Origin of the sequence: Pseudomonas thivervalensis, assembly GCF_001269655.1 — a bacterium.
Taxonomy (GTDB): Bacteria; Pseudomonadota; Gammaproteobacteria; order Pseudomonadales; family Pseudomonadaceae; genus Aquipseudomonas; species Aquipseudomonas thivervalensis.
The window spans coordinates 56,260-113,930 of record NZ_LHVE01000010.1; the positions used below are offsets into that span (position 1 = coordinate 56,260).

Annotated in this window: 46 protein-coding genes (2 of these 46 only partly in view); 29 read left to right on the plus strand and 17 right to left on the minus strand. The window is 61.0% G+C overall.

What is annotated here, in order from left to right:
- From eboE to AD659_RS15185, 8 genes are all read left to right on the plus strand, one after another.
- Positions 1–299: the end of a metabolite traffic protein EboE gene (gene eboE / locus AD659_RS15150; protein ID WP_053122654.1), read on the plus strand. The gene continues 931 nt to the left of window position 1, outside the view; the window shows 299 of its 1,230 coding nt (coding positions 932–1,230); its start codon lies beyond the left edge, outside the window; it ends in the stop codon at positions 297–299.
- Complete coding sequence (locus AD659_RS15155; RefSeq protein ID WP_053122657.1) at positions 289–1,743, plus strand: alkaline phosphatase family protein; 1,455 nt, start codon at positions 289–291, stop codon at positions 1,741–1,743. Before eboE ends, AD659_RS15155 begins: the two co-directional genes overlap by 11 nt.
- A complete protein-coding gene (locus AD659_RS15160; RefSeq protein WP_053122659.1) occupies positions 1,713–2,852 on the plus strand; it encodes a hypothetical protein in 1,140 nt (379 codons plus the stop codon). Before AD659_RS15155 ends, AD659_RS15160 begins: the two co-directional genes overlap by 31 nt.
- Before the next feature lie 10 nt (positions 2,853–2,862).
- On the plus strand, positions 2,863–5,247 hold the full coding sequence (locus tag AD659_RS15165) for a hypothetical protein (protein WP_053122661.1): 2,385 nt from the start codon (positions 2,863–2,865) through the stop codon (positions 5,245–5,247).
- 169 nt (positions 5,248–5,416) lie between these two features.
- Positions 5,417–6,337 (plus strand): hypothetical protein, encoded by a 921-nt coding sequence (locus AD659_RS15170; protein ID WP_053122663.1) that lies wholly within the window; start codon positions 5,417–5,419, stop codon positions 6,335–6,337.
- A 19-nt stretch (positions 6,338–6,356) separates the two neighbouring features.
- Complete coding sequence (locus tag AD659_RS15175; RefSeq protein WP_053122666.1) at positions 6,357–7,661, plus strand: hypothetical protein; 1,305 nt, start codon at positions 6,357–6,359, stop codon at positions 7,659–7,661.
- 3 nt (positions 7,662–7,664) lie between these two features.
- The gene (locus AD659_RS15180; RefSeq protein ID WP_053122669.1) at positions 7,665–9,473 is read left to right on the plus strand and encodes a hypothetical protein; all 1,809 of its coding nucleotides are present in this window, start codon (positions 7,665–7,667) and stop codon (positions 9,471–9,473) included.
- A gap of 32 nt (positions 9,474–9,505) precedes the next feature.
- On the plus strand, positions 9,506–10,561 hold the full coding sequence (locus tag AD659_RS15185) for a hypothetical protein (protein ID WP_053122672.1): 1,056 nt from the start codon (positions 9,506–9,508) through the stop codon (positions 10,559–10,561).
- A gap of 68 nt (positions 10,562–10,629) precedes the next feature.
- Here AD659_RS15185 and AD659_RS15190 read toward each other — a convergent pair whose 3' ends face one another.
- The gene (locus AD659_RS15190) at positions 10,630–11,394 is read right to left on the minus strand and encodes an SDR family NAD(P)-dependent oxidoreductase (protein WP_053122675.1); all 765 of its coding nucleotides are present in this window, start codon (positions 11,392–11,394) and stop codon (positions 10,630–10,632) included.
- 303 nt (positions 11,395–11,697) lie between these two features.
- On the opposite strand from AD659_RS15190, the gene AD659_RS15200 reads away from it, so the two are divergent.
- On the plus strand, positions 11,698–15,873 hold the full coding sequence (locus AD659_RS15200; RefSeq protein ID WP_053122681.1) for a DUF5801 repeats-in-toxin domain-containing protein: 4,176 nt from the start codon (positions 11,698–11,700) through the stop codon (positions 15,871–15,873).
- Positions 15,874–16,294: 421 nt separating this feature from the next.
- Here the strand turns inward: AD659_RS15200 and AD659_RS15205 are convergent, their stop codons facing one another.
- The 8 genes from AD659_RS15205 to AD659_RS15240 form a co-directional block, all read right to left on the minus strand.
- Entirely contained in the window at positions 16,295–16,981 is a 687-nt protein-coding gene (locus AD659_RS15205) for a LuxR C-terminal-related transcriptional regulator (RefSeq protein ID WP_408003305.1), read from the minus strand.
- A gap of 474 nt (positions 16,982–17,455) precedes the next feature.
- On the minus strand, positions 17,456–18,829 hold the full coding sequence (locus AD659_RS15210; protein ID WP_053122687.1) for a TolC family outer membrane protein: 1,374 nt from the start codon (positions 18,827–18,829) through the stop codon (positions 17,456–17,458).
- A gap of 2 nt (positions 18,830–18,831) precedes the next feature.
- Entirely contained in the window at positions 18,832–20,157 is a 1,326-nt protein-coding gene (locus tag AD659_RS15215) for an HlyD family type I secretion periplasmic adaptor subunit (protein WP_172681733.1), read from the minus strand.
- Complete coding sequence (locus AD659_RS15220) at positions 20,126–21,910, minus strand: type I secretion system permease/ATPase (protein ID WP_053122690.1); 1,785 nt, start codon at positions 21,908–21,910, stop codon at positions 20,126–20,128. Before AD659_RS15220 ends, AD659_RS15215 begins: the two co-directional genes overlap by 32 nt.
- Before the next feature lie 102 nt (positions 21,911–22,012).
- Positions 22,013–24,382, minus strand: a complete 2,370-nt coding sequence (locus AD659_RS15225) for a CehA/McbA family metallohydrolase domain-containing protein (protein ID WP_053122692.1) — start codon at positions 24,380–24,382, stop codon at positions 22,013–22,015.
- 63 nt (positions 24,383–24,445) lie between these two features.
- Positions 24,446–25,195: an ABC transporter permease gene (locus AD659_RS15230; RefSeq protein ID WP_053122695.1), complete on the minus strand. Its 750-nt coding sequence runs from the start codon at positions 25,193–25,195 to the stop codon at positions 24,446–24,448.
- Between the two features lie 7 nt (positions 25,196–25,202).
- The gene (locus AD659_RS15235) at positions 25,203–26,204 is read right to left on the minus strand and encodes an ABC transporter substrate-binding protein (protein WP_053122698.1); all 1,002 of its coding nucleotides are present in this window, start codon (positions 26,202–26,204) and stop codon (positions 25,203–25,205) included.
- Positions 26,201–27,040 (minus strand): ABC transporter ATP-binding protein, encoded by an 840-nt coding sequence (locus AD659_RS15240; protein ID WP_053122701.1) that lies wholly within the window; start codon positions 27,038–27,040, stop codon positions 26,201–26,203. Before AD659_RS15240 ends, AD659_RS15235 begins: the two co-directional genes overlap by 4 nt.
- Before the next feature lie 134 nt (positions 27,041–27,174).
- On the opposite strand from AD659_RS15240, the gene AD659_RS15245 reads away from it, so the two are divergent.
- Positions 27,175–27,918 (plus strand): GntR family transcriptional regulator, encoded by a 744-nt coding sequence (locus AD659_RS15245; RefSeq protein WP_053122704.1) that lies wholly within the window; start codon positions 27,175–27,177, stop codon positions 27,916–27,918.
- Positions 27,919–28,013: 95 nt separating this feature from the next.
- Here the strand turns inward: AD659_RS15245 and AD659_RS15250 are convergent, their stop codons facing one another.
- Positions 28,014–28,805: a GntR family transcriptional regulator gene (locus tag AD659_RS15250; protein ID WP_053122707.1), complete on the minus strand. Its 792-nt coding sequence runs from the start codon at positions 28,803–28,805 to the stop codon at positions 28,014–28,016.
- A gap of 247 nt (positions 28,806–29,052) precedes the next feature.
- On the opposite strand from AD659_RS15250, the gene AD659_RS15255 reads away from it, so the two are divergent.
- From AD659_RS15255 to hisM, 5 genes are read left to right on the plus strand one after another with little or no spacing between them, the layout of a single operon-like run.
- Positions 29,053–30,066 carry an SIS domain-containing protein gene (locus AD659_RS15255; RefSeq protein WP_053122709.1) on the plus strand — a complete coding sequence of 338 codons (1,014 nt, stop codon included), beginning with the start codon at positions 29,053–29,055 and terminating at the stop codon, positions 30,064–30,066.
- A 2-nt stretch (positions 30,067–30,068) separates the two neighbouring features.
- Positions 30,069–30,923 (plus strand): PfkB family carbohydrate kinase, encoded by an 855-nt coding sequence (locus tag AD659_RS15260; protein WP_053122710.1) that lies wholly within the window; start codon positions 30,069–30,071, stop codon positions 30,921–30,923.
- Positions 30,924–30,983: 60 nt separating this feature from the next.
- Positions 30,984–31,754 (plus strand): ABC transporter substrate-binding protein, encoded by a 771-nt coding sequence (locus tag AD659_RS15265; RefSeq protein WP_053122711.1) that lies wholly within the window; start codon positions 30,984–30,986, stop codon positions 31,752–31,754.
- Between the two features lie 23 nt (positions 31,755–31,777).
- On the plus strand, positions 31,778–32,467 hold the full coding sequence (locus AD659_RS15270) for an ABC transporter permease (RefSeq protein WP_053122712.1): 690 nt from the start codon (positions 31,778–31,780) through the stop codon (positions 32,465–32,467).
- Entirely contained in the window at positions 32,464–33,165 is a 702-nt protein-coding gene (hisM, locus tag AD659_RS15275; RefSeq protein WP_053122714.1) for a histidine ABC transporter permease HisM, read from the plus strand. Before AD659_RS15270 ends, hisM begins: the two co-directional genes overlap by 4 nt.
- A gap of 10 nt (positions 33,166–33,175) precedes the next feature.
- On the opposite strand, the gene AD659_RS15280 is transcribed toward hisM, so the two are convergent.
- Positions 33,176–33,772, minus strand: coding sequence for a TetR/AcrR family transcriptional regulator (locus tag AD659_RS15280; RefSeq protein ID WP_053122716.1), 597 nt, complete (start codon positions 33,770–33,772; stop codon positions 33,176–33,178).
- A 514-nt stretch (positions 33,773–34,286) separates the two neighbouring features.
- Between AD659_RS15280 and AD659_RS15285 the strand changes: the two genes are divergently transcribed.
- The 8 genes from AD659_RS15285 to AD659_RS15320 all read left to right on the plus strand — a co-directional run bounded on the left by AD659_RS15285 (position 34,287) and on the right by AD659_RS15320 (position 45,251).
- The gene (locus tag AD659_RS15285) at positions 34,287–35,300 is read left to right on the plus strand and encodes an SDR family oxidoreductase (protein ID WP_053122718.1); all 1,014 of its coding nucleotides are present in this window, start codon (positions 34,287–34,289) and stop codon (positions 35,298–35,300) included.
- Between the two features lie 80 nt (positions 35,301–35,380).
- The gene (locus AD659_RS15290) at positions 35,381–36,901 is read left to right on the plus strand and encodes a class I adenylate-forming enzyme family protein (protein WP_053122720.1); all 1,521 of its coding nucleotides are present in this window, start codon (positions 35,381–35,383) and stop codon (positions 36,899–36,901) included.
- On the plus strand, positions 36,891–37,502 hold the full coding sequence (locus tag AD659_RS15295; protein WP_053122723.1) for an HAD-IB family hydrolase: 612 nt from the start codon (positions 36,891–36,893) through the stop codon (positions 37,500–37,502). Before AD659_RS15290 ends, AD659_RS15295 begins: the two co-directional genes overlap by 11 nt.
- Positions 37,503–37,505: 3 nt before the next feature.
- The gene (locus tag AD659_RS15300; protein WP_053122725.1) at positions 37,506–39,269 is read left to right on the plus strand and encodes an FAD-dependent monooxygenase; all 1,764 of its coding nucleotides are present in this window, start codon (positions 37,506–37,508) and stop codon (positions 39,267–39,269) included.
- Positions 39,270–39,387: 118 nt separating this feature from the next.
- The gene (locus AD659_RS15305) at positions 39,388–40,479 is read left to right on the plus strand and encodes a phosphopantetheine-binding protein (RefSeq protein WP_053122727.1); all 1,092 of its coding nucleotides are present in this window, start codon (positions 39,388–39,390) and stop codon (positions 40,477–40,479) included.
- Between the two features lie 78 nt (positions 40,480–40,557).
- On the plus strand, positions 40,558–43,968 hold the full coding sequence (locus tag AD659_RS15310) for a polyketide synthase family protein (protein ID WP_053122729.1): 3,411 nt from the start codon (positions 40,558–40,560) through the stop codon (positions 43,966–43,968).
- 57 nt (positions 43,969–44,025) lie between these two features.
- Positions 44,026–44,496 (plus strand): SRPBCC family protein, encoded by a 471-nt coding sequence (locus AD659_RS15315; protein WP_053122731.1) that lies wholly within the window; start codon positions 44,026–44,028, stop codon positions 44,494–44,496.
- 56 nt (positions 44,497–44,552) lie between these two features.
- Positions 44,553–45,251 (plus strand): outer membrane protein, encoded by a 699-nt coding sequence (locus AD659_RS15320; protein WP_053122733.1) that lies wholly within the window; start codon positions 44,553–44,555, stop codon positions 45,249–45,251.
- 104 nt (positions 45,252–45,355) lie between these two features.
- Here the strand turns inward: AD659_RS15320 and AD659_RS15325 are convergent, their stop codons facing one another.
- The 4 genes from AD659_RS15325 to AD659_RS15340 form a co-directional block, all read right to left on the minus strand.
- On the minus strand, positions 45,356–45,856 hold the full coding sequence (locus AD659_RS15325; protein WP_053122850.1) for a GNAT family N-acetyltransferase: 501 nt from the start codon (positions 45,854–45,856) through the stop codon (positions 45,356–45,358).
- Between the two features lie 548 nt (positions 45,857–46,404).
- Positions 46,405–47,649, minus strand: a complete 1,245-nt coding sequence (locus AD659_RS15330; protein ID WP_053122735.1) for a saccharopine dehydrogenase family protein — start codon at positions 47,647–47,649, stop codon at positions 46,405–46,407.
- A 25-nt stretch (positions 47,650–47,674) separates the two neighbouring features.
- Positions 47,675–48,772: a carboxynorspermidine decarboxylase gene (locus tag AD659_RS15335; protein WP_053122737.1), complete on the minus strand. Its 1,098-nt coding sequence runs from the start codon at positions 48,770–48,772 to the stop codon at positions 47,675–47,677.
- A gap of 252 nt (positions 48,773–49,024) precedes the next feature.
- Positions 49,025–49,960, minus strand: coding sequence for a Ppx/GppA phosphatase family protein (locus tag AD659_RS15340; protein ID WP_053122739.1), 936 nt, complete (start codon positions 49,958–49,960; stop codon positions 49,025–49,027).
- Between the two features lie 262 nt (positions 49,961–50,222).
- Between AD659_RS15340 and ppk2 the strand changes: the two genes are divergently transcribed.
- The 5 genes from ppk2 to phnE all read left to right on the plus strand — a co-directional run bounded on the left by ppk2 (position 50,223) and on the right by phnE (position 54,676).
- Positions 50,223–51,140: a polyphosphate kinase 2 gene (gene ppk2, locus AD659_RS15345; RefSeq protein WP_053122852.1), complete on the plus strand. Its 918-nt coding sequence runs from the start codon at positions 50,223–50,225 to the stop codon at positions 51,138–51,140.
- A 305-nt stretch (positions 51,141–51,445) separates the two neighbouring features.
- Positions 51,446–52,297, plus strand: a complete 852-nt coding sequence (locus tag AD659_RS15350) for a putative selenate ABC transporter substrate-binding protein (RefSeq protein WP_053122741.1) — start codon at positions 51,446–51,448, stop codon at positions 52,295–52,297.
- Positions 52,294–53,091 (plus strand): phosphonate ABC transporter ATP-binding protein, encoded by a 798-nt coding sequence (locus AD659_RS15355; RefSeq protein ID WP_053122742.1) that lies wholly within the window; start codon positions 52,294–52,296, stop codon positions 53,089–53,091. Before AD659_RS15350 ends, AD659_RS15355 begins: the two co-directional genes overlap by 4 nt.
- The gene (locus tag AD659_RS15360) at positions 53,085–53,912 is read left to right on the plus strand and encodes a PhnE/PtxC family ABC transporter permease (RefSeq protein WP_053122745.1); all 828 of its coding nucleotides are present in this window, start codon (positions 53,085–53,087) and stop codon (positions 53,910–53,912) included. Before AD659_RS15355 ends, AD659_RS15360 begins: the two co-directional genes overlap by 7 nt.
- Entirely contained in the window at positions 53,909–54,676 is a 768-nt protein-coding gene (phnE, locus tag AD659_RS15365) for a phosphonate ABC transporter, permease protein PhnE (RefSeq protein WP_053122747.1), read from the plus strand. Before AD659_RS15360 ends, phnE begins: the two co-directional genes overlap by 4 nt.
- 17 nt (positions 54,677–54,693) lie before the next feature.
- Here the strand turns inward: phnE and AD659_RS15370 are convergent, their stop codons facing one another.
- Positions 54,694–55,893: a hypothetical protein gene (locus tag AD659_RS15370; protein ID WP_053122749.1), complete on the minus strand. Its 1,200-nt coding sequence runs from the start codon at positions 55,891–55,893 to the stop codon at positions 54,694–54,696.
- Positions 55,894–55,988: 95 nt separating this feature from the next.
- A complete protein-coding gene (locus tag AD659_RS15375) occupies positions 55,989–56,912 on the minus strand; it encodes a LysR family transcriptional regulator (RefSeq protein ID WP_053122751.1) in 924 nt (307 codons plus the stop codon).
- A gap of 113 nt (positions 56,913–57,025) precedes the next feature.
- On the opposite strand from AD659_RS15375, the gene AD659_RS15380 reads away from it, so the two are divergent.
- A protein-coding gene (locus tag AD659_RS15380) for an aldo/keto reductase (RefSeq protein WP_053122753.1) crosses the window boundary here: on the plus strand, positions 57,026–57,671 show its 5' portion. The gene runs 350 nt beyond the window's last position; the window shows 646 of its 996 coding nt (coding positions 1–646); the start codon lies at positions 57,026–57,028; the stop codon falls past the right edge of the window.

Sequence of the window (57,671 nt, forward strand, 5' to 3'; positions counted from 1 at the left end):
AGCTGAGGATTCACTTCCACATTCCATTGTTCAGCGAGCACCTGCTGCTGCCCGAACTCAACGGCAGCCAGGTTGCCTTGTCGCAGACCTTCGATTTCCTGGCCGACCATGGGGATTTCCGCCCTGTGCTGGAAGTGGAAACCTACAGCTGGGGCGTCCTGCCCAGCCAGTTGCGGCCCACGACCGAGCACGCCCAGCTTCAGGGCATCGCGGCCGAGTTGCGGTGGGTCGAGGACCAGTTGCAACAGCGCCAATTACTGCAACCCCAAGCGCTGGAGGCCTGCGCCGATGCCCTCTGATTCTGCGCGCCAGCCGCTGCTGCTGATCAACGTGGTCGGCCTGACTCCCGCGCTGCTGGGTGCCGCGACGCCCTGCATCAATGCTTTATTGAAAACGGCGAAGATGGCCACGCTGCAACCGGTATTCCCGGCGGTCACCTCGACGGTGCAGGCCTCGATCCTCACGGGACAGCCACCGTCGGAACACGGGATCGTCGGCAATGGTTGGTATTTTCGCGACCAGGCCGAAGTGCGTTTCTGGCTGCAACCCAACGCACTGATCCAGGGGGAGAAGGTCTGGCAGACACTCAAGCGTCAATACCCCGGGTTTCGCTGCAGCCAATTGTTCTGGTGGTACAACATGTACGCCGACGTGGACGCGGCCATCACCCCACGGCCGCATTACCCGGCCGATGGCCGCAAGATGTTCGGCCTGTATTCGACACCGGCCTCGTTGCACGAGCAGATTGAACAGCAGATCGGCGAGTTCCCTTTTCCAGGCTTCTGGGGGCCGGCGGCCGGCATCGCCTCGAGCCGCTGGATCGTCGATTGCGCCATCGCCGAATTCCAGCTCAATCGACCCGACCTGCAGTTGATCTACCTGCCCCACCTCGACTACAGCCTGCAACGCCTGGGGCCCGATCACCCGTCGATTGCCGACGAGGTACGCGCCATCGACAGCGAAGTCGGGCGTCTGCTGGCCTTCGCCCAAGCGCAAGGCGCGGCGGTGATGCTTTTGTCCGAATACGGGATCGAAGCCGTCTCCCAATCCGTCTCCATCAACCGGTTATTGCGCGCCGAAGGCTTGTTGCAGGTACGCCAATCGCTGACCTGGGAATTGCTCGACCCCGGTGCCAGTGCGGCGTTTGCCGTGGCCGACCATCAGGTCGCGCACATCTACGTGAAACAGGCGCGTGACATTCCTCGCGTCAAGGCGCTGTTGCAACGCCAGGCGGGTATCGAGCAGGTGCTGGATAAAGCCGAACAACGGGCCTGGCAACTGGATCATTCCCGCAGCGGTGAACTGGTGGCCGTGGCCGCCGCCGGTCACTGGTTCGATTACTACTACTGGTTCGACGATCGCAAGGCCCCCGACTTTGCCCGCACCGTGGACATCCATCGCAAGCCAGGCTACGACCCGCTTGAGCTGTTCATCGACCCTGCTATTCGCTTCCCGAAATTGAAAGTGGCGCGCCGCCTGCTGCAGAAAAAGCTCGGCTTTCGCTACTACATGGACCTGATTCCGCTGGACACCCGCTTGGTCCGCGGCAGCCACGGCCGGCTGCCCACGAGCGAAAAAACCGGCCCGCTGCTCATCACCAATTGTGATCTGTCGTTGCCGCAGCACCTTGCGGTCACGGCGGTGAAGCAACTGCTCCTCGAACACTTCCAGGGGCACCCTCATGCCGATACGGCGAATGCCAAGGAGCTTCCATGCGGCGAGCCATTTCCATCACTGTTCTAAGTGCCCTGGCCGGTTTGGCCCAGGCACAGAACGCCAACCACTTCGACTGCAGCAACTTCCTGCAGTTTGGAGCCGACATCAACAAGACCCGGACCGCGTTTGCCCAGAGTCCCGAGACCATGGCCTGGAACTGGTTCGCCTGCCTGAACCAGCCCAGCACGGCACAGAGCAGCAACCTCGTGTGGGAGACGATGAAGCCCTCGGATCAGGTCTACCTGCCCAACGGCGCACCACCGGGCACCTATGACAGCTCCGCGCCGCTCCCGGCCGCGGTGGTGACACAAGCCAAGGCGCAAGGCATGAACCTGTCCCGTGCCTTCCATAACCTCAACGCCACCCAACAGGTCGACGGCTTGATCCTGCAAATGGGCGGTGCCGTGCCCGACGCCCAACAGGGCAACCCCGTACGTTTTCAACTGCTGATGGGCAAGGACACCTTCGACTACATCGTGAAGAACCAGGTCTACAACATGAATGGCCAGGCCGCCCTGGCCAATGACCTGCACTTCCCCCCCACCGCCTGGGAATTGAAAGCCGCGTGGCTGTGGATCGGCACGGACACGACCTACCAACAAACCCTGGTGAACGATGGCTACTACATTGCCCAAGCCTATTACCAACAGGATGGAAAATACCAGGTCGGCTATGCGGCACTGAGTGGCCTGCATGTCGTCAACAAGCTGGATAGCAGCTGGGTCTGGACCACCTTCGAAAATATCAACAACAGCAAGTACACCGTCACCAATGCCGCACCGGCCACGCCGATGACCAACACCACCGGGCCGACACCGGCCGCCAAGCCGGTCAATGCCAGCTTCCAGGCCAGTAACCCAACGCTGTCGAAGTACGAACTGATCGGGGTCGAGTTCCAGCCCATCACCCAGGTACTGGCCAACTCGCAGCTGGAATCGGCGTTCCAGAACACCTCGTCCTGCCTGGCCTGCCACAGCACTGCCGCCTACTCGAACGACGACGGCTACTTCAATTTCGCCCTGAACAAGGGGGGCGGCATTGTGTACCCGACAGCCCCGCTGCCAGCCTCAGACTTCGACGGCTACAAAAAACTGGACTTTGTCTGGTCGCTGAAACGCGCCCAGTGGCAACGCTAAGGAGCATGACATGAGCGTATTGAATTTCCCCCGTATCTACCTCAACGGCCATATGTTCTGGAACCCACCGACGGCCAACAACAACGACGTGTTTCCGCTGTATGACGCGGTCAACGCAGACATCAATTGGCCGTTCATGAGCCACTTCGACATCAACGCCACGAACGCCCCCACCCAGCTGATGCCCTGGGCCATCAAGCCCCTGGCGATGAGCGACCTGCCGACCTATGTGTTGCAGGTGCCGACCAATGCCAACCCGAAAACCTACCCGTACATGCCCGCCGAATGGGACCTGTTTGGCGACAACGCCTGCGGCACGGTGAGCTACAAAGGTACTCGCTCAACGATCATTGGCGGCGAGCTGCAGGCCAACACCTACATCACCGAGGATGCGCTGGTCGGCAGGGACTACCAACTGCTCGGCAATCCCTTTGGCAGCAACGCCCCGACTGCCGCGCGCTTCGTGGACGTCAGCCCGTGGCAGAATACCTTCACCGCGTTGTATTTCGACAAACTGATGCTGGGGGATGCCACCTGTGGACTGACCCTCAATCGCCAGTATCGGATGATGGACCGGTTCCTGAACTTCAATTGGGGCGCCCTCGGTGGCCTGGTGTATGTCACCACCACCTGGCAGTCGTGCTTTCCCCAAGAGAACCTGGAATGGGTCATCGGCGATTCGGCGCTGCTGAGCAACCTCCAGCAGCAGATGAAGCTGCAAGGTGCAAAGGGCTTGATGTTCAGGTTCTCCACCTACCTGACCTGCTACGACAGGAACGGTGTGTTCAACGACTTCCCGTACGTCAACACCCGCTCCAACGCCCCCACGGATACGGCTCGCCTGCAAGCGATGTATCAGAAGGGCCTGGACAACGTTTCCGGTATTTTCTTCAACCCCGCCTACAGCCGCACTGCCGCGACCCTGGGCCTCTGGTTCGCCGACGAATACCCCACCGCCCCCGCCGGCCTGCGCCTGGTGCCCGTCGCCGCCGTGCCGATCATTCAAACTAGTCCACCTCGTGATGTCGCACCGACCAAACTGGGTGTAGTGTCGGCCCAAGTCACCGGGAACACCCTGTCCCTGGATCTGACCAATACCTTCCCGTTCTATCCGGTGGACGCCACCGCGCCGATCCTGACCGCAGAAAAATTCCAGGCTGGCGACTACCAATTGGGGGTACGCGAGGGTGATCAATTCACGTCGGTGGTCGACTTCGGTTACGAGCAGTATCGCCAGTGCGCCTTCGATAAACGCTCGGGCCTGCTGGACTTCGCGCTCAACGACGACAACGTGAAGGCCTTGCAGTCAGGTACCTTGGAACTGCAACGCAAGAGCCCGGCTCCGGCCAAACCGGTGACCGCCGCCGCCCAACAGACCTGGACCGCCGAGGTCATAGAAAGCGGCAGTTTCATCGACGTGGGCGACCACAAGACGCTGAACATCATGGTGCAGAAAAATGGTGTGCCGGCCGCCAATACCACGCTGTGGGTGGCGGAATATGGCAATCCCTACATGGTGACCAGCAGCGACTACTACCTGGCGTTCAGCAACGCGGCCAACTTCACGTTGTTCTACGACGATCCGACAGACCGTAACTTTAACCAGGCCAACCTGCCGCAATTCAATGACGCGCCCCCCGTATCGAACTACCTGGCCACCGGCAGCGGCCGCCGACTTACCGCCCTGCAGAATGTGCATAGGCCAACGAGCACACCGGTCGGCTACCTGGATTTCCTGAATGGCCCGGGCAAACCGATTGCGGTCAATCTGCAACCTTGCCTGGCATTCGACGCCGGCGTCTACGTCACAGGGACACTGAACGATAACCAGGCCACTCAGGTGGATTACTCCTATGTAACGACCACCACCGACGCCAATGGCATCGCCCAGGTGAGCTTCAGGGCTGTGACCCCGGGCTTCCCGACCTTGCGTTTTTTCGTCAAGGACGGTGACAGCGATCCGGCCATCCCCTTCAGCTTCCCGCTCCCCCAAGCCTACATCGACTTCCTCACCCCGCTACGCGTCCTGCCGTTGGACATGCAACTGCAACAGGACTTCATCAACTACTGGAACACCGTCTACAAGAACAAGGACGCCGCCACAGAACTCTGGGAGGGTTTCCTCTACCCACGCATCCTGCAGACCTTCTATTACCTGTACCCCATCATGAACAAGTACATGCCGCTCAACTCCCAGGCCCGCGTCGAAGGCGCCATCGACCAGCTGATTGTGCTGATCAGCAAGCCCTACCAGGAAGAAAGCACGCTCTCGATGCCCATCACCCGTGACATGTCCCAGAGCCGCCGCGCGGTATTGGAGCTGTGGGCCAAGAAGCTGGTGAAGCGCAACTATCCGCCACAACAACTCAAGATGAGCGACTACGACAACCTCTGACAGAATCTCAACGCTGCTCAAAGGAAATGACCGTGGCGAGGGAGCTTGCTCCCGCTTGAGTGCGAAGCGCTCACAAAAGGGCTGCTGCGCAACCCAGCGGGAGCAAGCTCCCTCGCCACAATGGACCGGGTGAGGAGCCAATCACCCGGCACTTCACAGGAGTGTCGATATGAAAACCAGTCTCTTGAACCGGCTGTTGCTGTTGATCCTGCTGTTCAGTCCACCTCTGTTCGCCCAGGACAGCGGTGCCGTCTACTTCACCATGGGCGTGCATAACACCGAGGGGTGCAACGAACAGAACGGTAACTGCATCGCCAAACGCATCCCGGGCGAACCTTCCGATCCGTTTTTTCCGGCGTACTGGATCAGCGACTGGACCATGTACCGGGTGATGCACAACTACGAAAAGAACCCGCCGCCCTACAGCAATCCCCCCACCACCCTGACCCCGGCGGACTACACCGTCTCCCATGGCACCAGCTACTACGACACGGCCTATATCCCGGCCGATGGCGACGGCTTCGGGGCGATGATGGAGCACTATGAGAAATACTGCCTGCCGATCTTCCCGATCAAGAACAACAACTACACCTGCTCCTTCGTGTCCCTGGGCAACAAGGCCTACTTCCTGACCTACCCGCAGGATCGCCCCAAGGACATGCCGGCCTGCTGCATGTTTTCGCCGATGAATCATCCGCCGCGGCAAGACTTCATCCAGCACCTGCCCTACAGCGCCGAGCGCAGCCAGAACCTCGACGGCAGCGTTCAGGCCTACGCGCTGGACCTCCAATCGCCCCAGGGTCCGATCCTGTTCGGCTATGCCTTCTACAAAAAGATGACGGGACAACCGCCCTACCGCCAGCCCCAGTCGTTCTTTTTCTCCGGTGACACCAGCGTCGCCAATGCCCCCATCGTCAGCCAGAACTACACCAACTTCCGCATCGCCAAACCGGACCCGGCCCAGACCTGGGCGCAGGTGGCCGCGATGTGCCCGGCGAATCCACCGCCCTGCCAGTTGTTCGAGCCACCGGCTTCACAGAGCAATGGGCAAAAGGCGCAGTGGAACAAGCTCATGCAGCGCAAACCCTGACCAATGACGAAGGATCGCCATGAACACTTCATTCCGTTTCACCTGGGTCCTGCTGGGTTTGGCCAGCCTTCCGGCCCTGGCCCTGGAACAATCCCAGGATCAAGCCATGCCACGGACGCAGGCCACCAGCCTGAATTGCCAACCGCCCAGTACGGCACCGGCGGCCAACGCCAGCCAGGACCTGTTCGATCAATACAGCTGGCAGCTGTTCATCGCCATGAACTGGCCCGCCCAGGCCGGGCAGCGCGGTGATCCCGACTGCAGCAAGCAACCAGGGGCCCCTGGCTACACCGTCTGGCAAACCTACAAGACCGTGGAGGAAACCTTCCTGCCACAGGGGGCCGATCCAGGCCCCTGGAACACCCCGCAACTGGCCAAGAGCCTGGGCATCATCAACATCGCCGCATTGAAGAACAGTTCCCAAGTGAATGCCGTCGACCAGGCTGTCGGCGGCTGGCTGATCGACCAGGCCGGCAACCCGACCTACTACGACATTTCGGCCAACGAGACCTCCTACAACTACGTCGTCGCCAACCAGTTCTACAACGCCGATGTGGTGTCCAGAGCCAACAACATCAACTTCCCCTATGGGGTCATCGAGGTCAAATCGAGCTGGCGCATCCTCACCCCCAACGACAATGCCAGCCGCTACCTGACCATGCTTGCGCGCGTGGCCACGTTCGACGACCAAGGCCAGCGCACCGGTGTCACAGAGGCCTACCTGGGGCTGGTGGGGCTGCACGTCATCACCAAGGTGAACGGCTATCCGCAGTGGATCTGGTCGACCTTCGAGCAGATCGACAACGTGCCGCCCAAAGTGCTGGTGAACGGCGTGTGGGTCGACCAACCCACCACCGGCACGGCTTACTCCTACTTCAACCCCAGCGCTCCGCCAGCCACCCTCAACCAGTCGCCCTGCGACTGGCAGACTCAGGGCGCGCACCTGGTCTGCGTGCCCAAACCCGGCACCACCTTCCAGACCCCCAACCCATTGAACCGGTTCACCCCGATCGCCGAGGTCACCAACGAGGTCAATACTCGCTACCGCAGCGACCCGGACCTGCAACGCAGCGTCTTGAAGTACTACCAACTCATCACCACCCAGCGCCCGCTGATGCCGGACAACCCCAGCAATCCACTGGGCCAGCCGACACCCGCCCTTTCAGCCAACGTGACCATGGAAAGCTACATCCAGCCCAACAGCAGTTGCATGAATTGCCACTCCATGGCGACGCCGGTCAAGAGTCCCTACAAATCCGATTACTCCTACCTGTTCAAATTCGCCAATGCACCTGTCGGCAAAACCATCAAGGACGAGGAATAACTCATGAGCATCCTGAACGGACCACGGCTGAATTTCTGGGGCGGCATCCGCACGGACGTCAGCCTGCCGAACAACTCCCCGACCATTCCTTACGATGGCAACGATGACTGGCCGCTCTTCGACCTGACCACCTCGACCCTGGCACCGGGCGCCGAGCCCTACACCGACGACCAGTTGAACAACATGATCAATGCCCCCACCGGCAACTACTACACCGCCGGTGGCTGGAATCACTATGGGCAGCATGTCGTCGACATGCAGAACGCCTTGATCAGTTCCCAGGGCATCCCCGGCAGCATCAGCACCACCGGCGACCTGGTGGGCCAGGCCGTCTACCTGCTCGGCTCGGTGGACCCGGTGACCAACCAGGGCCCGGTTTCCGGCCCGATGATGGTGGACCTGGACCCCACCGCCTCGACGACCACACAGATCTTCGTCGGTGGCCTGCAAATCGGTGGTAACGACAACATCCAACTGCTGATCCGCTGCGACACCGTGTGCAGCAGTTTCGACGTAGCAGGACGTGTGCTGCTGCCAAAAAAAATGGACGCGCCGGGCTCTTTCCACGCCAGCGGCACCTTTCAACTGACCTTCCCAATGAGCAGCATCGTCAGTTGGAACCAGAACAGCAGCGGCCTGCGCTCGATCATCCAGGCACCGGAGGCGACGGGCATCGTCCTGCGTTTCGTCATGTTCGAAATGTGCCCGACGATGACCACTGAACAACTGGACGCCGACTATGCCGCCGGCCGGTACACGCCCAACCCGAGCATCGGCCGGGTCATCGGCACGCTGGCCCCGGCCTTCGCCGACGAGCCGCTGAACTGTCAGCCAGGGCGGCAATTGGTCAACCAGAGTACGGGCAATGCCGGCTATGCCGACCTGGACAACACCGGTTACCTGAGCATCGACATGGTGAACGTCATTCCGAAGGAAACCTTCCGGGCGGTCAGGGACGACATCACCAGCCCGATCGGACCCAACGCCAATTACGGAAAAGTAACCATCAGCGCTGGCGCCACCACCCTGACGACCCTGGAGCCGACCAGCCGCTTTTTATTGGACTACTACGTGTATGGCGGCATCGTCGACCTGCCCCTGACCTTCGATCAGCTACAGGCTGTGAAAACCAGCGCCCTGGCGATCAACGCACCGGGCACGGTCGCCGGTACCACGTTGCAAGCCACCGAGTCGACCTATCGGATCTATGCCGACCAGCGCAACGTCTACCTGGAGGACTACCCCAACGGCCTGTCGATCACCCTGCAGGTCAGGTACCTGGGCGGCGCAGTCCCCAGCGCCACCGAAATCGGCCTGCAGGCGGCAGCCCCCGCAGTCTATGATCAACCGCAATACTGGGACTTCCTCGACTACCCTGACTCGCTGACGCTCAGCGCCGGCCAACTCGCGATCAGCTTCCCCGTCACCCTCAAGCCGGGCAGCGCCGCCCAGGCGGGGTTTGTCGCCTTGACCTGCACGGCCAATGGCTTCGACAGCAGTGCTTACTTCACCAATTTCCGCAAATACGCCCAGACCGACTTCGGCATTCCCCGGGGCACCACCATCACTTGGCCACTGATGTACCCCAACGTGCTGCGCTTCCACTACCTGGCGTTCCCCGCCATGTCGCGCTATATCCCGCTGAATCAGCCCGACGCCATCATGGGCGCCAAGAACCCCATCCTCGCCCGTACCTCGGATGCCTACAAAGGCACCACGCTGTTCATGCCGGTGGTGCGCTCGATGTCGCCCTGCCAACGGGCGCTGCTGCGGGCCTATCTCACCGGCGAACCGTGGCAACCGCCGCAATGACCGTACCCCCTTCTCATTCACGGAGAGAGCCTATGGCCGTTCCCCTTCAGATCCCCGCACACCCTGGGGAAGACCTGCGCCCCAACACCCTCATCGCCGACGACCTGCTGAACCCTCGCGGCCTCTGCCTGCAAGCCGATGGCAGCCTGCTGCTCACCGAAGCAGGCTCAGGGTTGCCCGACCAACCCTTCAGCGGCCGTATCAGTCGTCTGCGACCGGATCCGCAGCGGCCCGGCGCCTACCTGCCCCGCGAAACCCTGGCCCAAGGGTTTCGCGCCATGAACATGCAGGCGCGCATGCTGCGCGATGAAATCATGGGCGTGTCGGACATCGCCTGCGGTGACGGACGCTGCCTGGTCAGCCAGACCGATTACGTCGCCGGTTCCAAACTGCTGGACCTGCAATTCACACCGCCCGAGCCGGTCTTCCATAGCCGCGGCAATCTGAACGCGCTGTGCTACCACCCGACCCGCCGCAGTTGGCTGGCCGTCAAGCCCGATACCAATCAGTTGGTGGAGTTCGTCACAGGCCAGGAAGAGCGCGTGCTGGTCCAACTGCCCGAACTGGATCAAGGCCAGGAAGCCGTTCCCGTGACCCTGGTGTACGAACCGGCGACAGGCGCCGTGCTGATCAGCCTGTTCTCGGGCGAACTGCATGGCGACCCGAGCCGCAAGGGCATCGACTTTGCCGAGAAGGCAGGCCAGGTAATCCGGGTCTGGCCCGCCAGCGCTGAGATCGAGATCCTGATTCGCGGCCTGCAACTGCCCACCGGGCTGGCGCTGCGTCCCAATGGCCAGCTGTTGGTGCTGGAACTCTGCGAGCGCCTGCAACAACCGCTGCTCCCCGACTGGAACGGCGAACCTTTGCATGGCGGCTTTACCCGATTCAGTGGGCGACTGCTGAACTGCGACTTGCAAACAGCCCAGGTCACCGTGCTCGCCCGCGACCTGGATACCCCGTCCAACCTGTGCCTGTTACCCGACGCGGTACTGGTCAGCGAAGGCATGGGCCTGGTCGGGCGGCCACTGCCTACGCCAGATGCACACGCGGTGCCATTAAGCGGCAGGCTTCGTCGGGTGCAACTCTGAACAGCTCAAGGCCGAAGACAAAGAAACGGCGCTTATCCTTCACGGGATAGGCGCCGTTTTTCCTTGACTCAACCAGCGGTGACCGTCATGCCACCGTCCGCCATGACAATCGAGCCGACAATAAAACTGGCACGGTCCGACGCCAGGAACGCAACCACCTCGGCAATTTCTTCCGGCTGCGCTGCCCGACCGATGGGTGCGGCCTCACCGTGCTGGGCGAGGAACGCCGGGCCGTCCTCGACCACATCATTGAGGATGTTGGTGACCACATCACCAACACCGATCGCATTGACCCGAATACCATGCTCGATGACTTCCAGCGCCAGGGTACGCGTCAGTTGCGCCAGGGCACCCTTGGAGGCGGTGTAGGCAGCGATGGTCGGGAAGGCAAAATAGGACGCATAGGAAGCAATGTTGACGATGGCGCCCGATTTGTTGGGCATCATCGCCTTGACCGCTTCGCGTGAGTGCAAGAAGGCGGCGGTCGCATTGACCGCCTGGATGCGCTCCCAGTCCTGGCGCGTCATGTCGATCACCAACTTGTTGATGATGATCCCGGCATTGTTGACCAGGATGTCCAGCCGGCCGAACTGCTCGACCGCCAGGCCGACGGCGCGCTCGGCGGCGCCATCCTTGGTGATGTCGGCCTCCAGCGGCACCAGCCCCGGACGGGCCAGCTCATGGACGGCGGGGTTGATGTCCTCCGCCACCACCTTGGCGCCGCGGGCATGCAACAGCAATGCGATGGCCTTGCCGATGCCACTGGCTGCGCCGGTGACCAGTGCAACCTTGCCTTCGACTTCGTGGGGAATGCTGTGTTGGATATCGGTCATGATCGCTCTCCTGCGTGAGCGGGCCGACGAGACATTCGCCGGCCCGGCGCCCGTGGGCGCTGTCGTTATCGACGGCTTCACTGTCTCGCAACGGCGATTAGCGGGCTTTCGCAGGCTTGCTGGGACTGTCGGGGTTTTGCGCGAATCTGCCCGCGCCGACACAATCCCATTACCGGTGGCATAGGCCGGAACTCCCACTCCGCCTGGGAGTATCAGCCGATACGCAATCACTCCGGGCTTCCCCATAGTGCGGTCATAAGGTCAACGGTCAGGCCTCGATGACCGCATGCTCTGGAGAAAGTCATGACTATTCGCGAGCAAGACTCAGCGCTGCTGAGCGATCCAGCCTCGCTATACACTGCAACCGCCAGCACCGGCCTGGGGGTCGTAGCAACCGGCGTCAACGTGACGCTGGATGAAACCGCCAATTTGCAGAACGGCGCCGCCACACCAGGCGCTCCAACGGACGCGGATGACAACGACATTCTGGTCGCGTCCCTCCCCACTGCCTTCGCCAGTCGCCTGACCGCGCTCGGTACAGGGACCGCAACGGGAGCAGCCTTGAGCGGCTATACCGGCGACGTAGGCAACACCGGCAGCGATGCGTTCACGGTCAACGCCGCGCCTGGTGCAACCATTACCAATATCAGCTTCGTCGGCAGCACCGGTGCGCCGCTCGACGGTGTGGACAGCGGGCTGGATACGCTCAACGGCACCAGCATCCTTCTCTACACGGACACCAACGACAATATCGTTCTCGGCCGGGCCGGCGGGCCCGCCGGTGCCATCGTCTTCGCCGCGTACATTGAAGAAACCGCCACCGGCGGCAAGATCTGGACCGTGCTCTACGAACCGCTCCAGCAACCGGTCAATACCAACCCCGACGATGCCGTCAACCTGCTGGACAAAGTCTTCATCGGTGCGAGCCAGGACCTGCAATTCAGCCTGGCCGATGCGCCTTCCGGGCAGAACCTGTTCCTGATGTTCACCACGGCGAACCCGACGACGGAGCTGGTCGACGGCGTCCTGCGGATCACCGAGCCCACCATCATCGCCACCGGCAAGAACCCGGCCGACCAATCCAGCGGCGCCAACATCACCACCGGTGACACGATCAACACCAGCCAGGCCGGTGGGCCGACAACCTTCGGTACCAATAACCAGATGATCGTGGAACAGGAAGGCATCCGTTTCACCTTCGTCACCGGTGCCAGGCAGGATGTGACCATTCCCAACCTGGACCAGACCGAAGCGGATGTGGAATCCAACATCGACTTTACCGACGTCTTCAATACGAAGATGGCTAACTTCGATGTCGTGCAATTGCAGGCCGGCAAGACGGCCGTGGTAAAAATCAGTGCGTTCAGCACCGCGGCTGAATCCGGGGTGAACTTCGTCAACGGCTACACCGGTGACACCTCGGTGGCGATCAGCAATGTCCGGGTCATCAACATCAGCACCGGGGTAGTCATCGAGAACTCGGACGGCTCTGCCAACGATGCGGGCATTGTCATCAGCTTCGCGTCCGGGGTGGCCACCATCACCGGCGTCAAGGCTGGCTACACGATTGAATACACCACCACGTCAGACCATAACCGCGTGCTCATCGAAAACGGTGCGGCCCTCGACGCCAAGGGCACCAACCACGCCGACTTTGACATCGGCGGCTTCACGCTGGTCCAGGCTTCTGTCACGAAGACCGAGATCGGCTCGCAGATGGTCTTCGAAGACGATGGGCCGAGCATCGGCACCACCGGCACCGAGCCCACCCTGACCGTGGATGAAACGCTACTGGGCACCAACGCCACGCAGAACTTCGCCGCCAACTTCACCTCCGCCTACGGCGCCGACGGTGCCGGCACGCTGACCTATGCCCTCGGCATGGTGGCCGGCGCTTCCGGGCTGACCGATACGGCCACGGGCGAGCTGGTCAACCTTTCGCTCAATGGCACAACAGTGGAAGGTCGCACCGCCACGACCAACCTGTTGGTGTTCACTGTCAGCGTCGCCACCAATGGCGATGTCACCCTCGACCAACTCCGCGCCGTGGTGCATCCCGACACGACCAATCCCGACGACGCCCAGAGCCTGACCTTGGACAACCTGGTCACGCTGACCGCGACCAAGACCGACAGGGACGGCGACAGCGTTCAAGCCACACTCGACATCGGCCAGAACCTGGTCTTCGAGGATGACGGGCCAAGCATCAGTACCACCGGAACCGAGCCCACCCTGACGGTGGACGAGACGCTACTGGGCACCAACGCCACGCAGAACTTCGCCGCCAATTTCAGCTCCGGCTATGGCGCCGACGGTGCCGGTACACTGACCTATGTCCTCGGCATGGTGGCCGGCGCTTCCGGGCTGACCGACACGGCCACGGGTGAGCTGGTCAACCTCTCGCTCAGCGGCACCACGGTAGAAGGTCGCACGGCCACCACCAACCTGTTGGTGTTCACCGTCAGCGTCGCCACCAATGGCGATGTCACCCTCGACCAGGTCCGCGCCGTGGTGCACCCCAACACCACCAATCCCGACGACGCCAAGAGCCTGACCCTGGACAACCTGGTCACGCTGACCGCGACCAAGACCGACAAGGACGACGACAGCGTCCAGGCGACGCTCAACATCGGCCAGAACCTGGTGTTCGAGGATGACGGGCCAAGCATCAGCACCACCGGCACCGAGCCAACGCTCATGGTGGATGAGACGGTATTGGCGACCAACGCCATGCAAAACTTCGCCGCCAACTTCGTCTCCGCCTACGGCGCCGATGATGCCGGCACACTGACCTACGGTCTCGGCGTGGTGGCCGGCGCATCCGGGCTCATCGACACCGCCACCGGCGAGGCGGTCAACCTCTCATCCAACGGCACAACGGTAGAAGGTCGCACGGCCACCACCAATCTGCTGGTGTTCACCGTCAGCGTGGCCACCAATGGCGATGTCACCCTCGACCAGATCCGGGCGCTGGTGCACCCCGACGCCACCAATCCCGATGATGCGAAGAGCCTGGCGGACAACTTGGTCACGTTGATCGCGACCAAGACCGACAAGGACGGCGACAGCCTCCAGGCAACGCTCAACATCGGCCAGAACCTGGTGTTCGAAGACGACGGCCCTTCCGTCGCGTTCGGCAACCTGATCGGTACCGGCAGCGTCCTGGCGCAATATGGATTCTGGGATAAATCAGCCGGGGCCGACGGGCTGGGTGCGGCGGGCCTGGACATCTCGTTGGTCAATGGCCAGTTCACCCTGGTCAGGCCCGACGACACGACCACCACCGGGACCGGCACCCTCACCGAGCAGGCGCCCTCGCCGGACGCCAACGGCGCGTACCATTTCGCCGGGACATTGACCGGTGACTTCGACAACAACGCCGCCACCGCCAATACCAGCGTCGACTACACGCTGACCGCCTACGCCAATGGCAGCTATGCCCTGGACCTGGTGCAAGGCTTCAGCTCGACCATCGTGCGCAGCAGTGCCGACGGTTCCCTCGATGCCGGCGGCCCTGATCCGGTGCGCACCTTGTTGATCCCTGAGACCAACAATCCGGCCATCCCTTCGGCGTCCGAAGAAATCGTGTTCTTCTCCGCGAAGGCACTCGCCTCAACCACGGATATCCTCGCCGGCATCGGCCTCGGCGCCCCCGACCCTACCGAGGCCACGCTGCAAACCACGCCCCTGCCGTCCTACATCGATCCGACAGCCATGAACGTCAGCACGTCCGGTATCGGGGTCGGCAACAACCTGCTGCAAGGGGACAACCTGGCGGCCATCGGCGCTGCCGATGAAAGCTTCGTGATCAACCCGGAAAGCCTGCTGACGGGCATGAAAATCTTCATCGACAACTCGGTGGCAGGCTACAACACCGCGACTGAAGACCTGTACTTCCGGATCTACTACGAAGACGGCACGTTCTCCAACCTCACCGAGGTCAACACCCTGACGCCCGAGGCTGGGGGCCAGGTGTCCTTCGAGGTCGAGCGCGAGGGCACGGCGATGATCGATGCCGTTCAGCTCACGATGGGCCGTGGCGCGATAAAGATTCCGGTCATCCAGTTCATCCAGGAAACCGAGAACCTGGCCAGCGATGTGAAACTGTCGTTCAACGCAACGCTGACGGACAAGGACGGCGATACCGCGACCAGTGCGTTCGACGCCAACCTGTTCGCCAATAACACGGCCGATGCGCTGTTCGACTACACGCTGGTGGGCACGGGCGGTGAGCGCGATGCCTTCAACATCGACCTGACCTTCACCGAGAACCTGTACCAGCTCACGGGCTTCGATGTCAGCCAAAACCTGCGAGACACGCTGGTGCTCAATGGTGACCAGGGCGCCGTTGTCCAATCGATCGATAATGCCGGAGCAGACAGCATCGTGACGGTCGCCGAGACGGGCGGGCAAATCACCACCATCACGCTGGTGGGTGTCGATCTGCTGAGTAGCGACGTGGTCTTTGGCAACGCCTGAAGCATCGCGTGCGGGAAAGATGCGAGGATGGCCTGGAAACCATCCTCGCATCGCTTTTTATGCCTTCCCTGATCACGACGAAATCCAGCACACCCCACAGAGGAATCTGTGCCGAACTCAAATCTTTTGCCCTATGAAGATCCAATGTGGGAGCGAGCCTGCTCGCGATAGCGGTGGGTCAGCTTGCATCGATGGTGCATGTGCCGCCGTCTTCGCGAGCAAGCTCGCTCCCACAGGGGGATCTGTGCTGAACACAAGTTTTTTTGTCCTCTGGAGATCCAATGTGGGAGCGAGCTTGCTCGCGATAGCGGTAGGTCAGCTTGCATCGATGGTGCATGTGCCGCCGTCAGGGCGGAACCCTAAGCGGCCGTTACCGCAGCTATGTACTCAATCAACAAAATCCTAGCCAGTTCCAACAAGGTCAATCCAACTCCACCCAAGTAGCCTCCGGAGGCTCCTCATTGTTGGTAAGCCCATGCTTGAGCGCATACATCAACAGGTCGATGCGATTAATAAGATCAAGCTTCTGATAAATATTGCTCAGATGATTGTGCACCGTGTGCTCGCTGATACCCAGGCGCCCGGCAATGCTGATGTACTTGGCAGACGGATCCCCCACAATGGCACGAATCAACTCCTTCTCGCGCAGCGTCAACCGAGCCTGTTTCGCCTGCTCCAGATTGCATTGGGTGGTGGCATGGCCGATGGACGCATAACCGGAAAGCCCCCCGGCCCACGCCCTGTCCAGCCCGATATCGCGATGATGCACTTTGACGATGGCTTGAATGATCGACTCCGTCGGGTCTTCGGCCAGCACGATACCCCGTGCCCCCGCCTCGATCGCCTGGGCAACAGGAACGGCCTCATACAATCCCTTGAGCACGAGCACCTTCATCTCCGCGCTGCGGGTCAACCCCGCGACGACTTCCAGTGGGTTCAACGCATCGGGAAAGAAACTGAAAAAAATCACATTGGGCCGCAACTGATCGGCAAGATCCAATGCATGGGTATACGTGGAAGCCTGGCCACTCACTTCCATCTGTGGCTTTCTGGCATTGATCAAGTCATGAAGCCCCCTAAGAACGAGAGGACGACAATCGATCAGCATCACGCGTATCGGTTTTCTTTGGTCCGGCCTCATATCGATACCCCCCTCGCACGGCAAACCAGGATGTTCACTGGGTGCTCTGGCGGGGGGTGCGTGCATTTCAAGAAGCCGGACGAAACCATCGAGACAACCTGAATAGGAATAATTATCAACAGCTTACACATGATAATGTGCTCCTTTCGAGCTCGTAGGCTGAGTCTAGGCCAGCCCGGCGCACCGCCGACCGCCCATTAGCCAGTCGTCTGCCAACGCCCGGCGCCGACCGTCTGGCCAACCTTCTCGAAAAGTAAATAAACACTTTTAAATCAGTTCGTTAAGCTACCAGCGAGGAATCGGCAAGCCTGCCGAGGCTGGAAGAGAATCGTCAATTAATCGACGAATGGTATGAACTTAGATGCCGTAATAAAACGACTGGAATTTAGCGTCAAAAAACCAACTGTGTTGACTCTCCTCATGGACGCAAGCATGTCCTGATCAGTGAACGGCCTGGCCAGCGCTGCCGGGACTCAACCACCCATTCACATTCTCAATGCTCTCGGCCGGTGGTTTTCCCGCCCAGCGATTCAGGATCAGCACATTGCTGAGAAAGTCGTATTGGGTTTTAAGCAGATCACGCCGGGCACGGTATTCATTGCGTACGCTGGCCAGGACATCGACGGAGTTGACCATCCCGTAGCTCAGCGCCTTTTCTGCGGCCACCCGAGAGAGTTGTGCCGACTCCAATGCCAGCCGGTTCGCACCGATTTTTTCGCCATTGGAATTGGCGGTCAGGTAGGCATTGGTGATCTCCTTGACCACCCGGCGCCGGATCGCCTCCAACTGCTGCTCGGCGATCACCTGATCCTGATAGAGCCCACGAACCCGCGCCGACGTGGATCCGCCGCTGTACAGCGGAACCTGGATACCTATCCCGGCGACATAACTGTCCGTGCGGGGTGCCAGGGAGTTGTTGTAGCCCTCATTGGTCTGTTGGGCGCTCAGGTTCAAGCTCAGGGTCGGATAGTGTCCGCCCTTGCCACTGCGCAAGGCCGCCCCCGCCGCTTCGACGCCGCTCTCGTTGGCCTTGAGCGCCGGGTTGAGTGCCATGCCATCGCGAACCCAAGTCTCCAGGCTGTGTGCCGAGACTTGCAGCGCAAGGTCATCACGAATCCGGTTGAGTCGTTCCTTGACCGGCCGGCCGACAATCTCTGCCAGCGCCTCGCGACTGAGACTGGCCTGGTTGCGGGCATCCAGTTCCTGGGCCGAGAGCAGATCCACCCGGGCCTTGAGATCGAGTTGATCGGTGATCAATGCCAACTGCTTTTCGTACAACGCGTTGATCCGGTCCAGGCTCCTCTGAGTGGTCAGCCGCTCCGCCCGCACCAACTGCAATTCATCCTCGGCCGCCAGTGCCGTGAAGTAACGCCGGGCCAATTCCACCGAAGCCTCGGCCTGGGTGTCCAAGGCCTGGGATTCGGACTGCCGGGCCAGGCTCTTGAACTTCTGATAGTTCTCCCACGCGGTCTTGTTGTAGAGGTACTGACGCATTACCAGGCCGTAGCTTTCGCTATCGAAACTGCGCTGCACCAGATCGCTTTCCTGATGAATCCGGTTCGACCCGGCGTTGAACGACAATTGCGGCAAGAGCGCGCCCATGGCTTCGCGCTGATGCTCCTGACCGGCCTGCGCTTGCGCATAGGACGCCAATATTTGCGGGTCCTCCAGCCGTGCCTCGCGATACAACTGCATAAGGTCGGTGGAAAACGTCGAGGCATTGACCCCATTGGGCGCGGCCGTCTCGGCCTGCGCCAGAACGGCACCCGCTGCGAGCATCAAGAAACCGCCTAGCAGAATTGTCGACGTGGCCATGGTCATTCCTCGATCATCGATTGAGAAAGCGCATTGCGAGCCGGCTGCATCAGGTACTGCAGCAGCGTGCGTTGCCCGGTGATAATCAACACGTCCGCCGGCATGCCCGGCAACAATTTGCGCTCACCCAAGGTGCGCGCCCCCTCCTCGGTCACCCGTACCCTCGCCAGGTAATAAGCCGTCCCGGTCTTTTCGTGGGTCATGCGGTCTGCAGACACGCTGCTGACCTCGCCTTCGATCACGGGCGTCGTGTCGCTATTGAATGCGCCGAAACGGATATCGGCACGCTTGCCGATGGCAATGCGATCAATATCCACCGGCGCCACCTGCGCCTCGATGATCAGATCGGACACCGAGGGCACGATATCGAGCAGTGGCGTCGCCGGGCGCACGATCCCGCCAATGGTATGCACCGTCATGTCGATCACCATGCCCGCATCGGGCGCCCGGATGACGATGCGAGCGAGCCGGTCTTCCAGGGCCGAGGTTTTCTCCTGCAAGTCGTAGATCCGGGTCTGGACCTCTGCCAGTTGTTTGGTGACTTCAGCAGTGAAGTCATGGTCGACTTGCAGGATCTGCAACTGTGTTTCGTTGATCTGCAAGCGCGTCCGGTCAATGGCAGAACGGTGATCGGCCACCTCTGAGCGGAGCAGCCCCAACTTGCGCTCTTGTTCGAGCAGGCGCTGCTTGTCAACGAACCCCTGTTTGAGCAGGTCGGCCAACTCATCGATTTCGCTGCTGTAGGATTTCTCCAAATGAACCTTGGAACCGACCATCGATTCCAGCCCTTTGATCTGCTGGCGGAACTGGCCAATGCGCTCACGCAGCACAGCAATCTGGCCCAGCCGTGAACCTTGTCGAGCGTTGAATACCCGCGTCTCCCCCTGGCGCGCCTCCACGCCCCGGACACTGTCGGGATCGGCACTGTTGCCAAAACCGATCGCCGGCAAACTGTCGCGCTCGGCCACAAGCCTCGCCTCCATGGCCCTGGCCGCGATCAGTTGGCCCCGGGCCATTTCGTATTCGAAGCGCAATTGGGCGTCATCCAGAATGATCAGCGGATCGTCACGCTTGACGATGTCGCCATCATGGGCGAGCAGCGCCTTGACGATGCCGCCTTCAAGGTGCTGAACGGTTTTTCGATAAGCCTTCACGGTGACCACACCGGGTGCGTAAGCGGCACCGTCGAGGGGGGCGACGGCAGCCCAGGTGCCGAACAGGCCGAAGATCACGGCGATAATCACAATGCCCAGGCGACGAATCTTATGATCGGTAGTTGGCAGGTCGGTGAAGCTCTCAATTTGACGACTGGGCACCATGGGGTTCATTGGAATCACCCTTGCCGGTATCGACCGAAGCCGTGCCGGTGCTTGCGGGCACGGCTGGCATCTGTGCCTGCTGTCGCTGCGCGTTAAGTTCGGCCAGGACATGCTCGCGTGGCCCGTAGAGACTGATAACCCCAGCGTTCATCACCAGCAGTCGGTCAAGCTGCGACACGATGTTGGTGCGATGGGTAATGACAAATAACGTCGCGCCGGTCTGCCTCAACTGCAGGATCGCTGCCGCGAGGGCGCGGTCGCCGACGTCGTCAAGGTTGGAATTAGGCTCGTCGAGAACGATCAGCCGTGGGCTGCCATACAGCGCCCGGGCCAGTCCGATGCGCTGGCGCTGCCCTGCCGAAAGCATGAGGCCCTCGCTGCCGATGACGGTGTCGTAGCCATCGGGCAGTTGCAGGATCATCTCGTGAACGCCAGCGACTCTGGCCGCCTGGATCACTTGCACCGAATCGACCGCGGCGAAACGCGCGATGTTTTCGCCGAGGGTGCCTTCGAACAACTCGATGTCCTGGGGCAAGTAACCGATATGGGGCCCGAGCGCATGCTTGTCCCAAGCGCTGATGTCGGCGCCATCGAGCCGAACCACGCCATGCTGCGGGGCCCAGACGCCCAGCAACGCCCTGGCCAGGGTCGACTTGCCCGCCGCACTGGGGCCGATGATGCCCACCATGCAACCGGCGGGTGCGCTGAAGCTGATGTTCTTGAGGATCGGCGTCCTGGAACCGGGGGCCGCGACAATCAGGTTTTCGACTTGCACATGCCCTTGGGGCGCCGGCAAAGCCATGCGCTCGGGTTGCGCCTGCTGTTTATCGAGGATGTCATTCAGGCGACTGTACTGAGAGCGGGCGGCAATAAAGCCCTTCCAACTGCCAATGATCAGGTCGATGGGTGCCAGCGCACGTCCCAGCAGTATGGACCCGGCGAACACCAGGCCAGCCCCGACTTGATGGTCCACGGCCAGGTAGGCCCCCAAGCCCAGGACCAGCGATTGCACCAGGATGCGGAAGGTCCGCGACAGCGTGCTGATGAGCGCCCCGCTGTCGCTCGCTGCCGATTGCAACAACAGCACGTTGCGTTGCCGCCGTCCCCAACGATCCATCAGGGTTTCCAGCATGCCCATGGACTCGATGACTTCGGCGTTGCGCAGGTTCTTGGTGGTGTAGAGCGTCGCGCCGATGTGCTCTTTGTTGGCCTGGGCCAGCACCGGCCCCGTCAGTCGTTCGTTGACGAACGCGAGCGCGAGCAACAACAACGCGCTGGCCGTCGCCACCCAACCAAACCAGGGATGGAACAGGAACATCACCGCGATATAGATCGGCAGCCAGGGCGCGTCGAAAAACGCGAACAAACCGTTGCCGGAGAGAAACTGCCGCAAGCCCGTCAAGTCATTGAGCGATTGCGCTGAGGCGTCCATGCCGCCGCTTTCCAGGGCTCGCTTGAAGCTGGCCCGGTAGACCTGGCGACTGAGCAGCACATCCAGCCGAGTGCTGACCCGAACCATGATGCGCGAACGGATCCATTCCAGCGAACCGAGGGTCACCAGCAATGCGGTCATGATCAGCGTCAGCATGGTCAGGGTCGTGAGACTGCCGCTGGTGATCACACGGCCATAGACCTGGAGCATGTAGAACGTGGGGACGAGCATCAGCGCATTGATGAAAAAGCTGAAAAACCCGACAGAAATAAAGCTGTCCCGGCAGGCTTTCAGTGCTTTTTTCAAGCTGCTTTCAGGTGCGCTTCGCATTGAAACCCCCTGCTCGGGTGACCCTCCTCTGGAGCTTAGATCATGCCGGACAACGGCGTGTAGCAATTGGCCAGATTGTTTTCTGTCAGGCAGTTGGGGCGGCTACAGGGTCAGAAACAGCGCGGAGGTCCAGACCCGCGATTGATCCCGCTGGCGGGCGCAGATGAACAAGGGATGTTCACGCCCGGGGTCAAGCCCCAAGCGGGCCAGTTCGATCTTGCCCTGCAATTCACGGGGCAACGGCGCAGCGGTCATCCGTTCCAAAGACATCTTCAACTCCGCGCCCGGCAACGCTTCGACCACTTGCGAGCGCGCCAGCAGCTCATCGCCGGACAGCGCCATCACCACCGTCGGCGCATGTACGTAAGGTTGCGGTTCGGACGGGTCGCCGACCTTGACGTAGTTGTCGATACGGCTGTGGATCTGCAGCGTGGCGCCGGCCAGTTGCGACAGGTCGATTTCGATGCTGTCGGTATCGCCGTTGGTGTCGGTGCGAAACGCCAGGACCGTTGCGTCCTTGCGCCATACCGTCTGTTCGGGATGATCGAGGCCCAAGGCGCGAAAGCCATTGATGACCGCGCCGGTGATGCGGATCTCGCCGGTCCAGTAAGCGCCGCGGTAACGGTCCTTGATCCGTGCTCCGCCCAGGCGCAAGCGAATGCGCTGTGCAGAAAAACCAAGTTCTTGATGCAAGTTGCGCGACCAGATCAACTGGTCGCCATCGAACAGATCGACCTGCTCCCAACCCGCCTCCCCCAACAGTCGATAATCCAGGGAGGCATTCGAATCGGCAGCGAAGACTTCACCCATGAAGTGCTGGCCCTGGCGCAGGCTGGCGAACGAACGTTCCCCGGTCGTGGCAAAGGTGCGGCGGGCGCGCAAGGCCTTGCCGACGCTGGCGCGGTCGAACGCCTCGGCGACAACGCCGGTCAGCCCGCCGCGAGAGCCGAACACCGCCGTGGCCGGAACGCCGCCACCGCAGCGCCCCTGGTGTTCATCACTGTTCGCGGCAGCGCCGACCCGATAGCCGCGCTGCAGCGCTTCGGCGTAGACCCAATGGAACTGGCCCCAGGCCGAGCCGACCTCGATCAGCCGTTCGAGCTCCGGGTGATGCCAGTCGAGGTTACAACGGCGTCCGCCGACGTGAGGCATCATCAGATGACCTTCCGGGTCCTTGGCATAGGCGGCGTACAGCTCGTCCACCGGCCAGGCGCCCGGCTTGATGGTGCCGGCAGTGAACTCGTTCCATTCGAAGGAACGCACCAGTCGCCCTTGATTGTCGAAAGGGAATTCGGGTTTGCGGTCATGCAGAAAGACGACGTTGCGGTCGCCACCCGCACAGGAGTTACCGCACCATTCGGTGCCGGGGTAACAGACGAATCGGCCCGGCTCATTGAGTTCATGGATCAGCTTGACCGCCTGGTCCCAGCGCTGCTCGGTAATATTGAAGTCGTTGGCGGTGTAGCCGAGGACGTCGAGCCCGGCGACATCGCGGCCGTAGCTGAGGTTGTACAGGGTATCGTTGGTGCCCACCGTGTCATCGGAATGCACGTGCAGGTCGGCGTAGAGCGGGCGCAGCGCAGTACCGGCCGGATCGACCGTGACGAAGGCCTGGGCACCGTCGACAAACGGCGCCGCCACCTTGGCGGACAAACGCCACTCGCCCACCGCGCCTAGGTCGAGGCCCTCGAGCCGGGCCGTCGCCCAACCTTCGGATGCCAACGCGAACGGCTGCTGGCGCTCGCCCCCCTCCGGGTCAACCAGGGTCAAGACACCCGCGAGCGGCAAGTTTCGGCAGGTGTTGCCCCAGGCATCGTCCACCCGCAACAGCACATCGAACGCTTCACCGGCGCTGACCAGTCGCGGCACGATCACCTGCACGCGCTGCGCCGGACCCGGCACGATGTCCAACAAGGGATCGCCCGGCACCTCGGCAAATTTCGAACTGCCCAACGGGTCGATGAACAGGCGGAAACGGAAGTCCTTCTCGACGAAGCTCTGCACCCGCGTCCCCGCCCCGCCCTGGCGTCGGTCGCCCAGGCGAATGATGACTTTGTCGCCCGGGTTCAGGTAACCGTCGATGATGTCGATGATGATCGCTTTCTGGAACGGCCGCTCGTGGCCCTTCTGGTCGAAGCGCACTTTCAAATGCTGCACCGTGGCCGGGCTCTGGCCGGGAACCAGCTCACCGGCCTGGTATTCGGCGCTGACATAGTTGGGACCGGCCGGGTTCGAGGTCTGGAACAAGGCCCAGTCGGAATAGAACTTGAAGGCCAGCTTGAGCCACGCACCGTCGGCCAGGCCGCTGCCACCGACCTCGTAGACCAGGGTGATTTCATCCCACTGCCCGGCGACCAGCGTGTCACGGTCGCAGTGGATACTGCCCAGGAACGGACGTTGCTTGTTGCGTTCGTACAGGCCTTGCGGGGCGATGTAGTGCCCGGCTTCGCGGGGATCGAAAACGTTACTCACATGACACCTCGTGCAGTGGTCCACTGAAGGTTTGAAGGGGGGAGCGAAGGCAACGGACGGTGCTTATTGCACGCGCCATTTCTGGTAGTGACGCTCGATGCGCCGGAACACGAAGCTCTCCATGAGCCAGGCAATCAGGCCGATCACGACAATGCCCAGCAGCACCTGGCTGCTGTTGCCGATCTGCCCGCCCGTGGCGACCATCCAGCCGATGCCCTGGGAGGCGCCGATCATTTCCGCCGCGACCAGCGCCCGCCAGCCCTGACTGAAGCCGATGCGCAAAGCGGCGGTCACGAACGGCAACGAGGCCGGCAAGTAGACGCGGGCCAACAGTTGCCAGGCGTTGGCACCCAGCGTCCGTGCCGCGCGGACTTCACCGCCGCGGATGCCCTGCACGCCCTCCTGAATCGTCACCGCCATGGGGAACATCGCGGCAATGAAAATCACCAGCACGATGGAGACATAGCCCAGGCCGAAAATGATCATGATCAGCGGCGCCCAGGCAATCGGCGGGATGGCCATGAACAGGCTGTTGAGCGGCGAGATGAAATCGCGAAAGCGCGCGGACAGGCCAGCAGCCGTACCCAGCAGGAGCGCAACGATCACGGCAGCGAAAAAACCACCCAGCTCTTCCAACACGCTGGCCTGCAGGTGCTGCCACAGCGAACGGTCACCCAGCCAGCGCAGCGCCTCGCGGGCAACGTCCCAGGGCTGCGGCAGAATGTAAGTGGGAAAGCGGCTCGCCAGGGCGATCCAGATCAACAACAGGCATGGCAGCGACGCCCATCCCCAATTCGGTTTTGGCAAGGACATGGCGGACTCAGTGCGCGGCTTTTTCCAGGTAGGAGGTGTCCACGATCTGTTCGGTCTTGAGCGTGGTGTCGATAAAACCCAGGTCGTGGGAGTAATCCATCAGGCGCTGGATGAACTGGATGTCCGACGCCTGCAAATCGGCCGACCAGCCCAGTCGGGTTCGGGCCTGGGCAACGATGGCCTCCGGCGCGATGGTCGTGCCGTCAATGCCTTGCACCGCTTCGAGCTTGAAGGCCTCGGCGATGAGCCGGTTCGACTCGTCGGGATGTTCATTGAGGAAAGCGATGGCCTTGCGATGGGCGCGCAACAGCTTCACCACATCCTCAGGGCGCTCCTGCAAGGTTTTCGGCAAGGCAATCACGACGTACCACGGGTACTGCGGCAGCGCCTGGTTGACGTCCAGCAGGATCCGGCTCGAACCGCGCAACACCGACTGGCTGACGAAGGGTTCCCAGGAAAATGCCGCGTCGACGATGCCACGCTCGAGGGCGGCGTTCATGTTGCCCGGCGGCATGTCGACGATGTCCAGGTCCTTGTCGGGATCGAGCCCGGCCTTTTCCTTCAGGACATAACCGCGCAGGAGCACATCCATGCCACTGCCCTTCTTGACCCCGGCGAGCTTTTTGCCCTTGAGCGCTTGGAGGTCGGTGATCGGGCTCTCGGCGTCGACAATCACCGCGGCCTGGCCGTAATTGACCTTCGCCAGGATCCGGCTTTGCAGCCCGCGGGAAAACCATTGGTACACCGGCGGGGTGCCGACATAGGCCACGTCCAGTTCACCGGCGGCCAGTGCCTGCTGGATCACCGGGCCATCGCCCAACGCCCTGAGCTCGACATTCAGGCCTTCCTCACGGTAGTAACCCTGTTTGTCGGCGATCAGCGCCGGGGCGTTGGCCATGGCGAAGACATAGCCCACGCGCAAGGGTTTGTCTTCGCCCGCCACGGCGGACGCGCTGCCGGCCAACGTGGCAGCGGACAAGGTAAAGGCAAGCAGCGAACGTTTGATCATGCTGTCAGCTCAAGTCGAGGGGTGGGGTAAACCGTGGCGTCGCCCGCGTCCATCACCTGGGCGATGCGCGTCATCAGCTCATTGCGGTAATCGAGGAACGCCGGCAGGCGGCGGGTTTTCAGGTTGCTGCGCGGACGTGGCAGCTGGATTTCCAGCTCGCTGTGAATGCCTCCCGGCGCGATGCTGAGCACGATGACCCGATCGGCCAGGAACACCGCCTCGTCAATGTCGTGGGTAATGAACAACACCGTCTGGCCCAGTTCGGCCCAGATGCGCAAGGTCTCTTCGTTCATGCTGTTGCGGCTGATGGCATCGAGCGCGGCGAACGGCTCGTCCATCAGCAACACACTGGGTTCCAGTGCCAGGGTCCGGGCCAGGGAGACGCGCTGTTGCATGCCGCCGGAAAGCTGGTGCGGCAGCCGATGCGCGGCACTCTCCAGACCGACCAGGCGCAGGTACTGCAACGCCTGGGCGCGCTGTTGCGATGCGTCGGTGCGAGCGCTCATCCGCAGACCGAAACGGACGTTTTCCAATGCGCTCAACCAGGGAAATAATTGCGGCGCCTGGAACACATAGCCCAACTCCGAACGCTCCGGACGCACCGCGGTCTGGTTGATGGTGATGCGGCCACTTTGCGGTTGTACGAAACCTGACAACAGGTTCAGCAAGGTGGTTTTCCCACAGCCGGATGGCCCCAGGATCGCGACGAACTCACCGGGCCTGGCGTTCAGGCTGAAAGAAGAAAACACGCGGTGCCCATTGGGGTAACTGAAGCTGATGTCATCGACCGCCAGGGCATCGGCTTGCGGCGGTACATAAGGAAAGGTGTTGAGCATGGCAAGTGTCGTCAGGTCGTTTACAATGGGAATGCCTGACATAATACGTATTAATACAAGCAGTCCCAATAACCTATTTTTATAACCTTAGAAGTGAAGGCACACCGCCCCACTCAAGGCCATGGAAGCTGACAGTGTCCACCTCTATTCTTCGCGACAGCAGCACCTCGCTCTATGAACAGATCGCCCATCAACTGTTGGAAGAAATCCAGCGCGGCGACTACGAACCCAGCGGCAAGCTACCGTCCGAGGCGCAACTGGGCGAACGGTTCGGGGTGAGCCGCGTCACGGTTCGCCTGGCCGTGGGCAAGCTCAGCGACGACGGCGTGGTGGAGCGCAAGCAAGGCAAAGGCACCTTCGTGGCGGCCAAGCAGGTACGTCACGGCCTGGATGCATTGCGCAGTTTTCATGAGGCGTTGTTGCTGCAAGGGCTGCAACCGAGCATGCAGGTGCTCAGCCATACCCTGCAGCCCGTTCCAGAAGCGCTGCGGGGTTTGTTTGAAGAAGCAGACGACTGCCTGCTCCTGGAGCGTCTGCACTTCGTCGATGACGAGCCCATCGCGTTGGGACGCAGTCACCTGCCGGCAGCGTTGGCCAGCGTGGCCTGGGCTGAAGTCGAACATCAGCCGATCTATTCCATACTCGAGTCGATCACCGGGCTGGCGGTCACCCGCGCCGACCTGGCCATCCGTGCGCAGGAAGCCGACAAAAACCTGGCCAGCGCGCTGCATGTCAAACGCGGCGCCGCGTTGCTGGTCATGGAGCGCACGTCCTATTTCGCCGACGGCCGCTGCTGCGACCGCACGACGTTTTTCATCCGCCCGGAACGTTATGCCTTCGTGCTCAGTGGGGTGTTCAAATCCAATCCGAGCAGTTGAGGGATTGGGCTTGGTCCTGCATCGCTGCCAACTGAACCACCGCCATCGCGAGCATATCCAACCTCGATCTCGAACAATGACCTGAAACCACCACTTCAATGATCGCTATGAAGGCTATTGACCCGACTGTCCGCCAGCTTGAACACCACGCGCTGAGGGTGGTTGATCGAGACCAGGTATTCCACGGGCTGCCCTTGGCGGTCGAAGATCACGCCCCGGTAGACCAGCGCGGCCGTCCCGGGCTCGACGTCGAGCAAGCGCGCCTCCTGGTCGTTCATCGTGGCGATGCTCAGCGTGCCCTCGTCACTCTCTATTTCGATCTGGTAGCGCGATAACAACAACGCATACAACGAGGCCCCCTCGATCAGGTCTGCCGCCACCAGGTCCGGTGCGCGGGCGACCGGAATGTAGCTGGTCTCGATGCAGAATGGCTTCTGATCCACGGTGCGCAGGCGCCTGATGGTCAGCAACGTGTCGCCTTCCTGGATCTTCAGCAGTTTCGCCACCCGGGCACTGGCCTGGGTTTGTTCAAAGTAGAGCAGCTTACTGCCCGGCCTGGCCCCCGCTTGCTCGACCACTTCGGCGATGCCTTTGCGGGCCACGGTATTGAGTGGCCGCTCGACACCTGGGGCGGTCACGAAGGTGCCGCGGTTGCCCCGGCGCTCCAGGACTCCACGATCGATCAGCGTTTGCAGGGCCTTTCGCAGCGTCATCCGGCTGATGCCCAAGTGCTCGGCCAGGTCCCGCTCCGCCGGAATCCGCTCGGTTGGCCCGAACTCCGGGCGCTCCAGCATTTCCAGCAGCGCCTGGACGGCCTGCCAGGCCACCTGCTTGCGTTCGGGCGCCAGGAGCGCCACATCGGAGGATTTGGAAGGAAGCACTTTCATGGTCTACATCCTGGATTTATTTTTTTGCCACGGCGTTGCAACACTACCTTCCGGAAACCGTCGCAAACCCGCAAGTTTGATAATGAGAACAAAAAAAGGCCCAGCGCCTACCTTGAAAACCGCGCTGGAAGCGCATTAGACCATGGGGGAAAATTCTTGTAATGGTATTTTTCATGGTATAGCTTTTGGTCTAAATGGTGTTCATGAACCGCAACATGAACACCGTAACAAAGCCCCAGGAGCTCACATGGCGATCCAGTTCAACCGGGAAGCATTCACCACTTCCTTGCAGCAATCCGTGCACATCGTCGACGACGCCCAGCAGTTTGGCCAAGAGCTGGCCACGCGAATCGACCGCATCTACTTCGTCAGTTGTGGTGCGCCCAACCGCATCATGCTCGGGCTGCAATATTGGCTGGAGCGCTACAGCCATACGCTGGAAGTGCGCCGTTATTTCCCGGCCGATTTCATGGACATCGATCCGCCGCGCCTGGATGAACGCACGCTGGTGGTGCTCGCCTCCAAGTCCGGGACGACCCAGGAAACCATCGCCGCCGCACACTTTCTGCAAGACAAGCCCTGCCTCACCGTCGGCGTGACGCAAACCGCCGAGTTGCCGCTGGCCCAGGCAGTCCAACATTGCTTCCTGCTGGGACGTACCGATGAGGCGTACTTCGGTTGCTTCATGATCCTCCAGGCATTGGTCGGCGGGATCCTGGCCAAGCGCGAAGGCTGGCCACTGCTGGGCAAGCTCACTCGCTCGCTCAAGGCCCTGCCACAGGCGCTGGCCGATGCAGCGATCAACAACGATCGCCGCGCCACCGAAGAGGCACGCCTGTATAAAGATGATCGCGTGATGTACTTCCTCGCCTCGGGTCCGATGTTCACCACTGCCTATGTATTCGGCGTCTGCGTGGTGATGGAAAGCCAGTGGCTGCATTGCCTGCCGGTGGAGGCCGCCGAGTTTTTCCATGGCCCGTTCGAAGCCATCGACGCCAGCACCCCGCTGCTCCTGCTGGTGGGCGAAGATCCCAGCCGGGCACAGATGGAACGCGTCGTGAGTTTCTGCCAGCGCTACACCGAACGGGTCATGGTCTATGACGCCAAGGACTTCCCGATGGAAGGCATCGACCCCGAAATCCGCGCCATTGTCGCGCCCTACATCGTCGGTATCGCCGTGGAACGCATCGCCGCGCATCTCGCGGTCTGGCACCAGCAGCCGCTGACGACGCGCCGCTACATGTGGAAAACGGAGTACTGAGCATGGCCAGCCTGATCGCGGTCGGCGACAACACCCTGGATGTCTACCTGGACCGGAACATCGAATACCCCGGAGGCAACGCCCTCAACGTGTCGGTGTTCGCTGCCCGGCTGGGGGCTCGCAGTGCCTATCTGGGCTGCGTTGGCGATGACCGACACGGCCAGTACCTGCTCGATTGCCTGGAACAGGAAGCCGTCGATGCCTTCCGTTGCCGCACGCTGCCGGGGGCCAATGGCTGGGCCTGTGTCGACAGCATCGATGGCGAGCGAGTGTTCCTCGGCAGCGATCCGGGCGTCTGTCGCCAACTGCGACTCGATGCCGACGACCTGGCCTACCTCGCGAAATTCCCGCTGGCCCACAGCAGCCTCTACAGCGGTCTTGAAAATCAACTGGCGCAGATTCGCCAGGCCAGTGGCTGCCTGTCATTCGACTTCTCGGACAACTGGGTCGAGTTCGATTGGCAGGCAATGATCCAGCAGGTGGACATCGCCTTCTTCTCGGCGGCCGACCTGTCATCCAGCGAAGCCCGTGACCTGGCGGATTCGATGCGGGCGATGGGCCCGGCAACGGTGGTCATCACCCGCGGCGCCCAAGGCGCCCTCGCGGTCGACGCACAGGGCGTACATGAGCAAGCCGCGCGGCCCTGCACGTTCGTCGACAGCATGGGCGCCGGCGACGGTTTTATCGCTGCGTTCCTGCTGGCCTGGCAAGCCCGGCACCCCGTTGCCGAGTGCCTGGCGCGGGGCGTCGAGCATGCCGGCAAGGTATGCGGTTGGGCCGGAGGCTTTGGCCACGGGCAAGCCGTAGACAGCCAACGCACCGAACAACTGAAACACGCCTTGAACATTCAAGGCTGATGCGTGCCGCCCGGGCCTCTCCCGGGACGGCTCTACCAACCTGTCGTGGATACCCTGTCGATGAAAACATATCTGATCGGTTTGATGCTCGTGGCCTGCCCGCTGATAACCTGGGGCGCCAACGAAGAGCTGCGTTTCGGGGTCGACCCCACCTACCCGCCCTTCGAGTCCAAGCGACCGGACGGCTCGCTGACAGGTTTCGATATCGAGTTGGGCGAAAGCCTGTGCAGCGAATTGCAACGCCGTTGCGTCTGGGTCGAAAACGCCTTCGATGGCATGGTCTCGGCCCTCAAGGGCAGGAAGTTCGACGGGATACTCTCTGCCCTCTCGATCACTGAAGCACGCAAAGCCGAAATCGCCTTTTCCAACACCCTGTACGACACCCCGGCCCGCCTGGTCGCCCCTGAAGGCAGCCCGTTGCAACCGACGGCCGAATCCCTGCGCGGCAAACGCATCGGCGTGCAGCAGGGCAGCGTGTTCGAAGTCTACGCCAAGCGGATGTGGGGCCTGAAGGGCGTGGAAGTGGTGCCCTATCAAAGCAGTGACTTGACCTATTCGGACTTGATCAACGGTCGACTGGATGCGGCGTTCGACGATGCCATCGCCGTTTCCGAAGGACTATTGAAAAAACCGATGGGCAAAGGCTTCGGCTATGCCGGCGAGGTGGTCAAGTCGCCGGAAATCTTCGGCCCGGGCACCGGCATCGGCTTGCGCAAGAGCGATACAGCCCTGGCCGGGGAAATCAATCAGGCGCTCGAACGGCTCCATCGCAATGGCACCTACGCGCGCATTGCCAGGAAGTACTTCGACTTTGACATCTCACCGAAATAACCCCCCGAGCGGAGCCTGAAAGCATGTTTCTCGAAGGGTACGGCTATCTCATTTTCCAGGGCGCGTGGCTGACCGTCCAGGTCGCCACGTGGGCCGCTTGCGTCGCCCTCGTGCTGGGCCTGCTCGGAGCCTTGGCGAAACTCTCGCCCGTGGCGCCGCTACGGCTGGTCGCGACGGTCTACACCACCCTGGTGCGCAGCGTGCCGGACCTGGTCCTGATGTTGCTGATCTATTACAGCGCGCAAATCGGAATCAACCAGCTAGCCCAGGCGTTCGGCCGGGAATCGTTGCAGTTGAATCCCTACGGTACCGCCATCGGTACGCTGGGATTCATCTACGGCGCGTACTGCGCCGAAACCTTTCGCGGGGCCTTCAGGGCCATCCCGTTTGGTCAACTGGAGGCGGCCCGGGCCTATGGCATGAGTCACTGGCAAGTGCTGCGGCGTATTCGCCTGCCGCAAATGATGCGGTTCGCCTTGCCCGGCATCGGCAACATCTGGCAAGTGCTGCTGAAAAGTGCCGGCCTCATCTCGCTGCTGGGCCTCAATGACATGGTCCAGGTCGCCAAACAGGCGGGCAACGCGACCTCAAGGCAAATGTTCTTCTATCTGGTGATTGCGGCGATCTTCCTGGCGTTCGCAATCCTCTCCAGCCTGGCCCTCAAGCACCTTGAACGGCGCTACAGCATCGAACCGCAGCGGAGCGTGTCATGATCGAGATACTGAAAGAGTTCGGGCCGAACTTCCTCTGGTCCGACGGTTACCGCTGGAGTGGCTTGTCCGTCACCCTATGGCTGTTAGTGACGTCCGCTCTTATCGGTCTGGCCGCAGCGATCCCGCTGGCGCTGGTTCGCGCCTATGGCAATCGTTGGCTGGCACTGCCTGTCCAGCTCTACACCCTGGTGTTTCGCGGCACGCCGCTGTTCGTGCAACTGCTGATCATCTACAGCGGCCTGGCCAGCCTGAGCCTGATCAGGGAATCGCCGAGCCTGTGGTGGTTCTTTCGTGACGGCATGCGTTGCGTGATCCTGGCGCTGGCCTTGAACACCTGCGCCTACACCGTCGAGATTCTCGCCGGCGTGCTGCGCACCACCCCACGCGGTGAGATCGAGGCGGCACTGGCCCTGGGCATGACCCGTCGCCAATTGTTCATGCTGGTGCTGATACCGAGCATGCTGCGCCGGGCACTGCCGGCCTACAGCAACGAAGTGATCTTTGTCCTGCACGCCACGGCCATCGCCTTTACCGCGACCGTTCCTGACATCCTGAAAATCGCGGCAGATGTCAACGCTGCCACCTTCAAGACGTTCCAGGCCTATGGCATTGCCGCGCTGCTCTACATGATGCTGGCGTGCGCGCTGGTGGGTGTATTCCGATTGGCTGAGCGCCGATGGCTGGCCTATCAGCGATAACGGCGAAGACCTAGAGAGGCTCCGCAGTCTGGATGAGCGAGTTGAGCACCAGTTTTATCTCAATCGCCGGATCTTCATGCCCTTGCAATATCAAGCCTTCGGCCAAGGCCGTGAAGGTCTTCGCAAGCGCGGCATGTTCCAGTGGTGGTTTCTTGCCCGCATGGTTGAATATGATGGTAATCAACTTGCCCAAGGCTTCACTGTTTTCCTCATGCAAGTCGTAGTAATGCTGTGAGAACTCTTCGTCACGCAGGGCGATCAGTTGCAACTCGGCATCGAGGATCGCACAGCGGGTATTGTTCTTCAGGGTGTCGATATAGGCATTCAAGCCGTGGCTCAACTGCTCCGACGAATACCCCGACGTCAGCGTCGCACTCAGTCGATCGATTTCAACGCGCTTGAAGCGTTGAGTCAGTTGCAGGAGCAAGTCCGATTTACTGGAAAAATTGGAAAAGAAGGCGCCTTTGGAAAAACCGGCCTCCTCGGCGATAACGTTGACGCTGGCGGCATGGAAGCCTTTGCTGATCATCAGCTCAGTGGCGGTGTCGAATAATTTGTCTCTTGTTACTTGCTGGCTCTCTTCTCGACCTAGTCTCTTTTTAATCACGCCCTCGGCTCCTTTGGCCAGTCAAAATATGTACCTGTAACTGAATGCAACGAAGCGATTACTCACTGTAGTGAACCCGTGTTTCGCCATCATATCTTATACGCGCCTCGTTCAATCATTTACATTTTAACTTTCAAAAAGTGCCATGTATGTGCCATGTAACCGGGACAGCCTACCGTGGTGCAAGATGGACTATGCAGTCACCTTTTTCACTCAAGGACAGGGAGCATTCAAACCCACGAGGCGCGTCGTCTGGCGAGCTGGAGGTAAACCCTTGTTGGCCTTCCTTGACGTGGCATTTTCTCGCTCCGCCCCCCTGCCGTGTGGAAAAAATCTCCGTAAGGGCCGGTTCAGAGCCATCGATTCGCTATCCCTACTAAAATACCGCTTGATTTTCAGATACCGAATGGTTTTTACTTGCGCCGTTGGTGGAGCCCAACGCCTGATCAGCGCATCGAGTCAGTGACACCGGTCTCGATGCAATGGCAGGTCACCTCACAGGAGCAGGATTTTAATGGAATATGCCTTCGTTACAGGCGCTACTGGCCTGCTCGGGAATAATGTCGTTCGTGCGCTGTTAAAACGAAACATCAAAGTAAAGGCACTGGTTCGTTCCGCAGAAAAAGCCAAGAAACAGTTCGGCGGCCTGCCCGTCGAATGGGTCGAAGGCGACATGCTCAATGTCGACGCCTTCAGTCAAGCCCTGCGAGGGTGCGATGCCTTGTTTCATACGGCGGCCTATTTCCGCGACAGTTACAAAGGCGGGAAACACTGGCAAAAACTCTATGACACGAATGTGACCGGCACCGAGCGTTTGTTGCAGGCCGCTTATGACGCCGGCATCCGTCGCGCCGTGCATACCTCTTCCATTGCCGTATTGAAGGGCAATAAAGATCAAGTGATCGATGAAACCATGTCTCGCAGTGAACAGGAGGCTGACGATTACTACTTGAGCAAAATATTGTCCGAACAAAAGGTCCAGCAATTCCTGGCGCAGCACCCGGACATGTTCGTTGCAATGGTATTGCCAGGGTGGATGTTCGGCCCGGGGGATATCGGCCCGACATCCTCAGGACAGTTCCTGCTCGACTTTGTCGGACAAAAATTGCCCGGCGTACTTCCCGGTAGTTTTTCCGTCGTCGATGCCCGGGATGTGGCCGAACATCAAATCGCGGCCATCACCCGCGGCAGGTCCGGAGAGCGTTACCTCGCCGCCGGCAAACACATGGACATGAAGAGCATTTTCCAGGCGCTGTCCAGCGTCAGTGGTGTAAAAGCCCCGGAACGAAAAGTGCCCTTGTTCATGCTGCGACTCATCGCGCTTATCTATGAAGGTTATTACCGGATCACCAAGAAACCGGTGCTCATCAGTACTTCTACGGTCAAGCTCATGGCGCAAGAACAAGGCCGCACGCATTTCAGCCACAACAAAAGTTCGAGGGAGTTGGAATGCCAGTTCCGCCCTGTCGCTGAAACCCTGACCGATACCCTGGACTGGTATCGGGACAACAACTACACAGATGCTTAATTGAGACCATTCATATAAAGCCTGCCTCTGTAGTACTTTTTTGACGCGCCCTATATCCAAGGATTGAAAGAGGTTGGTAAATGAAAAGCCTTTCATATAAAGAAGGTTTTCTGCATCGCTTTGTCGGTTTTTCGGAATCATTCCCCGAACAAGTTGCTATCCGGCACCTGGACGCGGATGACGATACCCTCACTTACCGCGAGCTGCGCATCAAGGCCGAAGCCAGCAACGGCGCCCTGACAGCACTCGGTGTATTGCCAGGCGACAAAGTAGCGCTGGTGCTGCCCAACGGGGTGGCGTTCATCGCTTACTACCTGGCGATTATCGGGCGGGGTGCCATTCCGGTCATCCTCAACTGCAAGTTGACCCCTTTCGAAATGAACAGTGTGGTCAGCCTCGCCAGGCCGACCCTGGTGGTCACGACCCAAGCGCTATGGGTGCAACACAGTGAGGTATTCCAGCCGGACAACGGCGTCAGGCACGCCCTGGTGCTGGACGGCGGGAGCGAACCGTCATCGCCCCTGCCCGCCAATGCAACGGCCACCTCTCAACTGCCTCGACAGCTCGAACCCTTGTTATTGCCCGAAGGCAATCCGATCGTCTCGGTGCAGTTCACCTATCGAGGCATCGGCAGGCCCCTGGCGGTTTCTCACCGCTACCTCGACCTGACGCAATCGAGCGATGGGCTGCACGAACACTTTCACCTGCAAGGCGTCGGCTCCGTGCACCTGGTGACACTGCCGCTGTATGCCATCTTCGGCTTGTCCGTGATGATGGTGTTTCCCTTGAGCGTGGGCGCCACGCTGCTGATGACCAACACCCTGCTCAACCGGGACCTGGCAGAAGTCCTGTCCGAACATCAGGTTACCTTTGCCTGCCTGGTGCCCGACGTCATTCGCTACTTCAATACGCGGCTGGCCAAACGCAAAGGCTCACGGTTGCCGTTGCACCCGCAATTGATGATCTACTCGGGCGGCAGCCACCTGCCGGCCGACGAAGCCGAGAAACTGGGCACGCTGCTGGGCTGCAATCCAGTGCTCCAGGGCTATGGCTTGACCGAAAGCATGCCGGTGCTCGTCCAGAGTTCGATTGGCCCGGTCCACCGCGGCGCCATGGGCCAGCCGATCAGCGGCGTGGAACTGCGCGTCGTCGATGCCCAGGGCCAGGACGTGGCACCCGGGCGCATCGGCGAATTGCTGATCCGCGGTTCGATGGTGATCGACGGCTACAACGATGCCGAGGACACCAATGCCCGCTTCTTCCGCGATGGCTGGTTCCACAGCGGTGACCTGGTCTGGCGCGACGATGACGGGCATGTGTTTTTCTTTTGCCAACGCCTGCGCATCTCGAAGATCAAGGCGCAGATGGTCGACCTGGTGGAAATCGAATCCATCGCCCTCAAGCACCCCGACGTGGTGCGCGCCAGGGCCTATATCGTCCCGGACCACAAGGAAGTCAACGTGCTGCACCTGTGCGTCGAAGGGACCGGCGAGCTGACCCAGAACGCGCTGAGCACCCTGCTTGCGCGCGACCTATCGGGCTTCAAGCTGCCCAAGACCATCGAGATCATCCCGCTCAAGGAAGAGGCACATGCACGCTAACAACACCCAACCGGTCCTGGCCGTTTTCGACTTCGACGGCACGTTGACCGACCGGCACACTTTCTGGCGCTACATGCGCTATATCGTGGGCACCCGTTCGTTCTGGCTCAGGATCATTCCCCTGCTGCCCAAGATGCTCAGCGTGGTCCTGGGCATCACCCCACTGATGCAAGCGCGCCTGGCCTTCATTGCCTGTTACCTGGGCGGACTGTCGGTGGAGCAAGAACGCGAGCACGCCAAGTACTTCATCAGCGAACAACTGCCGCTCTGGCTCAGGCCCGAAGCGTTGCGGCGGCTGCAATGGCATCAGTCCATGGGGCACATCACCGCCCTGGTCAGCAACTCGCCGGAAAACTACTTGATCCCCTGGGGCCAGGCCGCAGGTTTTGACTATGTGTGCGGCACGCGCCTGGCCACGGCAAAGAACAAACTCACCGGCGGGATAGCCGGTACCAACTGTGTAGAGCGAGAGAAAGTCACGCGGCTCAAAGGCTGCCTGAGCAACCTGGATGATTTTTACATTTATGCCTACGGCGACTCATCAGGCGACGCTGATCTGCTCGGCATTGCCCACTCTCCCTTCTACAGAAACTGGTACTGATCGATGAACACGCTGAGCACGTTGGCACCCAAGCATTTCAAGCGCCCTGGCAACGCCCCGACCGTCATGATCGTCGGCGCCGGCCCCATCGGCCTGTCCCTGGCAATCATGCTGAAGAAATGGGGCGTGGCGTTTCGCATCATTGAAAAGAACGCCGGCCCCTCGACCGCGACCAAAGCGATGGCGATCCATTCCCGGACCCTGGAAATCTTTCGCGACCTGGGCGTTGCCGAGCAAGCCATCGACGACGGCTTCACGATCAACCAGTTTTCCGTGCAGTCGAACGCCAAGCGGGTGCTGAACTACAACTTCTCCTACCTGGACGCGACCTATCCCCTGCTCCTGAGCCTGCCACAGCCGCAAACCGAGAAAATTCTCCTGGAGCGGCTGAAGGAACTGGGCGCAGAGGTGGAGTGGAACACCGAACTGGTGGACATCGAAAACCTGCCGGGCTCGGTGCGCATGACGCTCAAGCACGCCGACGGCACCGACGAAACCTTCGCCAGTCGCTGGGTGGCCGCCTGTGACGGCGCTCGCAGCAACATCAGAAAACGCCTGGACATGACCTTCGAAGGTTCGTCCTACGACCGCTTCTTCATGCTCGCCGATGCCGATATCCAATGGTCCGGCAGCCAGGATGAGGGTGCGTTCTTCCTCGGCGCCCAGGACGGTTACGTGGCCGTTGCGCCGATCAGCGCCCAGTCCCGTTATCGACTGTTCATCGAAATGCCCTACAACCTGCCACCAGAAGGCGAGCGCCCGTCGTTGAGCCTGGAGAACTTCCAGCGGCTGTGCGAAGGACGCGGGCAAAAGATGACGCTGTCCAACATTTCCTCGACCACCATCGCCTCGTTCCAGCATCGCCGCGTGCAATCGATGCAGCAAGGCTCCGTGTTCCTGCTGGGGGACTCGGCGCACATCGGCAGCCCCATCGGTGGGCAGTGGATGAACCTGGGGGTTTCCGAGGCTTATAACCTGGCCTGGAAAATCGCCTATGTCGATCAAGGCCTGGCGGATCCGTCCTTGCTCGACAGCTACAACGAAGAGCGTTATCCGGTTGCCCTGGAAGTCGAGAACACCGCGCACCGGCTGACGGGACTGATCACCGTCCGACGTCGCGCCCTGGTCTGGCTGCGCGACCATGTCCTGCCGCTGTTGAGCAACCGGAAAAAGGTCCAGCGCAAGTTGCCGTCGATGATTTCCGGTCATCAGTATCACTATGGCAAGAGCGACTACATCCAGGAGTCGCTGACGAAGAAGCAGCGCTACCACTGGAACAAGAAAGGCAAAAAACCCGAATTCCCGACCGCAACGCCTCGCGCCGGACAACTGGCACCCGATGTCGAGTTGTGGCAACTGCAAGGGCTGCCCGCAAAACACTTGATCGATCTGTTCCATGGAACGTTCACGCTGTTGATCTTCAGCGCGGCCGACCAGTTTTCGCCTTTATTGCCAGGTTATTACGCGTTGGCCGAGTCGGTGGAAAAGGATTATCCAGGCATCAAGGCCTATTGCGTGATCGACGCCCTGAGCAGCGCCGGGCTGCCGGCCTGGCACTCGACATTGCTGGACCCCGATTGGCGGCTGCACAAGCGCTACCACGCCAAGGCAGGCACGTTGATGTTGATTCGTCCTGACGGCTACATCGCTTTCCAAGGCGCCGACGCAATCACGCTGGCGACTTATCTGAACGTAAGGTCCGGGTTGCTCAAGGGCGCCAGAAAAACAACATCTTGCGAGATCGACGCAGTGGAACTCCAACTTTAAGTCGCCCCGTGGCTACTGCCGGTTTGCTTCATTGATATAAACAAGGCCCAGTCCTGGGCCATGATTTTTGATCTTTCTTGTGCATAGAAAGATCGACCGACTTGGTTAGGAGAACCTTATGCGCTTGCAACTTAACGATGTGGTGCAGGAATTCATCGTGTCCAACGGAAGAATAGCCCATAGCTATTTCTCTCTGTCCGAAAAGATCATTGAGTCGTTGTGCGAATCCAATGTCGCCAAGGAAGCGATATTGCTGCGCGTGTTGGAACAGGCCGAATCCGTCACGGCCCATTATTTCAATGCTCATCAACAAGTGCTCGAGGGCGTTTATGCCCATGGGATCGAAACCTCCGTCAGCCAGAACGTTTCGGTGCTGGAGCCTGTTCACGCTAACCCGACCATACTGGCCCCGGTGCCGGCCGCCGAAGCCGCCGTAGAGACATCGGCACTCAGCTACGGGCAATGGTTGCGCAGCGAAATCAGCACGGTCACCGGCTTCCAGGCGCAGCAGATCGACTTCGATCAGAGTTTCGAGAGCCTGGGGATCGACTCCCTGGGGCTGGTGGATATTTTCGAGTCCCTGGCCCAGCACTTTCCCGAAAAGAAAGACCTCACCGCGCAGCTCTTCGATGCCCCTACCCCGACCGCCTTGCTGGCACGGCTGGAAGCCGATCAGCAGGCGCCGGCGGTGGACGTCCACCGGTGGGTGCTCGAGCAACTGGCGGCGATCACCGGCTTTACGGTCGAGCAGATCGACCCGGCACAAAGCTATGAAAGCCTGGGCCTGGATTCGCTGGTGCAGCTGGATTTCCTTGAGTCGGTCGTCGCCCTGTGGCCGCAGCTCAAGGCCCACAGCTCCGAGCTGGCCAATGCCAAGTTCCCGCAGACAACCATCGCCCTGATTCAGGCCGCCCTGGCCGATCCCCAACCGCAAGCAGCGCCTTGCGAAGTGACTGCACCTGCCGCGACGGACACTCAAGGGCAAGAAGCCAACCTGTTGCTGAGCGCCCTGTCGCCGTTGATCCCGGACGCCGCGCAGTCGATCGACATCCAGACTCCGTTCGCCCAACTGGGTCTCAACGGCTTTGCCCGGGAGGCGCTCTGCCAATCCATGGCCCAGCAGTGCTCGGCCAGCGAGTTTGCCGGTGAAGCGCTGATGTCCCGTCGCACGCCCCAGGATGCCTTGTCGCTGCTGACCAGGCTGAGCTGATACCAGCAGCGAGCAACAGGAATGGAATCCGGGTGACCGAACAGATCACCCAACAGTTTGGCGATCAGGAGACAGGGTATGAGTGGCGCAGCAACAACAGCGGGCGATTTTTGCTTCAGCGCGATGGCGGGCGAGTTTCCAGGGGCGCCGTCAACGGAGGCGCTTTGGCAGTTGCTTGCCCAAGGGCAGGTCGCACCGATCGAATCGATGCCGACACGCTGGGAAGTGGACAAGGGGGCGATCTATTCAACCAAGGCCGGCGAGAAGGATCGTACGTATCTGGACAGCGCTTTTTGCCTGACCGACGATGCCTCGACCCCGTCACGGCACGAAGGACGCCAGGTTGCCATCGGCAAGAAAGTGCTCCAGACGCTGCTCGGCCAGCTGGCCGCACAAGGCTCGCCACTGAACGGCGAGCGCACGGCGCTGGTGGTCGCGACATCCTGGAGTGACGAGAGCTATTTCGTCACCGGTCTGTCCGGAAAAGCCGATGCACCGCTGGGCTTTACACCGGGTGAACAAGTCGCGGCATTGGCCGCGGCCTTTGCCCTGGGTGGGCCGGCGTTATCGGTGGACACGGCGTGCAGTTCGTTCCCCTATGCCCTGGACATGGCCCAGGCGCTGGTCAACAGTGGCCAGGCGGACAACGCGATTGTCATGGCCCTCAACACCGTGCTGCCACCGGCGCTGTTCCTGGGCTTCTCGCAATTGACGGCGTTTTCCGCGCGGGCGCGGATGGAAGCCTTCGGCCAGGACGCCGACGGCATTGTGCCGGGCGAATGTGCGGTCGCGTTTCTGGTTGAACCGCTCGCCGAGGCCCTGACGGCGCAGCGCCGTCCCCTGGGCGTCTTGCGCGCCCTGGGCATGTCTGCCGACGGCGCCGAGGGGTCGGTGTTTGCCCCTGGCAAACGGGCCCAGTACTCGGCTTACCAACGTGCCTATCGCGGCCTTGATCCACGCGACGTGGACTACATCGAGACCCACGGCACCGGCACACCGCTCGGGGATGCGACGGAGCTGGCCTCGCTGGACAGCTTCTTCGCCCCCCATCGCCCGGACGGCGAGAAAATCATCATCGGCTCGATCAAGTCGGTCATCGGCCATCCCTTGGCCGCTGCTGGCGGCGCTTCGCTCGCCAAGGCCTTGATGATACTGAGCCACAAGGGCATTCCACCGCAGCCCGGCTACCGTCCCAGCACCAAGGTCGACGATACCTGCCTGCGACTCGCCACCCAGCAGGTACATCCTCTGGAGGCGCGTCAGTCAGCGACACGGATTGGCATCTCCAGCTTCGGTTTTGGCGGCGCCAACGCGCACCTGGTGGTGGAGGAGTACAGGCCCGACGACCGCCCTGCCGCAGCCCCCGCAAACACCTGCGGCGTGGTGAGGTTGGACCTTGCCATCGTCGAGGCTGAAGCCGCGCTGGGCAGCCACCGTTCGTTGCAGGCATTCCAGCAGCAACTCGACCAACCGGCGGCACCTTCGGTCGTGTTTCCTTATGGGCGTTTCGTTGATTACACCCCGGTGCCCGGTCAGCCTTTGCTGGGCAAATTCCTCGCCCAGGACCATGTCATCGATATCGATGGCTTCGGCATGGGCCCCAAGCCGCTGGCCCACGTCGACCCGTTCAAGCTGTTGATCACCGATCGCGTCAATCACTTGCTGCGACGCTTGCCGGGCGTGGCCGGTTCGTCCGATACCGCGATGGTGATGTGCTGCAACATGGGCGGCGAGCGCTTCAGCAACGCCTACAGCAGCGCCCACAACTTCTATTCCCGGGCCCAGGGCGCGGCGCCAGGCGTCGAGGTAACTGACGTGGCAACCATGTTGCCGAACATGCTGTCCGGCTACCCGGCGCAGATTTTTGACTTCAAGGGTTTTCATCAAACCCTGGTCGGCACCGCAGGTCTGTTCTGGCAAACCTTGCTGGCCTCGCCGCAATGGTTCGACAACGGCATCACCACGCTCCTGCTCGGCGCAGGGCGTTTTGTCAGCGGTGAAATCGAGGTCGAGCGCGCCCGGCGCAGCACGACGCTGCAGGGTGAAGGACTGGGGCTGCTGGCGCTGCGTCGCTATCAGCCAGAGGCCACTGAAAAGCCCTTGCTGGTGATCCGCGCCGCGGTCCTCGGCCATGCGGCCGGTTCGCTGGGAGAGGCTTGCCGTTTGTTGGGCAAAGCGCCGGGCGACTATTCGAACGTTGAAGTCTGCGAGTTGCAGCCGGTTGCGACACCTGCCAGCGGATCGCTACAGGCGATCACCGGTTTCCTCGCCGAAGCCAGTGGCATCGAAACCCTGCTGGCGGTGATGTTGAGAGGCGCGTCCAATACCGTGATCGAGGTGCGCGAAGCGGGCAAGGCGGTGATGTGGCTGTTTACCGAGCAGCTTCGCCAGTGGAACCCGACCACGGCCGAGGTCAGCACGCCCATCAAGCATCCTTTCGTATTGCGTTTCGCCCATTCGTCATCCCACGATTTGCAGCAGGTCATCACACCTGTCAGTCGGGTGCGCGAGCCACAAAACGATGGCGTCGACGTGCAGCAGCTCAGCGACATGCTCACCAGCACCCTGCTCTCCGGGCTACGGGTGCGGGTGCGCGCCATGGAAAGTCTGTTCGCCCTGCACCGTGGCGATGCCACCCAGCGTCCGGCGCACTGGCAACGCAGCGCGGAACATAGCGTGATCACCAACGCCCAGCGCAACGCTCAGTCCCTGCGCGCCCAACTCGTGGTGAATGAAGCGCACCCGTACTTCTTCGATCATCCCCTGGATCACATTCCGGGCATCTTGTTGCTGGAGGGGGTGCTGCAATTGCTCGAGCTGGCCATGCCGCCGCTGAGCGGACGGGTCGCCTACATCAAGACCCTGACGATCAAGTTCCAGCATTACGTACAAAAGCACGGCACGGTCGATCTGCACGTGGAGCCAGGCGAAGATTCCCAGGTGTTCCATGCGAAGGTCATGCAGGCCGGAAAAGTGATGTGCACCTGCGCCCTCGCAATGGCCTACAGCTCGGCGTTCGAGACATTGCCGACCAGCGAATTCACCGCCACGCCCTGCCGCGACAAGGCCCTGTTGCACAAGGCCAGGGCGGAAAACGTCATCGTCAGTGACATGAGCGGCGTCGCCCAGGGCCTGAGCGTGGACACCGTGAAACTGCCGCAGGAACACTTCTTCCAGGCAGGCGATCCCCAGCACTATTCGATGGTGTATTTCCTCGAAGTGGCTCGCCAGTGCTACATGCAGATTGCCCATAGCCACCTGCAAATTCCCCTCAATACCCCGATGAACCTGCTGGCCTTGAGTTTCACCCTGGATCGGCCCATCCCCAGGAACAGCCCGCTGTCATTGGCGCCGCAGGCCGGTTTCGATGCTGCGCTCCAGGCCTTCAAGACCAACCGCATCTATATCGACCTGTTCAACCGGGGCGAAAAAATCGGTCAAGCCAGCATTACCGCCCAGGTGCTGAGTCAATCCGCACCGGCAGCCTGAGCATTGAACGAATCTGCCCACCCCGCATGACCGTGCCCCCATAACCAAGGTGTCGCCATGAACGATGTCAACGTGCAAGTCATAGTCAAATCGCCCCCTTCTGAAATCTGGAAGCTCTGGAGCAATTTCCCCGAAGCGCCGCTATGGGATACCGACGTGCGCCAGTGCCAGCTCGACGGTCCGTTCCAGGCGGGAACGCGCGGCAAATGTGTCCTCAAGAATGGCTTGAACATGCCCCTGAAACTGGAAGCCGTGAGCCTGCACGAAAGTTATCGCAACAGCGCACGGCTGCTCTGGATCGACCTCGAATTCGACCATCGGATGCGCAGGCTCTCTGCCGATGAAACCCATGTCGTCCATAGCGCGAAGATTTCCGGCCCGTTGAGCTTCCTGTACCGCGGGCTGCTGCGCAAAGCGTTGACCGTAGCGATGACCACCGCCCTGGACAACCTCTGCACGCTGGCTGAACAACGGGCCATCGGCGCCCCTAGGCACGGGAAAACCGCGACGCCTTTGCACCTCGTATGAATACCTCCCGGACTCGCTTCACTTACTTTTCGATAACAGCACATTTCGGATCGAGCATGAACCTACAGAAAAACACCCAATATCTTGTCATGGGCATCGTTGGCCTCGGGGCTATTGCCTCGGCATCGTGTTTCGCCGACACGCTCGGCCCCTATGTCAGCGGCATGGGCGGCGTGAACTGGGTCGCGGAACAGGACCTGACCCAGAACAACGGCGACTTCGTCGAGATGGAATTCAATCAACCACTGCACTCGGGATACGCCACCGGGTTGGCATTGGGCTGGCGGTTTCCGGTCGGGCTACGACCCGAGGTGGAACTGAGCTACCGCCGCAACACCCTGGACCAGTTCAATAACCGGATCTATGAAGGCGGAAGCAGCATCGAAGGCAAAGGCGAAGAAGAAGCCAGCAGCCTCATGGCCAACCTCTGGTATGACATCTCGAACCTGCCCGCCCCCTTGAGCCGCTTCACACCTTATATTGGCGGTGGCCTGGGCTACGCCGTACTGACGATCAAGGGTCTGGAAGCTGGCGGGGTCGAGTTCGGCGGCACCCATCGCGACACCGTCACGGCCTGGCAACTCGGCGCCGGCGTCGCTTACGAGCTCAGCGAACATTGGTCCATGTCCCTGGATTACCGCTACTTCAAGACCGGCGAAGCGAACTTCGGCAAGATCCAGGGCCTGCCCCAGGCCGATGTGGAAACCGAATACAACGCCCAGTCGTTGATGCTTGGCTTGCGGTACTGGTTGTAGGGGGTAGACGGATCGGCGCCTTAGGTGCCGATTCGTCCTTCACGGCTTCGCCGTCCAAGCCATGGGGCCAGGGCTACGCCACCTGCTGCGGGTGAGTCGAATTTCTAGATCGAAAGCGTAAAACGGCATCCACCCTCGATTTCCTCACCACCCGACAACGCTCCAGGCACAAACCCACACCGCTCAAGGACCTTCCTTGAGCCAACGTTGTTCTCATAGACATAAGCCACCAGCCCCGTAAGCCCCCAACGCATCCGCGCCGCCTGGATCAGATGTTTCAGGGCCTGTGTTGCCAGCCCTTGCCCGCACACACGTTGATCAATGCGATAGCCCACCTCGGCGCAACCGTGTGGTGAATGGATGCCTTTCAAATTCGCCCGTCCCACGATTCTCCCGCTGGAATCTTCGATCACAAACGGGTGCCAGGCGCCCTTGGCAAAGTCGGCCAGATAGCTTTCGATGTGATCGGTGACGCCCGCCCATGAATAAAAGGCCGGGGCACGTGCATCGATATGCGACTCGAACCATTCACGGTTGTGGATCTCGAAGGCCAGCAGCGCTTGCACATCGGTCATTTCCAGCTCGCGAATCCTGAATGGCTTCACTGATTGTTTCTCCTGGTCCTTGAAGCGCAATCGTAAGGTCGAGTGGTCGTTCATGGCGAGGATTTCTGCTTGCGCCTTGTGTTGGGTCTGCTGCGCAGCCCAGCGGGAGCAAGCTCCCTCGCCACAAAAAGCGGCGCAGGTCCGTCCGATGGGACAGGTGGACGGAACACCCCTCGCTACAGTTTGGTGTGTGAATGATTCACGCCTTCTCCAGCCAAACACAGTACCGTGGCGAGGGAGCTTGCTCCCGCTGGGCTGCGCAGCAGCCCCAAAAAGTAGAATGCAGTCTGCCTGACACACCACAGGGTCAGGCTTCAGGGCCGCTGCGCGCCCCAGCGGGAGCAAGCTCCCTCGCCACGGGGTTCGTTTGATGGGGATCCTAAACGAAAAATGCTCCGTACCTTTCGATACGGAGCATTTCTTCAAGGCTTCCCGCGGATTGCCAGGGACTCACACGCTGGTGAGTCGCCCGGTTCAATCGCCTGCCGAATCCACAGCGATTCTGCAGTGCCTAGCGGGGAGCCAGGGCGGAACCTGCCTGGAGTCCTTCAGGCGTCCTGGTTCCAAGGACGATCCCCATGCTCATCCTTGATGCGCGTCGGCAGGCCCATCACATCCAGCGCCTCAAGGAACGCCTCGGCAGGCAGCTCCTCGACGTTGACCATGCGCTGCACGTCCCACTCGCCACGGGCCACCAGCAAGGCCGCGGCCACGGGTGGCACGCCGGCGGTGTAGGAAATGCCCTGGCTGTCGGTTTCGGCGTAGGCGTCCTCGTGGTCGGCCACGTTGTAGATGAACATCTCGCGCGGCTGGCCATCCTTGGTGCCCTTGACCAGGTCGCCGATGCAGGTCTTGCCGGTGTAGCCCGGCGCCAGCGAGCTCGGGTCAGGCAGCACGGCCTTGACCACTTTCAGCGGCACGACTTCCAGGCCTTCGGCGGTCTTGACCGGTTGCTCGGAGAGCAGGCCGAGGTTCTTGAGCACGGTGAACACGTTGATGTAGTGCTCGCCGAAGCTCATCCAGAAACGCACGTTGGGCACGTCGAGGTTCTTCGACAGCGAGTGCACTTCGTCGTGACCGGTCAGGTACAGGTTCTGCGAGCCTACGACTGGCAGGTCGTCAGTGCGCTTGACTTCGAACATGGTGTTGCTGGTCCACTGGCTGTCCTGCCAGCTCCACACCTGTCCGGTGAATTCGCGGAAATTGATTTCCGGGTCGAAATTGGTGGCGAAATATTTGCCATGGGAGCCGGCATTGACGTCGAGAATGTCGATCGAATCAATGCGGTCGAAATGCTGTTGTTGCGCCAGTGCCGCATAGGCATTGACCACACCCGGGTCGAAGCCCACGCCGAGAATGGCGGTGATGTTCTTCTCCTGGCACTCCTGGAGATGGTTCCACTCGTAGTTGCCGTACCAGGGCGGCGTCTCGCAGACCTTGCCCGGCTCTTCGTGGATGGCGGTGTCCAGGTAGGCCACGCCGGTATCGATGCAGGCACGCAGCACCGACATGTTGAGGAAAGCAGAGCCGACGTTGATGACGATCTGCGACTCGGTTTCGCGAATCAGCGCCTTGGTCGCTTCGACATCCAGAGCGTTCAGCGCAAAGGCCTTGATGTCGGCGGGTTGCTTGAGGCTACCCTTGGCCTTGACGCTGTCGATGATGGCCTGGCATTTGGAGATGTTGCGCGACGCGATAGCAATACGACCGAGTTCGTCGTTGTGCTGCGCGCACTTGTGGGCCACCACCTTGGCGACACCTCCTGCACCAATGATAAGTACGTTCTTCTTCAATTTCTTTATTTCTCCTTCCGCCAGCTCAAGAGAGGCTGGACAAGTAGTCGTCGTAAACAAACTCGCGAACCACCTCGACGCTGCCGTCGAGTTGCTTCACAACGATGGACGGCATTTTCAGGCCGTTGAACCAGTTTTTCTTGACCATGGTGTAGCCCGCTGCGTCGATGAACGACAGCCGATCGCCGATGGACAGCGGACGATCGAATTTGTATTCGCCAAAAATGTCTCCGGCCAGGCAGGATTTGCCGCACACCATGTAGGTGTGTTCGCCCTCGCTGGGTGCCAGCTTGGCGTCCAGGCGATAGATCAGCAGATCGAGCATGTGCGCCTCGATGGAGCTGTCCACCACGGCCAGGTGCTTGCCGTTGTAGAGCGTGTCGAGCACGGTGACTTCCAGCGACGCACTCTGGGTGATCGCTGCCTCGCCCGGTTCCAGGTAGACCTGCACGCCATACTTTTGCGAGAAGGCCTTGAGCCGTGCGCAAAAGGCGTCCAGGGCGTAGCCCTCGCCGGTGAAATGGATGCCGCCACCGAGGCTGACCCACTCGACCTTATGCAGCAAGTGACCAAAGCGTTCCTCGATAGTGCCCAGCATCTGGTCGAACAGCCCGAAATCGCCGTTCTCGCAGTTGTTGTGGAACATGAAGCCGGAGATATGCTCGATGACCTGCTCGATCTTCACCGGGTCCCATTCACCCAGGCGGCTGAACGGTCGCGCCGGGTCGGCCAGCAGGTAATCGGAACTGCTCACTTGCGGATTGACCCGCAGGCCACGGACCTTGCCGGCCGAGGCCTCGGTGTAGCGCTGCAACTGGCCGATGGAGTTGAAGATGATCTTGTCGCAGTTGGCGAGCATCTCCTCGATCTCATCGTCGGCCCAGGCCACGCTGTAGGCGTGGGTCTCGCCGGCGAACTTCTGCCGGCCGAGCTTGAGTTCGTAAAGCGACGACGAGGTGGTGCCGTCCATGTACTGCTGCATCAGGTCGAACACCGACCAGGTGGCGAAGCATTTGAGCGCCAGCAAGGCCTTGGCCCCGGACTGCTCACGCACATAGGCGATCTTCTGCATGTTCGCCAGCAGCTTTTGTTTGTCGATGAGGTAGTACGGCGTTTTGATCATTTTCGAGGCCTCCGGGCAAGGCGAGCCAAAAAAGGATGCGCATTGTGCCTTCACTCACTGCATATCGAAAGAGCGAAAAGCCCCGTTCACGCAATCATCCTGATCCAGGCCGACGCTTGGCGATAGCCGGACGTACCGGCTGCCCAGGCGACGAAATGCTGGATGATCTGACTAAGGAGGGGGAACCGACCAGCGCTGATGCTCGACCTTGAGCCGTCGCGATCACCGGCGCTGCGGGACAACGATGGGTGATCAGTGCTGATGCATCAGGCCATGAAGTACACCGAACCTGAGACCCGCTTCGCTAGCGAACATGTCTGTAATACCGAAGACCTTGAACGCCGCCAGCATGATCGCCAGGCCACCAGGCAGGATGCCCAGGCGATGACGTTGCAAACCGGCCAACCTGAGCTGGTCGACATGCCCGACTTCCAGCAGCCGCAATGACAGGCGCAACAACCCGCTGTAGGTAATGCCACCGCGCCCGAAGTCGTTGAGACCATTGGCCTTGAGCACCTTGGCCAACATCCGCGCGGTACCGGATGAGCCGATCACCTGCTGCCAGCCCTGTGCGCGATAACGCGCCGCCACCCCTTCGAACTGCAAGACGGCCACGCGTTCAGCCTCCAGCAGCGCCTGAGCGGTGATGCGTCCGCCGGCAAAGTAACGTGCACCAAAGACACCACTGCCGACGGCAATGCTCTCCGTCAACAACGGCTGGGCGCCCTGCCCCAGAATCAGTTCGGTCGAGCCACCGCCGATGTCCACCACCAATCGCGTCTGCTCGACACCGGGCACCGTATGGGCCACACCGGCATACACCAGTCGGGCTTCTTCATGCCCCGACAGCACGTCGATCCGAAACCCCAGGTGCCGTTCGGCACTGGCCAGGAACAGTTGGGCGTTCGCCGCTTCGCGCACGGCACTGGTCGCCACCGCCCGCACCCGCCCCGCTTCAAAGCCACGCAGTTTTTTGCCGAATCGAGCGAGGGCCTGCCAGCCTCGATCCAGCGCCAACTCGTCCAGTGCCCCGGCTTGCAGGCCTTCGGCCAATCGGACAGGTTCGCGCAGGGTTTTCACCTCTTGGATCACCAGGCGTCGATTGCGCTTGACCGACTGGCCAATCATCAGGCGAAAGGCATTGGAGCCCAGGTCAATGGCTGCGAACAGAGGGGCGTCGCCTTTCATAGTGGTGTTCCTTGATTCATCCGCCAGCAGGCACAAGCGCTGCCAGACATACCACGATGGTTTGCGAGGATCCTGCCATGGGTTCGATGACATCTGGATGACACTCCTTGCGCGGCCCTGGAAACAGGCACGCGTCGGCGACGTTTCGGTCAACCCCTGCCTTCAGATAATTGTTACCTGCGCGTGAAGCATAGATGACCGTCACGACTGTGTAATAACTTGCAACTAGCGTGGATTCGCCTCCATGACCGAGTTCTCCATCATGCTTTCAACCCAGGACACCTTGGTACAGCGCATCCACCGCGAATTGCTCGATCACAGCGACGAAGAACTGGAGCTGGAGTTATCCGAAGACGGGCATGACCTGAACGCCTTGTTCGACGAACACGCCCCGCAGAGCAGCGAGAAGGAAACCCGTCGACTGTATTTCAGCGAACTGTTCCGCCTCCAGGGCGAACTGGTGAAGCTGCAAAGCTGGGTGGTCAAGACCGGGCACAAGGTCGTGATCCTGTTCGAAGGGCGCGACGCCGCCGGCAAGGGTGGCGTGATCAAGCGCATCACCCAGCGGCTCAATCCCCGGGTGTGTCGCGTCGCCGCCCTGCCCGCGCCCAACGACCGTGAACGGACTCAATGGTACTTCCAGCGCTACGTCTCGCACCTGCCCGCGGCCGGTGAAATCGTGCTGTTCGACCGCAGTTGGTACAACCGCGCCGGGGTCGAGCAAGTCATGGGGTTCTGCACCGACGACCAGTACGAAGAGTTCTTCCGCACGGTGCCGGAATTCGAACGGATGCTCGCCCGCTCCGGCATCCAGTTGATCAAGTACTGGTTTTCCATTTCCGACCAGGAACAGCACCTGCGCTTTCTCAGCCGCATTCATGACCCGCTCAAGCAATGGAAGCTCAGCCCCATGGACCTGGAGTCCCGTCGGCGCTGGGAGGCCTACACCAAGGCCAAGGAAATCATGCTCGAACGCACCCACATCGCCGAGGCCCCCTGGTGGGTGGTGCACGCCGACGACAAGAAAAAAGCCCGGCTCAACTGCATCCATCACCTGCTTGGGCAGATGCCCTATGAAGAAGTGGAACTGCCGACCATCGAACTGCCGCAGCGGGTACGACAGGAAGACTACTCCCGCAGCCCGACGCCACCGGAGCTCATCGTGCCCCAGTTCTATTGAAACCCGCCAGGCAGGGACGCCTGGCACCGACTTGTTCACCCAGCGGTTCTAACCTCACGATCACCTGCCTGACACCGACCACTGTGGGAGCGAGCTTGCTCGCGATAGCGGCGTGTCAGTCACAGCCCTTGCGACTGATCCTGCGCTATCGCGAGCAAGCTCGCTCCCACAAGGGGTTTGGGTGAGTTCATAGCCAGAAACGGTTACCATCCCTCTCCTTCGTCTACCCTCACAGAACGGCGTACCGCCATTCACATGGGCGTGACCCTTCAACATTCCTTGCCTTCCTGTATCGGAGATCCTTCATGCTCAAGCCGTCCCTGGCATTGGCCGCTGGTGTAGCCCTGTCGTTTTGCAGCTGGCTGGCGCAGGCCGCCGACACCCTGAAAGTCAGTGCGATTCCCGACGAAGCCCCGACCGAGCTGCTGCGCAAGTTCAAGCCGCTGGGGGCTTACCTGGAACAGCAAACCGGCATGAAGGTCGAGTTCGTCCCCGTGAGCGACTACCCGGCCGTGGTCGAGGCGCTGGCCACCGACCGGATCGACATGGCCTGGCTGGGTGGCTTCACCTTCGTGCAGGCACGCCTGAAAACCGGCAACGCCATCCCCCTGGTCCAGCGCGAACAGGACGCCCAGTTCACCAGCAAATTCATCACCGCCGACCCCGCCGTCAAATCCCTCGCCGACCTCAAGGGCAAGACCTTTGCCTTCGGCTCGGTGTCGTCGACGTCCGGCAGCCTAATGCCGCGCTACTTCATGCTCAAGGACGGCATCAAGCCGGAAAGCTATTTCAGCCGCGTGGGCTACTCTGGCGCCCATGACGCCACCGTCGCCTGGGTCCAGGCCGGCAAGGTCGACGCCGGCGTGCTGAACGCCAGCGTCTGGGAAAAACTGGTCGCTGCCGGCAAGGTCGACACGGCCAAGGTCAAGGTCTTCGCCACCACCCCAGCCTACTTCGACTACAACTGGACGGTGCGCGGCACCCTCGACCCTGCGTTGGCGGCCAAGATAAAGGCGGCCTTCCTGGCACTCGATCCGGCCAACCCAAAGGATAAGGAAATCCTCGACCTGCAAGCCGCCAGTCGCTTCATCGAAACCAAGCCTGAGAACTACCAGGGCATCGAGGAAGCCGCACGCGCCGCCGAACTGCTCAAATGACCCTGCAACTGACCCAGGTCAGCGTGACCCATGCCCACGGTGTCCAGGCACTGCGAGGCATCGACCTGCGCATCGGCGCGGGCGAGCAGGTCGCTGTCATCGGTCCGTCCGGCGCCGGCAAGTCGAGCCTGCTCAACTTGCTGGCCACCGCGCTGCGCCCAGGCAGCGGCGAGGTGCAGTTGCTCGGCGAACCCGCCTGGCAACTGTCTGCCCGCCAGCGCCAGCGCCTGCGCGCGCGCATCGGCCTGATCCACCAGTCGCCGCCCCTGCCGCCGCGCCAGCGCGTGGTCACGGCAGTCCTGGCCGGAAAACTGGGTCAGTGGGGTTTCGGCAAGAGCCTGTTGAACCTGCTCCATCCGCTGGATATCCCAGGCGCCACGGCGGCATTGGCCCGACTGGACCTGGGCGACAAACTGTTCGTGCAATGCCAGCAATTGTCCGGCGGACAACTGCAACGCGTGGGCATCGCCCGGGTGTTGTACCAGGCGCCGGAGGTGTTGCTGGCCGACGAACCGGTTTCGGCCATGGACCCGGTATTGGCCGAGCACACGCTGTCGGTGCTTTGCCGCCATGCCCGTGAACACAACGTCACCCTGGTCGCCAGCCTGCACGCGGTGGAACTGGCCTTGGCGCATTTCTCCCGGGTCATTGGCCTGCGGGATGGGCAGATCCTGTTCGACCTGCCCACCGAGGCGGTCGACCGTCCGTTGCTCGACACGCTCTATGCCAACGAACAACTGCAACCTTCGCCAACGCCCCCTACCACCTTGAGCGTGCAGATCCCCCGATGCTGACACGCGATACCCGAGACCCCGCCACCCGCCCTCGCCTGCTGCTCAGCCTGCTGGCCCTCGTGCTGCTGTGGCCGGGCATCCGATTCAGCGAATTGGACCTCGGCGTGCTGCTGGCAAGCGACAGCCAGAGCGAAATGGGCCGGTTCGTCGCGGCGTTCTGGCCGCCCGCCCATGGCGACGAATTCGTTGAACTGCTGTGGCAGACCACCTTGCAGACGCTGGCGATCGCCACGGCCGGCATGGCCCTGGCGTTGCTGCTGGCGGTGCCCGCGAGCCTGCTGGCCAGCCGCGCCCTGTCACTGTCGGCCGCGTCCCGTGCCGGCCATCCGGGCTATTGGGGCCAATTGCTGCGCTGGCCGGTACGCGGCCTGTTGATTTTCTTGCGCAGCGTCCCGGAAATCGTCTGGGCCTTGCTCTTCGTCCGCGCCGTCGGCCTCGGCCCCACGGCCGGTGTACTGGCAATTGCCATTACCTACAGCGGCATGCTGGGCAAGGTCTACGCGGAAATCTACGAATCGGTCGACCAGCGTCCGGCCCACGCGCTCTTGCAGTCCGGCAGCAGCCGACTCGCGGCCTTCTGCTACGGGATCCTACCCAATGTCGCGGCGGAACTGTTGTCGTACACGGTGTATCGCTGGGAATGCGCGATCCGCGCCTCCGTGGTAATGGGTTTCGTCGGTGCCGGAGGCCTGGGCCAGCAAATGGACCTGTCGCTGCGCATGTTCGCCGGCGGTGAAGTGGCCAGCCTGCTGCTGACGTTCCTGGCGTTGGTACTGCTCGCCGATCAACTCAGCCGCCTGCTGCGCTGGAGGCTGGCATGAATCGCCTGCTCAACGTGGTCATGGTCCTGTGCATCGGCGTAGCGGTCGTCGCCTCGTTCGTCTACCTGGGCATCGACCTGGGTGAGCTCGGCGACAGCGGCAACCTGCAGCGGATGGCGGCTTATGCGCAGCGCTTTCTCAGCCCGGACCTGAGCCCGGGCCATTTGCAGGCGATCGGCCGCGGCGCCCTGGAAACCCTCGCCATGTCCGCCCTCGGTACGCTGCTCGCGGCGGTATTCGGCCTGCTGTTGGCCTTGCCTGCCGCCGGGCGCTTCGGCTGGCCCCTGCAGAGCGCTTCGCGCCTGGTGCTCAATGCCTTGCGCGCCGTGCCAGAACTGGTGTGGGCCGCGCTGATGGTCCTGGCCGCCGGGCTCGGCCCCAATGCCGGCACCCTGGCCCTGGCCCTGCACACCACCGGCGTGCTCGGCCGGCTGTTCGCCGAGGCCCTGGAAAATACCCCCTCCGAACCCGCCGACGCCATCCGCTTGCAAGGTGGCAATGCGGTCTTGGCGTTCTGCTACGGCACGCTGCCCAACCTCCTGCCCCAGCTACTGGCCTATGTCCTGTACCGCTGGGAAAACAATATCCGCATGGCCAGCGTGCTCGGTTTCGTCGGCGCCGGGGGCCTGGGGCAAATGCTCTACGTCAGCCTCAGCCTGTTCCAGGAAGCCCAAGGCAGCACGGTAATCCTGGCGATGCTGTTGCTGGTTCTGGCGGTCGACTCGTTGAGCGGTTGGAGTCGCCAGCGTTGGGTCAAGGCGTGACCACAGGCGCTGTCTCATCAGCTCAGATAACGCGCTATCCCCACGCCTGTTCCAGGCAAGCCCAAAATCCACCCGGACGCCACTATCTTTCCGTCGGCTTGCAAAGAGACGCTCCGAGCCAAATCCAAACCGCCCAAGTCTGTCATGACTCGACCATGCAATCCGAACTCGAGGTCTGGCGCGCCGTTGGGAAGAAACCGCATCAACGTGAAATTAGCGGTTTTTTCGGTCCCCAGGGATGATCCTGCTGCAATGATTTTATTGTCAGATTGAATGGCCACAGCGTGATTCTGAACTTCGTAACCTTGAAAACCAATAACAGCAGGTGTTCCGTGATGAAAAGTCTCGTCCAGACTTCCGTCAGGATTGATTCGCGCTATCAAAGCATGGGCTCCCTTCGATTCAATCTCCGCAGAACCCACGGCCACGATTTTTCCATCTCGCTGCCGCTCAGCGGCAAGAATTTGCGCGAATTGGACTTGTGATACTTCAATCGTAACAACACCTTCCTCGCCAAAAGAAGGATCAGGTCGTCCATCACTCAAATAGCGTGCAAACAACAAGGCACCTTTTTTTGCCCCGGCGAAAAGCAGCCGGTCATCCGGGAGCACGATCAGTGATGAAAAGTGAACCTTCCCGACAAATACCATGCCGGTTTCGCCGAAGGTCAGGTCAAGCTCCCCTTTGCTGTCAAGCCGAAGGAGAACTTCATCATAGTTCTCATACCCTCTCACAACCCTCGCGACGAGGACGATTTTTCCGTCGGGTTGGACCGCTACAACATGAGCAATATTTTCGCCCTCTGGCAAATTGATAATCACACGCCCTTTCATGCCAAAGCGGGTGTCCAGTGTTCCGTCAGGCAAAATCCTGAGGAGAAAAAGTATCGCTTCAAGCTTTTCCCCGACACTGCCGAATACAAAGGCGTGATCATTGGGTTGGAGGTTTAAAACGACCTTCGCTATGCGGACACCGGGAAAAAGCTTGATGCGCGTAATGCCATGCTCACCAAAAGAATCATCCAGGTCGCCATTACTCAGGTGTCGCACCAAAACAACATCATCGGCATTGGCACCAGCCGAGAATATTTTTCCGTCACTGAGTAATTTTGACGCTCCTAAAAAACTGCCTTGGGCAAGAGTGAACACTACTGTTCCCCCGTCACCAAAGCTTGGGTCAAGATCGCCTGCCGCTTTAGTTGCTTTTTGCGTAGTCATACCAGTTGCTCTTCAAAGGAAGTGATGGGACTACAGGTATAGGGAAAGTCCTTTCACCTCACTACTGTCAGAGTTGACAGGAGTGACGAGCGGTTTTAAGCCCTCATCATCAACTCCCCCCGCACATCCGCCTCCCCCTGCAACAACTCAACCACCCAATCGATAAACACCCGCACCCTCGGCGACAACTGTCGATGGGGCGGATACACCGCCGAGATCGGCCACGACGGCACGCCGTACTCGCTCAACACTTCGACCAGCCTGCCCTCGGCCAACTGCCGTTGCACGTGATAACGCGGCACCTGGATCAAGCCGAATCCCGCTTCACAGGCCGTCACATAAGCGTCGGCATTGTTGACGTTCAACTCACTCGGCAATTGCATTTCCCGCACCCGCCCCGCCACCTCGAATTCGAACGGGAAGAACCGTCCATTGCCAGACGCAAAGCCGATGGCCTGGTGTGCTGGCAAATCCTCCAGACGCCGAGGCGTGCCGACGCGAGCGAGGTAGCCGGGGCTGGCACAGGTCAGTTGATGCAGGCACACGATGGGCCGCGCGACCAAGCCTTGATCAATGATATGGCCGGCGCGGATTGCGCAATCCACGCCCTCGCGCTGCAGATGGACCTGGTGATCATGAAAACCAATGTCCAGTTGCAACGCCGGGTAGCGGCGATAAAAATCCGCCAGGCGCGGCAGGATCCAGGTGCAACCAAAGGCGATCGGCATGTCCACTTTCAAGGTGCCCCGCGGTTGGCTCCGCTGCACCGACAACGAACTCTCCAGATCATCGAGGTCGTCCAGCAACTGGCCGCTGCGCTGGTAATACGCCTGGCCATCCAGTGTTGCCCGCACCTGCCGGGTGGTGCGCTGCAACAGTTGCACACCCAAGTGGGCTTCCAACTGCTGGATCAACAGGCTGACGGTGGCCCGGGGCAAGCCAAGGTCATCGGCCGCCTTGCCGAAACCGCCCAGCTCGACGATACGCCGGAACACTTGCATGGCCTGTAATCGGTCCACTGTCGCGCCTCATTATTCAGATATTACGAATAGTTAAACCAATAATCGGGGATTTATCCAGGAAACCTCTTGCTGGAGACTGCACAGGTCGTTCATTTCCAGGAGCTATCAGCATGAAGACCCGCCACCTCGGCCATCACGGCCCTCACGTTTCCTCCATCGGCCTGGGCTGCATGGGCATGTCGGATTTCTACACCACGGGCGTCGACGAGGGCGAAGCGATTGCCACGCTGCACCACGCCGTGGAGTTGGGCGTGACGCTGTTCGACACCGCCGACATGTATGGGCCGCATACCAACGAGGAACTGCTCGGACGGGCCCTGCGAGGCAAGCGTGAAGGCGTGTACCTGGCGAGCAAGTTCGGCCTGGTGCGCAGCAGCGATCCCCATGCCCGCGGCGTCAATGGCCGCCCCGAATACGTCCGGCAATCGGTCGACGGCAGCCTCAAGCGCCTCGACACCGATTACCTCGACCTCTACTACCAGCACCGCATTGACCCTGAAGTGCCCGTCGAGGAAACCATCGGTGCCATGGCCGAGCTGGTCAAGGCCGGCAAGGTCCGTCACATCGGCCTCTCGGAGGCCAGCGCCGAAACCATCCAACGGGCCCACGCCGTGCACCCGCTGGCCGCGGTGCAAAGCGAATACTCGTTGTGGACCCGCGAGCCCGAGCACAATGGCGTGCTCGATACCTGCCGAAGCCTGGGCATTGCGTTTGTCGCCTACAGCCCCCTCGGCCGAGGCTTTTTGACCGGAGAGC

Coding starts and splice junctions, on each gene's coding strand:
- AD659_RS15155 (WP_053122657.1), top strand. CDS start 289: ATGCCCTCTGATTCTGCGCGCCAGCCGCTGCTGCTGATCAACGTGGTC.
- AD659_RS15160 (WP_053122659.1), top strand. CDS start 1,713: ATGCGGCGAGCCATTTCCATCACTGTTCTAAGTGCCCTGGCCGGTTTG.
- AD659_RS15165 (WP_053122661.1), top strand. CDS start 2,863: ATGAGCGTATTGAATTTCCCCCGTATCTACCTCAACGGCCATATGTTC.
- AD659_RS15170 (WP_053122663.1), top strand. CDS start 5,417: ATGAAAACCAGTCTCTTGAACCGGCTGTTGCTGTTGATCCTGCTGTTC.
- AD659_RS15175 (WP_053122666.1), top strand. CDS start 6,357: ATGAACACTTCATTCCGTTTCACCTGGGTCCTGCTGGGTTTGGCCAGC.
- AD659_RS15180 (WP_053122669.1), top strand. CDS start 7,665: ATGAGCATCCTGAACGGACCACGGCTGAATTTCTGGGGCGGCATCCGC.
- AD659_RS15185 (WP_053122672.1), top strand. CDS start 9,506: ATGGCCGTTCCCCTTCAGATCCCCGCACACCCTGGGGAAGACCTGCGC.
- AD659_RS15190 (WP_053122675.1), bottom strand. CDS start 11,394: ATGACCGATATCCAACACAGCATTCCCCACGAAGTCGAAGGCAAGGTT.
- AD659_RS15200 (WP_053122681.1), top strand. CDS start 11,698: ATGACTATTCGCGAGCAAGACTCAGCGCTGCTGAGCGATCCAGCCTCG.
- AD659_RS15205 (WP_408003305.1), bottom strand. CDS start 16,981: ATGCTGATCGATTGTCGTCCTCTCGTTCTTAGGGGGCTTCATGACTTG.
- AD659_RS15210 (WP_053122687.1), bottom strand. CDS start 18,829: ATGGCCACGTCGACAATTCTGCTAGGCGGTTTCTTGATGCTCGCAGCG.
- AD659_RS15215 (WP_172681733.1), bottom strand. CDS start 20,157: ATGAACCCCATGGTGCCCAGTCGTCAAATTGAGAGCTTCACCGACCTG.
- AD659_RS15220 (WP_053122690.1), bottom strand. CDS start 21,910: ATGCGAAGCGCACCTGAAAGCAGCTTGAAAAAAGCACTGAAAGCCTGC.
- AD659_RS15230 (WP_053122695.1), bottom strand. CDS start 25,195: ATGTCCTTGCCAAAACCGAATTGGGGATGGGCGTCGCTGCCATGCCTG.
- AD659_RS15235 (WP_053122698.1), bottom strand. CDS start 26,204: ATGATCAAACGTTCGCTGCTTGCCTTTACCTTGTCCGCTGCCACGTTG.
- AD659_RS15240 (WP_053122701.1), bottom strand. CDS start 27,040: ATGCTCAACACCTTTCCTTATGTACCGCCGCAAGCCGATGCCCTGGCG.
- AD659_RS15250 (WP_053122707.1), bottom strand. CDS start 28,805: ATGAAAGTGCTTCCTTCCAAATCCTCCGATGTGGCGCTCCTGGCGCCC.
- AD659_RS15255 (WP_053122709.1), top strand. CDS start 29,053: ATGGCGATCCAGTTCAACCGGGAAGCATTCACCACTTCCTTGCAGCAA.
- AD659_RS15260 (WP_053122710.1), top strand. CDS start 30,069: ATGGCCAGCCTGATCGCGGTCGGCGACAACACCCTGGATGTCTACCTG.
- AD659_RS15265 (WP_053122711.1), top strand. CDS start 30,984: ATGAAAACATATCTGATCGGTTTGATGCTCGTGGCCTGCCCGCTGATA.
- AD659_RS15270 (WP_053122712.1), top strand. CDS start 31,778: ATGTTTCTCGAAGGGTACGGCTATCTCATTTTCCAGGGCGCGTGGCTG.
- hisM (WP_053122714.1), top strand. CDS start 32,464: ATGATCGAGATACTGAAAGAGTTCGGGCCGAACTTCCTCTGGTCCGAC.
- AD659_RS15285 (WP_053122718.1), top strand. CDS start 34,287: ATGGAATATGCCTTCGTTACAGGCGCTACTGGCCTGCTCGGGAATAAT.
- AD659_RS15290 (WP_053122720.1), top strand. CDS start 35,381: ATGAAAAGCCTTTCATATAAAGAAGGTTTTCTGCATCGCTTTGTCGGT.
- AD659_RS15295 (WP_053122723.1), top strand. CDS start 36,891: ATGCACGCTAACAACACCCAACCGGTCCTGGCCGTTTTCGACTTCGAC.
- AD659_RS15300 (WP_053122725.1), top strand. CDS start 37,506: ATGAACACGCTGAGCACGTTGGCACCCAAGCATTTCAAGCGCCCTGGC.
- AD659_RS15305 (WP_053122727.1), top strand. CDS start 39,388: ATGCGCTTGCAACTTAACGATGTGGTGCAGGAATTCATCGTGTCCAAC.
- AD659_RS15310 (WP_053122729.1), top strand. CDS start 40,558: ATGAGTGGCGCAGCAACAACAGCGGGCGATTTTTGCTTCAGCGCGATG.
- AD659_RS15315 (WP_053122731.1), top strand. CDS start 44,026: ATGAACGATGTCAACGTGCAAGTCATAGTCAAATCGCCCCCTTCTGAA.
- AD659_RS15320 (WP_053122733.1), top strand. CDS start 44,553: ATGAACCTACAGAAAAACACCCAATATCTTGTCATGGGCATCGTTGGC.
- AD659_RS15335 (WP_053122737.1), bottom strand. CDS start 48,772: ATGATCAAAACGCCGTACTACCTCATCGACAAACAAAAGCTGCTGGCG.
- AD659_RS15340 (WP_053122739.1), bottom strand. CDS start 49,960: ATGAAAGGCGACGCCCCTCTGTTCGCAGCCATTGACCTGGGCTCCAAT.
- ppk2 (WP_053122852.1), top strand. CDS start 50,223: ATGCTTTCAACCCAGGACACCTTGGTACAGCGCATCCACCGCGAATTG.
- AD659_RS15350 (WP_053122741.1), top strand. CDS start 51,446: ATGCTCAAGCCGTCCCTGGCATTGGCCGCTGGTGTAGCCCTGTCGTTT.
- AD659_RS15355 (WP_053122742.1), top strand. CDS start 52,294: ATGACCCTGCAACTGACCCAGGTCAGCGTGACCCATGCCCACGGTGTC.
- AD659_RS15360 (WP_053122745.1), top strand. CDS start 53,085: ATGCTGACACGCGATACCCGAGACCCCGCCACCCGCCCTCGCCTGCTG.
- phnE (WP_053122747.1), top strand. CDS start 53,909: ATGAATCGCCTGCTCAACGTGGTCATGGTCCTGTGCATCGGCGTAGCG.
- AD659_RS15370 (WP_053122749.1), bottom strand. CDS start 55,893: ATGACTACGCAAAAAGCAACTAAAGCGGCAGGCGATCTTGACCCAAGC.